This window comes from Stenotrophomonas mexicanensis, from assembly GCF_032911605.1.
GTDB lineage: Bacteria > Pseudomonadota > Gammaproteobacteria > Xanthomonadales > Xanthomonadaceae > Stenotrophomonas > Stenotrophomonas maltophilia_A.
Window position 1 is genome coordinate 56,975 of sequence record NZ_JAWJTG010000006.1, and the last position, 55,945, is coordinate 112,919.

A 55,945-nucleotide genomic window follows, 5' to 3' on the forward strand; every position below is an offset into this window, starting at 1 on the left:
ATCGGCCGCCTGTTCTGGGCCATCGCGCGCCGCGGCGCGGTGCACCCGGCGCAGTTGGGCTATGTCAACGGCGAGCCGGCGATCCTGCGCTTCCAAGGCGATCGCCTGCACTCGGTCACCACCATCGAGGTGGTCGATGGCCGCATCGCCAACGTGTACAGCGTGTTGAATCCGGAAAAGTTGCCGGACGTTGTCACGCGCGGTGACGGCACGGCGTCCTTGTAATGAAAGGCGGCCATCGTGGCCGCCGTGGAGCCGAAAATGTCCGACCACGCCTCTCCCCGCGTCCCTTATACCCGCCTGGCCGCCGAAGCCTTCAAGGGCCTGCTGGCCACCAGCCAGGCGGTGCATGACAGCTCGATTGATCCGACCCTGATGGAACTGGTGTTCCTGCGCGTGTCGCAGCTCAACGGCTGCGGCTATTGCATGGACATGCATGCCACCACGCTGCGCAAGGGCGGCATCGAGCCGCGCAAGCTCGATACCCTGCCGGCCTGGCACGAAAGCCGTTTCTTCGATGCACGCGAGCGTGCGGCGCTGGGCTGGGCCGAGGCACTGACCCGGCTGACCGACGGTGCACCGTCACAGGCGGCGTTCGATGCACTGGCACCGCACTTCGATGAGAAGGGCATCAGTGACCTGAGCATGGGCATTGCGGTGATCAATGCCTGGAACCGGCTGGGCGCCGGGCTGCTGCCGCCGCTGCCCTGAGCGCTTCGTTGACAGTGCCTGGACCGCCGGGCACTGTACCTGCCCCGCAGGAAGCATCCGAACGTCATGGCCGACGAAGCCCCCGACACGCCCAGCAAGGAGGCGCTGAAGGCGCTGACCCAGTACCGGGAGCGGGACACCGCGCCGCCCGAACTCCTGTCGACGCTTGAACGGCATGGACTGTTGTGGCCCGTCGAACATCCGGGCCATGAGGCCCTCCAGGTGCGGATGTTCGCCGCCTATGCCCGCGCCGACCGCCAGCATGTGGCAGACAACTTCATCCTCGGCGTGCAGGAGAACCGCAGCGACCTGCGCGCCGGGCTGTCGGCGTATGCGTTCATGGTGCACTTCCCCAGGCGTCAGGAGCAGCCACACCCCAGCCTCGCCTGTGCGGTCTGCGGCCAGGTCCGCGAAGGCAGATTCGACCCGACCACCTGGGCGCGCGTCCGCCACAACATCGGGGTCGTGCTCGGCGGAAGCGTAAACGCCATCACCTTCCTGTTGGAACAACACAATCTGACGCCCAGACGGGCGCCCGGCGACATGAGCACACTGGTGGCACTGCTGCGGCTGCTGCACCACGAGAGCGACGCCAAGGACACCCCGTCGATCATCGTCAAACGCGTGCGCGCGCTGCCGGGCCTGAAACTGTCCGTCGAGCAGGCGCGTCACCTGCTGGATGCCCTGGGCCATGCCGGGCTGCTGCAGACCCCCGAGCATCCCGGCCTGGCGCAACGCTTCACCCGGGTCGGCCTGGCACCGCGCACGTCGCGCTCTTCGGACTGGAGCTATCCCGTCGATTTCTGGAAAGGCGCCTACGGCATCGACAGCGGGGCCCTGCGCTTCTGGTTCGCTCACCATCCTGCGCTGCTGGCTGCGCTGGACTGAGCGCGCAGGCGGCGCCGACGCGCTGCCCTGCCGGCGCATGGCAGGCATGCGCCCCGTTCATGCCTCCGCCACGCGCAGGGCGCGCACAATACGCACATGCCTGCTACCCCCACCGCTGGCGCTGCCGCCGCGAAGAAACCCAGCCTGCGCCAGCGCTTCAGGGCGATGCGCAACCTGCCACCGTTCCTGCGCATGGTCTGGAAGACCAGCCCCGCGCTCACCCTGGCCAGCCTTGGCCTGCGCCTGATCCGTGCGCTGCTGCCGGTGGCGATGCTCTACGTCGGCAAGCTGATCATCGACAGCGCCCTGAACCTGAGCCAGCACGACGCTGGCTTCCCGCCGCTGGGCGAAGCACTGTCCAGCGGCATACTGAATCCGCTGCTGGGCCTGCTGGCGCTGGAATTCGGCCTGGCCATCGCCTCGGATCTGCTCGGCCGGCTGGTCAGCTACGCCGATGCCCTGCTCTCGGAACTGTTCGCCAACGTCACCAGCATCCGGTTGATGGAACACGCGGCAACGCTGGATCTGGAGGACTTCGAGGACCCGGACCTGCAGGACAAGCTGGACCGTGCGCGACGCCAGACCATGGGCCGGATGAACCTGATGAGCCAGTTGTTCGGCCAGGTGCAGGACGCGATCACCGTGGCCAGCCTCGCCGTCGGCCTGCTGGTCTACGCGCCGTGGTTGATCCTGCTGCTGGCGCTGGCCCTGGTGCCGGCCTTCATCGGCGAATCGCACTTCAACGCGGCCGGCTACAGCCTCAACTTCCAGTGGACGCCGGAGCGCCGCCAGCTCGACTACCTGCGCCAGCTCGGTGCCAGCGTGGAAACGGCCAAGGAAGTGAAGATCTACAACCTGCACCGCTTCCTGGTGGAGCGCTACCGGCGCCTGTCGGTGGCGCTGTTCCAGGCCAACCGCGCCCTGGCCCGGCGCCGCGCGTTCTGGGGCACGCTGCTGGCCGCACTGGGAACGCTGGGCTACTACACCGCCTACGCCTACATCGCCTGGCGCACGGTGCGCGGCGACTTCTCGATCGGCGACCTGACCTTCCTCGCCGGCAGCTTCCTGCGCCTGCGCCAGCTGCTGGAGGGCCTGTTGATCGGGTTCTCGCAGGTGGCCAGCCAGGCGCTGTACCTGGATGACCTGTTCTCGTTCTTCCAGATCCAGCCGGAAATCCACTCGCGCGAAGGTGCAGTGCGCGTGCCGCAGCCGATCCGGCAGGGCTTCGAGTTCGAGAACGTCGGCTTCCGCTACCCGGATGCCGAGCAATGGGCGGTGCGCCACCTTGATTTCCAGCTGCAGGCCGGCGAAGTACTGGCGCTGGTCGGTGAGAACGGCGCCGGCAAGACCACGCTGGTGAAGCTGCTGGCGCGGCTGTACGAACCGGACGAGGGCCGCATCCTGCTCGATGGGCGCGACCTGCGCGACTACGACCTGGACGACCTGCGCGCCAACCTCGGGGTGATCTTCCAGGACTTCGTGCGCTACAACCTCAGCGCCGGCGAGAACATCGGCGTCGGCCAGGTCGAGGCGATGGACGACCAGGCGCGCATCGCCGACGCCGCACGGCGTGGCATGGCCGAGGAAGTGATCGACGACCTGCCCGGCGGCTACGACCAGCTGATCGGCCGCCGCTTCAAACAGGGCGTGGACCTGTCCGGCGGCCAATGGCAGAAGATCGCCATCGCCCGCGCATGGATGCGCAATGCGCAGGTGATGATCCTGGATGAGCCAACGGCGGCGCTGGATGCGCGAAGTGAGTTCGAGGTGTTCCAGCGGTTCAGGGAACTGGCGGATAATCGCACCGCAGTGCTGATTTCCCACCGTTTCTCCTCGGTACGCATGGCCGATCGCATCCTGGTGCTGGCCGATGGCCGGATCGAGGCCAGCGGCACCCATGAAGAGCTGATGGCCCAGGGCGGCCGCTACGCCGAGCTGTTCGAGCTGCAGGCGGCCGGCTACCGCTGAGAACGCCTCTCGTTCCGCCTAATGAGAACCTGTCTCATTTGAGATAGAATCACCCCGACGACTTCCGATAGATACGCCCATGTCCTCCGCTTTTGGCGCCGAAACGGTGCTTGAGGTCCGTCATTGGACCGATGCCTACTTCAGCTTCACCCTCACCCGCGACAGCGGCTTCCGCTTCGAGAACGGCCAGTTCGTGATGATCGGCCTGGAAACAGAGGCGCGGCCGCTGCTGCGTGCGTATTCCATCGCCAGCGCCAACTGGGAAGAGCACCTGGAGTTCTTCAGCATCAAGGTGCAGGACGGCCCGCTGACCTCGCGCCTGCAGCACATCAAGCCGGGTGACAAGGTGCTGGTCGGCAAGAAGCCCACCGGCACCCTGCTGATCAGCGATCTGCACCCCGGCAAGAACCTGTACCTGCTGGGCACCGGCACCGGCATGGCGCCGTGGCTGTCGGTCATCAAGGACCCGGAAACCTACGAGCGCTTCGAGAAGGTGATCCTCTGCCACGGCGTGCGCTACGAGAAGGACCTGGCCTACCGCGATTACTTCGAGAAGGAACTGCGTGAGCATGAATTCCTCGGCGAGATGATCGGCGACAAGCTGCTGTACTACCCGGCCGTCACCCGCGAGCCGTTCGCCAACCAGGGCCGCCTGACCCAGCTGATGGAAAGCGGCGAGATGCAGCGCACCCTCGGCCTGCCGGAGCTGAGCCCGGAGAACGACCGCGCGATGATCTGCGGCAGCCCGCAGATGCTGGCCGACCTGCGCAGCGTGCTCGATGCCCGTGGCTTCCAGGTCTCGCCGCGTATCGGCCAGCCGGGCCACTACGTGTTCGAGCGCGCGTTCGTCGAGAAATAAGCAAAAAGGGGCGGAGGGGATTAAGTCGTTTGTGCACAAACGACTTAATCCCCTCCGTCCCCTTTTCGGGTTCATCTCACAGCAGCGCTTCGATCTCGCCGCGCAGCTGCTCCGGCCTGGTGGTGGGCGCATGGCGCGACACCACCTGCCCCTGGCGGTCGACCAGGAACTTGCTGAAATTCCACTTGATGCGGGCGCTACCCAGCAGGCCGCGCTTCTCGCGTGACAGCCATGCCCACAACGGATCAGCCCCCTCGCCGTTGACCTCGATCTTCTCCGACAGCGGGAAGCTGACCGGGTAGTCCAGCGAACAGAACTGGCGGATCTGCGCGGCGTCGCCCGGTTCCTGTGCACCGAACTGATTGCATGGGAACCCGATCACCACCAGGCCACGGTCGCGATACTGCTGCCACAGCTGTTCCAGCCCGGTGTACTGCGGGGTGAAGCCACAGCGGCTGGCGACATTGACCAGCAGCAACGGGTGCCCCTGGTACCGGGCCAGGGCCTGCGGCTGGCCGTCGAGGTCGCGGAAGCTGAAATCGTAGGCAGTGGTCATGGCAGCGGGCCGTGGGCGGTGAATGCATGGTACCCGCGCCCAGCCCCGGCAACATGCCTTTTGACACAAGTGCGGGCGCCGCCGGCCGGGTTACCCTCGGGCCCTTGTTTGCCTTACCGGAGTTCCTACCTTGACCACTCGCCTTGCCCTTGCCGTGGCCATGTCCCTCGGCCTTGCCCTGCCCGCCTTCTCGGCCGGCGCCGCCACCCCGGCTGCCAGCACCCATGCCCAGCAGGCCAATCCGTTCTTCGCCGAAAGCCCGCTGCCGCTGCATTTCCCGCAGTTCGACAAGATCAAGGACAGCGACTTCGCCCCGGCCTTCGACGCCGGCATGGCGCAGCAGCTGAAGGAAGTGGAGGCGATCGCCAACAACAAGGCCAAGCCGACCTTCGACAACACCATCATCGCCCTGGAAAAGAGCGGTGACATCCTCGACCGTGCGACCACCGTGTTCTTCAGCCTGGTCGGCGCCGATACCAACGACACCCGCAAGAAGCTGCAGGCCGACTACTCGGCGAAGTTCGCCGCGCACAGCGATGCGATCGCGCTGAACGGCAAGCTGTTCGCCCGCATCCAGGCGCTGTATGACACCCGCAGCCAGCTGGGCCTGGACGCCGAAGGCGTGCGTCTGGTCGAGAAGTACTACGACAACTACGTGCGTGCAGGCGCCAAGCTGTCCGACGCCGACAAGGCCAAGCTGAAGGAGATGAACGCCGAGCTGGCCAACCTGGGCACCAAGTTCAGCCAGAACGTGCAGTCGGAAGTGAACGCTTCGGCGATCACCGTTGACGACGTCAAGGAGCTGGACGGCCTGTCCAAGGAGCAGATCGCCGCCGCCGCCGAAGCCGCCAAGGCCCGTGGCCTGGAAGGCAAGTACGTGATCACCCTGCTCAACACCACCGGCCAGCCGCCGCTGACCAACCTGGCCAACCGCGCCCTGCGCCAGAAGATCTACGAAGCCTCGACCACCCGCGGCAGCCGCGGCGGTGAGTTCGACAACACCGCGCTGGTCTCGCGCATCATGCAGCTGCGTGCCGACAAGGCCAAGCTGATGGGCTTCCCGAACTTCGCCGCCTACAACCTGACCAACCAGACCGCCAAGACCCCGGAAGCGGTCAACGCAATGCTCGGCAAGCTGGCTCCGGCCGCCGTGGCCAACGCCAAGCGCGAAGCCGCCGATCTGCAGGCGATGATCGACAAGGAACAGAAGGCCGCGCGCAAGCCGACCTTCCAGCTGGAACCGTGGGACTGGGCCTTCTACAGCGAGAAGGTGCGCCAGGCCAAGTACAACTTCGACGAGTCGCAGCTGAAGCCGTACTTCGAGATGAAGAACGTGCTGGAGAACGGCGTGTTCTACGCCGCCGGCCAGGAATTCGGCCTGACCTTCAAGCAGCGCACCGACCTGCCGGTCTACCACGATGACGTCACCGTCTACGACGTGTTCGACGCTGACGGCAGCCAGCTGGCGATCTTCATCTTCGACCCGTATGCACGCGCCTCCAAGCGCGGCGGTGCGTGGATGAACTCCTACGTCTCGCAGTCCAAGCTGACCGGCTTCAAGCCGGTGGTCGCCAACCATCTGAACATCCCGAAGCCGCCGGCCGGCCAGCCGACCCTGCTGACCTGGGACGAGGTGAACACCACCTTCCACGAGTTCGGCCACGCCCTGCACGGCATGTTCTCCAACGTGAAGTACCCGTACTTCTCGGGCACCTCGGTGCCGCGTGACTTCGTCGAGTTCCCCTCGCAGGTCAACGAAATGTGGTCGGACAACCCGGTCATCCTGAAGAACTACGCCAAGCACTACCAGAATGGTTCGGCGATGCCGCAGGCACTGCTGGACAAGGTGCTGGCAGCGGCCAAGTTCAACCAGGGCTTCGCCACCACCGAGTACCTGGGCGCGGCCATGCTTGATCAGCGCTGGCACCAGATCGGCGCCGACCAGGTGCCGGCCGCCAAGGACGTGATGGCCTTCGAGCGCGCCGCGCTGGAGAAGGACGGCATCTACTACGCGCCGGTTCCGCCGCGCTACAAGACCCCGTACTTCAGCCACATCATGGGCGGCTACTCGGCCGGCTACTACGCCTACATCTGGTCGGAAGTGCTCGACGCCAACACCCAGAAGTGGTTCAAGGACAACGGCGGCCTGAGCCGCAAGAACGGCGACCACTTCCGCGCCACCCTGCTGTCCAAGGGCGGCAGCGTGGACGCGATGCAACTGTTCCGCGATTTCGCCGGCCACGAGCCGCAGATCGAACCGCTGCTGGAAAAGCGTGGCCTGACCGGCGCCGGCAACTGATCGCCCGCGCGGTAGCCTGAAACGAAAACCGCCCGGGAGACCGGGCGGTTTTTTGTTGAAGCATCCACGCATGGCGTGGATCTACTGGCTGTCAGCGTGGCGCCACGTACCCACCCGGCACGCCTTCCGGCGACAGCACCAGCTGCCACAGCTGCGCGTGCCGGCAACGGAAGGTGGCCATCGACCCAGCCAGGTAAAAGCGCCACATGCGCCGGAAGTGCTCGTCGTAGCGCGCATCCAGCCGCGGCCACGCCGCTTCCACGTTGCGCCGCCAGGCCTGCAGGGTCAGGTCGTAATCGGTGCCGAAGTTGTGCCAGTCCTCCAGCACGAAGCGGCCCTCGAACGCCTTGGTGATCTGCACCGCCGATGGCAGCATCGAGTTGGGAAAGATGTAGCGCGCGATCCACGGGTCGGTACGATGCCGCGAGATGTTGGTGCCGATGCTGTGCAGCAGCAGCAGGCCGCGCGGTGACAGGCAACGCCTGGCCACCTCGAAGAAGCTGGCGTAGTTCTTGTCGCCGACGTGCTCGAACATGCCGATCGAGAAGATCGCATCGAACGGCTCGTGCAGTTCGCGGTAGTCCTGCAGGCGGATCTCGATCGGCAGGCCGGCGCACAGTTCGCGGGCGAACTCGGCCTGCTCCTGCGAAATGGTCACGCCGACGCCACTGACACCGTAGCGCTCGGCGGCGAACTTCAGGGCTTCGCCCCAGCCACAGCCGATGTCCAGCACACGCTGCCCCGGGCGCAGGCCCAGCTTGCGGCAGACCAGGTCAAGCTTGGCTTCCTGCGCGGCGTCGAGATCGCCGGCATTGCGCCAGTAGCCACAGCTATAGACCAGGCGCTGGCCCAGCATGGCCTGGTAGAGATCATTGCCGAGGTCGTAGTGGCGGCGGCCCACCTCGTAGCTGCCCTGTCCCGCCTGCAGGTTGAACAGGCGCGCCTTCAGTGCATCGGCCACTTCGCGCCAACCGTGCACCCGTTCGTCCAGGTGCGCCTGCATCAGGTGGACAAGGAATTCATCCAGGACGTTGGCATCCCACCAACCGTCCATGTAGCTCTCGCCGAGGCCAAGCGAGCCGTGCGCCATGACCCGCGCGAAGAAGCGCGGGTCATGAACCTGGATATCCTGTGGCTGGGTACCGCCGATGCGGACCCCGGCTTCCTGCAGCAGGCCGGCGACCCGCTCCTGCAACCCTGTATCCACGCCACCTCCTCGACTGCGGTCAACCGCGTGCGAACAGCTCCACGTAGTCCTTGGCCACGTGCGGCAACAGCACCGCCGCCGGTACATCGGCGGTCTGGGTGCCGTCCGAGTATGGACCCACCTGGTACGGCGGGAAAACAAAGCGCAGCGCGGTGATCTGCCCCTTGTCGTCGGTCAGCGGCTGGAACTGGCTGAAATTGTCGGCCTGCGGGCCGGTGCCGTCGGCAATCATGCGCGATGCGTTGCGCAGCGATTCCTGCAGCTGGGCCGGATCCATGTCCTCACCGCTGAGGCGGGTGGCCACGCGTTCACGCAGCTGGTCGGCGACGAAATCGCTGATCGCCTTCCAGCCCTTGGCATCGGCCACCAGCTTTTCGGCGCTGAGCATCTGCTGATGCTGCGGCAGCCACACGAATCGGGCCACCAGCGGTTCGCCATGGGCGCCACCGGTGTAGCGGCTGCCATCAGCACTGACCACCACCAGCTGCGGGGTTTCCAGCAGCTTCTCGAAGCTCAGCGACAGCTCGTACGGCATGGTCGGCTTGTCATTGCCCAGCCCGTCCAGCGCCTGTTGCAGGTCACTGCGCGCACTCGTCGCATAGCTCTGCAGCGCGCGGGCCAGGCCCGGGTAGCGGTCGATGCCGGCCGGGTAGCTGATACCCACCACTTCGCGTTCGTTGTTCTCGATCACGTCGCGCAGGTCCAGCGGCGCTTCCGTGACCGGCGTTTCGCCTGCGGCGGTGGCTTCGGCGGCGGGCGCCGCGTCGGTCGCCGGTGCCGGCTCGCTTTCACGCTGGCAACCGGCCAGCAACAGCACGCCCACCACGCCGGCCAGCACGCTGCCGTGCAATGGCCGGTTGTTTCCAATCTTCATCGGGATCCCCTGTTCATGTTTGTACATCATCGCCTGCCATGGCTGAAGCTTGGCCCGCTGGCATTCAGCCAACGAGCAGGTCGTGGTATTCCTCATGCCGCTGCAGGAAGGCCTCGGCGTAGGAACACGCCGGCACCACCTTGTACTTCTGCTCACGGGCAAAACGCAGCGCCACACGGGTCAGCTCACCGGCGATGCCTCGGCCGGCAATCGGCTCGGGCACCTCGGTATGCGTGATGACCATGCGCCTGCGTTTGATCTGGTAGTCCAGCACCGCCAGCTGTCCGCGCACACGGGCGGTGAAGCGATGGTTGGCCAGGTCGTGTTCGACCTCGTAGGCCAGACCGGGGGGCGTGACCGAAGCCATGGAACTGTCTCCTGCGGCGACTGCGTGGATGGTGCGCAGCCGGGCGCCATGATCGCGTGAAGCCTGAACAGGGGCAAGTCCGTTCCATTCACGTCAGTTTGCGACCCTCAAGCTGGAGCACTGGCGGCCGCTATCGCCTGTGGAGGGGTACGGCCAGGCTGGCACGGCCCTTGCGACCGTTGATCATGCGCACCACCGCGGAGGCTCCGATGCACCCCAGCGATTCCCATTCAGATACCGACCGCGCCCTGCTGGAGGGCCTGCTGCAACTGGCCGTGGAGGGGCAGACCCAGGACCAGGATTTCCAGCGCATCGGCGAAGAAGTGTTCGCCCGCCTGCTGGATACCTACGGTCAGCAGCCCACGCTCTGAAACAGCGGGGGCGGATCGCTGCCGATCCGCCCCGCTCCCGTCATCAACCGCCGCCGAGGCGGAAGGTCGGGTTGGAGAGTTCGCGCAGGAAGTGAGTGAAGATGCTCGGCTGCATGGCCAGCATGAAGATCACGCCGAACGCCGCGCCTGCCAGGTGCGCGCTGTGGTTGATGCGGTCACCGCCGCGCTTGTCCATCCAGATGCTGTAGCCGACGTAGAACGCGGCGTAGACGATGGCCGGCGCCGGGATGAAGAACACCAGGATGATCGACCACGGCTTGATCAAGATGAAGGCGAACAGCACCGCCGACACCGCACCGGACGCACCCAGGCTGAGATAGTTCGGGTTCTTCTGGTTCTTCAGGTAGCTGGGCAGGATCGAGACCAGCAGCGCACCGATGTAGAACGCCGGGTAGGTCAGGTAGCTGCCGGTCAGCTGCACCATCACGCTCTCGATGAATCCCCCGAAGAAGAACAGGGTGATCATGTTGAAGATCAGGTGCGACCAGTCGGCGTGGATGAAGCCATAGGTCACCAGCCGGTCGTACTGGCGGTGACGGTCGATGGCCGGCGGCCACAGGATCAGGCGGTCGGCCAGCTTGCGGTTGTTGAACGCCATCCACGACAGGATGGCGGTGATGGCGATCAACAGCAGATTGACGGGGGTCATGTCAGGCTCAGGCGCTACGGTAGTTGTCGACCATACGATAGCGTTTCGCGTACCAACCGAAGGCCAACGCCGCGACGAAGGCGAAACCGGCGAAGAAGAACATCAGGAACGCCGCCTCGCTCAGGCCCGTACTGGCGATCTTGTGGGTCACCGCATCGTTGCGCACCGCCGCGTTGGACAGCAGCACCCACAGGTTGCCGATGGTTGTGGTCAGGTTCCAGAAGCTCATCACCACGCCCTTCATCGCCTGCGGCGCCTGGCTGTAGGCGAACTCCAGGCCGGTGGCCGAGACCAGCACCTCACCGAAGGTCAGCAGCGCGTACGGCAGCATCTGCCAGAAGATCGACATGGCGTTGCCCCCGTCCATCACCACCTGGATGCCGCCGACCACGATCCAGGCCAGGCCGCTGAAGGCGATGCCGGCGGTCATGCGGCGCAGCGCGGTCGGCTCGAAGCCGAAGCGGCGCAGGGCCGGGTACAGCACCAGGTTGTTGAACGGAATCAGGATCATCACCAGCAGCGGGTTCAGTGCCTGCATCTGCGAGGCGGTGAACCAGCTCGGCATCTGCATCTGCTGGCCCTGCAGGACCCAGGTCGAGGCCTTCTGGTCGAACAGCGAGAAGAACGGCGTGGTCAACGCGAAGATCACCAGCACCCGCAGCACCGAGCGCACGCCTTCGACGGCTTCGGCCGGATGCTGGCCACGGGCGCGATCGAGCTGCAGCCAGGTGCCACCGCCGATACCGGCCAGGATCGATACCAGCGCCAGGCACAGGCAGATGACAATGCCCAACGAGCCAACCAGGCCGAACGAGGCCACTGCCAGCACCAGGCCGAGCACGGCGATCACCAGGCCCGGACGGCCCTGGCCGGCCACGCGCGTGGTCAGTGCGGTACGCACCACGTTGGCGAACGAATGCGGATCCTTCGGCGGCAGCGGCACCAGCACGTAGCGCTTGCGGCCCAGCCAGAACACGAAGGTGGCGATGAACATCAGGATGCCCGGGATGCCGAACGCCCACTGCGGGCCCCAGTTCTTCAGCACCAGCGGGATCAGCAGCGAGGCGAACAGCGAGCCGAAGTTGATGATCCAGTAGAAGGCGTCGAAGACGATCTTGGCCAGGTGCTTGTTGCTCTGGTCGAACTGGTCGCCCATGAACGAGGCCACCAGCGGCTTGATTCCACCGGCACCGAGCGCGATCAGGCCCAGGCCGAGGAAGAAGCCCTCGCGGCTGTTCTCGAACAGCGCCAGGCACAGGTGGCCGGCACAGTAGACCAGGCTGAACCAGAGAATGGTGTGGTACTTGCCGAAGAACCTGTCGGCCAGCCAGCCTCCGAGCAGCGGGAAGAAATACACGCCGATCATGAAGCTGTGCATGATGTCCTTGGCTTCACCGGCACGGCCTTCCGCAGTGATTTCCTGCAGCAGCAGCGAGGTGATCAGGAACTGCACCAGGATGTTGCGCATCCCGTAGAAACTGAACCGCTCGCAGGCCTCATTGCCGATGATGTACGGGATCTGGCGCGGCATCTTTCCCTGGCCGGCGATGGGGGCAACTGCGTCGTGGCTCATCCTGTAAGGCAATCCTGCAAAGCGAAAGGCGCAAGATTACCGGAAGCAGGGCTTGCGAAGCACGCTGCAGGGCTGCATGACAACGGTGCCAATCCATGGCAGGCAGCGACACTCCGTGCCGGAAGTCACGGCACCTGCACGACAAAAGCGTAAACTTATCGTTATGCGCCCCCTCGCCCCCGCCCGTCTCCTGCTCAGTTGCCTGGTGCTGCTGATGGCGTTGCAGGCACAGGCGCGGCCGCAGGCAACGGCCACCGCCGCCAGCGAGAGCGAGCCCCGGCAACTCACCGTGGCCGCACTGGAACTGCCCAGCCGCGATGACGCGCAATGGAAGTTGCGCCGTGAGCAGGTCGCACAGTTGCTGACCGACCTGCAGCCGGACGTGATCTCGGTGCAGCAGGTGCTGCAGCAGCAGGGCCGCAATCCGGCCTGCTGGCTGGCCAGCCGGCTGCGCTACAGCTGCGACTTCGTTACCGCCGATCCGCCCAGCCAGCCGTTGCGGCATGGCAACGCGATGCTGACCCGGCTGCCGGTCAGCGAGGATGGCGTGACCCTGCTGCACCCACCCGGCACCTTCAGCGCCGCCGGCATGATGCGGCTGAAGTTGGGCGAGGCACTGGTCAACATCTATGTGGCACGGCTGCGCCCGGACCCGGACGAGGCCACCGCCCGCCAGCATCAGACCAGCGACCTGATGACCTGGATCGGCGCCACCGCCGAGGGCATGCCCAGCCTGATCGCCGGCGATTTCTCCGCCAACACTGTGGAACTGGTGCGCAGCACGCCCGGCTTCCAGCCGGCCCGGCGCAATCCCGGCGGCCGCGCCGAGGCGCCTGCGGCCAGTGGCGGTGGCAGCAGTGGCCATGGCCTGGATGTGCTGTTCCAGGTCAAGCACTTCGGCGGCATCCGCCAGCAGCCGATCCTGTTGCCAGCCGACGGCGACCTGCCCGGCCTGCGCCTGGGCGTGATGGCTACGCTGCGGCTGCAGGGTGATACGGCCACGGCCGAATAGGTAGTGCCGGCCGCTGGCCGGCTCCTCGGGTACCACACGATTGCCGGCCAGCGGCCGGCACTACCGAATGACTCCTGCAACAGAAAAGGCCGGGGTCTCCCCCGGCCTTTTCAGTTCATCCCGTTACCGCGATCAGGCGATCGCTTCCTGGTAACGGCGCTCGACTTCGTTCCAGTCGATGACGTTGAAGAACGCGCCGATGTATTCCGGACGACGGTTCTGGTACTTCAGGTAGTACGCGTGTTCCCACACGTCCAGGCCGAGGATGGGGGTGTTGCCTTCCATCAGCGGGCTGTCCTGGTTGCCGGTGCTCTCGACCACGACCTTCTTGTCCGGGGTCACGCTCAGCCACGCCCAGCCGCTGCCGAAACGGGTCAGCGCCGCCTTGGTGAAGGCGTCCTTGAACTTGTCGAAGCCGCCCAGGTCCTTGTCGATGGCCTTGGCCACGTCGCCCACCGGGTTGCCGCCAGCATTCGGAGCCATCACGGTCCAGAACAGCGAGTGGTTGGCATGGCCGCCACCGTTGTTGCGCACCGGACCCTGCAGGTTCTCCGGCAGCGACTTGAGCTTCTTCACCAGTTCTTCGACCGGCAGGTCAGCGTACTCGGTGCCTTCCAGCGCCGCGTTGACGTTGTTGATGTAGGTCTGGTGATGCTTGGTGTGATGGATTTCCATCGTCGCCGCATCGATATGCGGTTCCAGCGCGTCGTAGGCGTAGGACAGCTTGGGCAGGGTATAGGCCATGATGCATCTCCTGATTGCGAGGGCACCCGACGGTGTCGGGCGTTGCGCGGTGAATGATGGGGACAGACCGCCAGATTACCAAGGGGGATGTAAAGGAAATTGCGTCCTGCCAGTGAGCACGACGGCAATTGTTACGCGGCAGTGACGCGACGCCGTCCTCATGCACCGTGCAGCGCACAGGCGCTACAGTGCCCGCACCACCCTCGCCCGTCCCTGCCCATGCGCAACCCCCGGCTGCTGATCACCGCCATCGCCCTGCTGCTGCTCGGCCTGGTCGCCAACCATTTCATGCAGCGCCCGCCGGCGCCGCAGTTCGCGCCGGACCTGCAGGGTGCGCCTGCCGCGCGCGCGCCGGCCACGGCCGCAAGCGGTAACGACAACGGCCTGCCCGCGTTCCTGCCCGCCGAAGCCCGGCAGACCATCGCCCTGATCCAGCGTGGCGGCCCGTTCCCGCACCGCCAGGACGGCAGCACATTCGGCAACCGCGAACAGCAGCTGCCGCAGCGCCCGCGCGGCTACTACCGCGAATACACCGTCGACACCCCCGGTGCGCGCACCCGTGGCGCTCGCCGCATCGTCACCGGCGGCGATCCACCGAAGGCGTGGTACTACACCGACGACCACTACGAATCGTTCCGCAGCTTCACCGTACCGGCCCAGGGAGCGCAGTGATGAGCCACGATGATTTCGGCCTCGGCCTGCATGACATCAACAATGCAGGCGTTTACGCCATCGACAGCGACGACATCGGCGCACTGGCCGCGGCGATGCGCGATGCCGGGCTGAAGGTGATCCGCATCGACCTGGAAGGCGTGGCCGACAAGCGCACCCTGCTGGCCCGGCTGGCCGCGCAACTGGATTTCCCTGCCGGCTTCGGCGGCAACTGGGATGCGCTGTCGGACAACCTGCGCGACCTGCAGTGGCTGCCGGCCAACGGCTACGCGCTGTTCCTGGCCGACGTGGACACGTTGCGCGCCTCCACGCAGAAGGATTTCGACACGTTGCTGGACGTAATGGACGAAGCCAGCCGCGACTGGGTTGGCCGAGACGTGCCGTTCTGGGTGTTTCTGTCGCAGAGCGCGTGAGGTCATCGCCCAGGTAGAGGCCGGCCCTGGTCGGCACACGTGCTCCGGTAGATGCCGACCTTGGTCGGCGCTTCTGTGCCAACCAAGGTTGGCACCTACCAAAGTGCGAGCCGGCCAGCAGGTTGGCGGAGACGTGCCGTTCTGGGTGTTTCTGTCGCAGAGCGCGTGAGGTCACCACCCAGGTAGAGGCCGCCCCTGGTCGGCGCACGTGCATCCGGTAGATGCCGACCTTGGTCGGCGCACGTGCTCCGGTAGATGCCGACCTTGGTCGGCGCTTCTGTGCCAACCAAGGTTGGCACCTACCAAAGCGCGGGCCGGCCAGTGGGTTGGCGGAGACCTGCCGTTCTGGATGTTTCTGTCGCAGAGCGCGTGAGGTCACCGCCCAGGTAGAGGCCGACCCTGGTCGGCACACGTGCTCCGGTAGATGCCGACCTTGGTCGGCGCTTCTGTGCCAACCAAGGTTGGCACCTACCAAAGCGCGCCAGCATGGCCGTCACATCCCGCGATGGGTCCATCGAAAAGCCCCCTTGTTGTTCAAGGGGGCGCGCCAACGGCGCGGGGATAAGGAAACATGCGTGGACAACGGGAGCCGTTAGCGGCTCCCGTTGTCTTCCTGCAGCTCTTTCTTGAACGGGATGTCCGGCGGCGGTCGTGCCACCGCTGGCTGGTCCTGCATGTTCGGATTGGTCAGTCCGCAGCCACCGCCGGCCTGCAGAATCGAGATCACGCAGGAGATCTTCGTACTGGTACCTGGCAACGGAATCTCCATAGCCTTGACGCCCTTGCGCACCCATTCGGCCAGCAGCGATTCCTGCGGCACCCAGTACTTGTCGAACGAAGTGGGCGTGTAGTCGTACGGCGGTCGCTTCAGCCAGGTGCCCGATTGCGCGATGCGTTCCTTGCTCCAGCCGTCGTTGGCGCCACCTGGCGCACCGCGCTCGGCACGACCCTCGCCTTCCTGGCCCGGCACGCGGACGCTGCCATCGGCATTGAACAGGCCACTGCCCTTGCCGCTGGTACTGGCCTGGCGGGCGCCCTTGTCGGCGCCGTCCTGGTTGCGGCTCGATGCACCCCAGTCATCGCCCTTGGCGGGCGTGGCCCAGTTGCCCGGATTGGGGGCCGGGCGCGCTCCGGCCTGGGCCGGGGTCGTGCTGGATGCAGCAGGCCGCGCAGTGTTGCTGCTGGCCTGCGTCGCGCTGCCATTGGCTGCCGGCGCGGGCGTTGCCGCGGGTGCATTGCCACTGGAAGACGAAGGGGCTGCCGCCGGTGCCGAGGCTACTTCGCGCTCGCGCACCTGTACGTCACGACCCGCCGGCGCACGCACCGCCGGTTCACGACCGGCGACGGTCGCCATCCGCACCTGCGGATCGACCACCGCCTGCACCTCACGCTCGCGCACCTGCACGTCGTGCTGCGGCACGCGCACCTGCACATCGGCCGTGCGCAGCGGCTGCGACACCGCCGGTGCATCGACCGTACTGACTTCGCGCTCCTGCACCGGGATGTCACGCAGCTGCGGCGTCCGCACCGCGATCTGCGGCGCACGCATCGCGGTTGGGGTTGGCGGCGCCTGCACCGGCTGCACGCTGCGCTCGCGCACCGTGGGTGTGGTGTCACGCGGCACGATGCTGACCTCGGTGCGCGGCACGCTGACCGGCGGCACCACGAAATCCGTGCTGGCCTGCGCCACTTCGGTGGCCTGCACCGGCGACGGTGGCGGGGCCGCAAGCGGGGCCGGCTCGGCTTCGGCCGGCGGCGACGGCGCGCTGGCTGTCGGTGCTGGAGCCGGTGCAGGTGCAGGCGCAGGCGCCGGCGCGGCCGCAGGACGCGGCTCAGGTGCAGTCGCGGCCCCTGCTGCCTGGCCGGCGGCAACCTGGCCGGCCGGTGCAGCCGCAGCCGCCTCGGCACCCGGCTGATCGCCTCCGCCCTCCTGGGAGGCGCGGCCGACGAATTCCACCTGCACACGCTCGCCTTCGGCGCCCTCTGCTTCCGGTGCCGTGGTGCGGATCACCGCAACCCACAGCAGCAGCATGAAGAACAGCAGGTGCAGCAGCGCGCTGGTCAACGCCGAGGTCCAGCGCATCCAGCGCTGATCGCGCGGCGCAGCGTCCCAGTCCTGCCAGAACAACCGGCGCAGCGCCTGCCACGGCGACAGCCGGGGTGATTGGCCCGGCGGCCCAGGCAGCGGGCGCGGCAGCAATACCGCAATCACTTCGCGGGCGTGGAACGGCCGCGGCAGCGGGCCCAGCGAGCGCAGCCACAGCGCCCAGCCATAGGGCAGGCGCGTGGACTTCTCGAGGACGGCGCGTGGCTGCTGGCGGGCCAGCAGCAGTTCGATGAGTTGCTCGGCCCGGGTCAGAGGCACGCGTCAGCGGTCAGGCGACGTTGCCGCGCGGGATATACGGCGCGTGGCCGCTGTCATGGTCGGTCGCGTCGCGCACGGCGGTCACGCCCGGCACGCGGCCCATCAGGGTCTTCTCGATGCCCTGCTTGAGCGTCACGTCGGCCATGCCACAGCCCTGGCAGCCACCACCGAAGCGAAGCAGCACCACGCCGTCGGACGAGACTTCCTGCACGGCCACCTTGCCGCCATGCGAGGCCAGCTGCGGATTGACTTCGTTTTCCACCACCCAGTGCACGCGCTCGACCAGCGAAGCGGCATCGCCGGGGGCCTCGCCCTTGATGCGCGGCGCCTTGATGGTCAACTGCTGGGTACCGGCGGTGCCGGCGACGATGTCGATCTCGGCGCCATCGAGCCAGCCGACGCTGCTCGCATCGACGTAGAGGGTGAAGCCATCGCAGTCCACCGCCCACTCGTCACCGAGCAGGTCGGTCGGTTCGGCGAACTCCAGCCGGGCATCGGCGCGCGGGGTGCCGGGCTCGACCGCACTCAAGCGCACGCCCATGCCGGGCACGCCCTCGCGTTCGATCAGCTTGCGGAAATGGGTCTGGGCAGTGTCGGAGATCTGGATCATCAGGCTATTCTAGCCAAGTAAGCGTCAACCGCTCATTCGGTTTATACACCGTCCGGCGCATTGTTCAGTCAACACGAGGTGGAGATTCCCATGGCCGACCTGATTCCACTGGCCCAGGCCCGTTGCGTGCCGCGCAAAGGCAGCGATCACAAGCTTGGCGAAGCCCGCCTGGCCGAACTGCTGCCGCAGATTCCCGGCTGGGAGCTGAGCGAGGGCGGCCAGGCCCTGTCGCGCACCTTCCGCTTCAAGGATTACTACGCCACCATGGCCTTCGTGAACGCGCTGGCCTGGATCGCCCATCGCGAGGACCACCATCCGGACCTGGGCGTGCACTACGATCGCGCGGTCGTGCGCTTCTCCACCCACGATGTGGGCGGCCTGAGCGAGAACGACTTCATCTGTGCGGCGAAGACTTCGGCCCTGACGGAGCAACTGCCATGAACGTACGTTTGCTGAGCCTGTCCCTGATCGCTGCGACCGGCCTGGCCGGCTGTGGCGCGTCCGAACCAGCGGCACCGCCACCGCCGCCGCCCACCGAAGTGGCTGCGGTGAAGACACCGCCGCCGCAGTACCCGCTTGAGCTGGCCTGCATGGGTGTGGGCGGCACCAGCACCTTCAAGGTGACCATCGGCACCGACGGCAAGCCGAGCGAAGTGGCTCTGCTGACCGGCGCCGGCAACCCCCAGCTGGACGAGCTGGCCAGGACCGCCGTACAGGGCTGGCAGTTCAATGCCGCCACCCGCAACGGCCAGCCCGTGCCGGCCACGATCCAGGTGCCGGTGAGCTTCAACCCGCCGCAGCCGAAGCCGGACCAGTGCTTCGCCATCGAAGAACGCCTGCGCCGCGGCGGCTGATCGCGCGCGCCCCGACGAGGCCAGCCGACGCCCGCCTCGCCCTCCCCGCCCCGGGTTCATCCGGGGCGGTTGTCTGTTGACCAGGACCGCGTCGGTACATGCTGCAGATTCCCCCCGAAAATGTCTGGATCGCACTGGCGGTCACCCTCGCGGCCGGCCTGGCCACCGCCATCGGTAGCCTGCTGGTGCTGTTCTCGCGCCGCCCCAACCCGCGCCTGCTGGCCTTCGGCCTGGCCTTCGCCGGCGGTGCGATGGTCTATGTGTCGCTGTCGGAGATCCTCAACAAGTCCATTGCCTCGTTCGCACTGGCCTATGGCGAGCGCACCGGCTTCACCTACGGCACTCTGGCCTTCCTGCTGGGCGTGATCGTGATCGTGCTGATCGACCACTTCATCCCCAACCCGCATGACAGCCTGGACAAGCAGGACCCGGCGTTCCGCGAGAACAGCCGCGAGTACCTGAAGCGGGTTGCCCTGCTGACCTCGATCGCGATCACCGCGCACAACTTCCCGGAAGGGTTGGCAACCTTCTTTGCCACGCTGGAGAGTCCGTCGGTCGGCATGCCGCTGGCCTTCGCCATCGCCATCCACAACATCCCCGAGGGCATTGCGATTGCGGTGCCGGTGTACTTCGCCACCCAGAACAAGTTCTACGCGTTCAGCGCCAGCCTGCTGTCGGGCCTGGCCGAACCGGTAGGCGCGGCGCTGGGCTATTGGCTGCTGTCCGGATCACTGTCGCACGCCACCTTCGGCTGGGTGTTCGGGCTGATCGCCGGCGTGATGGTGTTCCTGGCGCTGGATGAACTGCTGCCGGCGGCCAAGCGCTATGCCAAGGGCCACGAAACGGTGTACGGGCTGGTGGCAGGCATGGGCACGCTGGCGATCAGCCTGGTGCTGTTCAAGTGGTGAGGGGTTTGCGACCCGCCCCGTAGAGTCGAGCCATGCTCGACTGCTCTTCGGCCGGGGCGCGCGAAAAGCCAGTCGAGCATGGCTCGACTCTACAACGGGAGCGCCGGGCACGGCCCGGCGCCAGCTTCAGCGCAACCGGTCCAGCGCCTCGACCAGCTCATCGGCCAGCGGTGCGTTCAGCACGTACGGGCTCTTGCCGTCGTCCAGCGCGAACTCCAGCGAGGCCGCGTGCAGGAACAGACGCTTCAGCCCGATCTGCTCACGAAGCCGCTTGTTGACCGCAGGATCGCCGTATTTGTCGTCACCGGCCACCGGATGCCCCAGATGCTGGGCATGCACGCGGATCTGGTGGGTACGGCCGGTCTCGATGCGGACTTCGCAGTAGGAATGACCACCGCGACGCTCCAGCACACGGAAGTGGCTGATCGATTCCTTGCCGATCGCATTGACCTGCACATGGCGCTCGCCGCCCTGGCGCAGGCCCACGTGCAGCGGCGCATCGACCGTCATCACGCCGTCGGGCATGCGCCCGGCCAGCAGGGTCAGGTAGCGCTTGCGGATGCCGGCGCCGTGATCTTCACGCAGCAGCGCCTGCAGTTCGCTCAGCGCCGAGCGCTTCTTGGCCACGATCAGCAGGCCCGAGGTGTCGCGATCCAACCGGTGGACCAGCTCCAGGGTCTGGCCTGGGCGCAGGGCGCGCAGGGTCTCGATGGCACCGAAACTGATGCCGCTGCCGCCGTGGCTGGCCACGCCGGTCGGCTTGTTCAGGGCCAGCAGGCGGGCATCCTCGAAGACGATGGCCTGCTCCAGGCGGCGCATGAACGCCTCCGGCGGACCGGCCTTGTCTCCCTCTTCGGTGAGACGGACCGGCGGCACACGCACCTCATCACCCGCCTCGAGCTTGCGTTCGGCCTTGGCGCGGCCACCATTCACCCGTACCTGGCCGCTGCGCACCAGCTTGTAGACCAGGCTGCGCGGGGCACCCTTCAGCTGGCCGAGCAGGAAGTTGTCCAGGCGCTGGCCGGCACGGTCGGCGGGAACGGTGATCATGCGCACGGAAGGCTTGTCGCCAGCGGGTTTGGTGGGGTCTTGGGCAGTCATCAGGCTGTTTATTCTGTTACACTCGGGGGGCGAGATAAGGGATTGATTTCGTTGGAAGTTACTCAGGGCCAGAAGCCCAGCTTCCGACGAATCCGGCACAGTGCGCGACCACCGCCCGCGGGGCGGCCATGTTAGCGGCTCACCGGCCTTCCCGGCCATCGCCGGATGCCTGACACGCAACCGTGCTGAACATGTCCCGCGTGGCGCTCCAGCCTGGCTGACAGCTGCCTGCGGCCTGTAACACCCCAAAACCCATAAGAGTGAAGCGCTCCCGCGGCCTGCCGTGGTGTCGTAGCGCTGGAAACCCAAGCCGCCCTCCCCGCGCTTGCGCGAATGGGCGGCGAACCGTGTCCAGAGGCGAAACCCCATGGCGTTCCGCGCGGTAGCCGCTTGCGAGGAACGCAACAATGAAGCGAATGCTGATCAACGCCACGCAGGCTGAAGAGCTGCGTGTTGCCATCGTGGATGGCCAGTCGTTGTATGACATCGACATCGAGCAGCCGTCGAAGGAACAGAAGAAGTCCAACATCTACAAGGGCCGGATCTTCCGCATCGAGCCCTCGCTGGAAGCGGCCTTCGTTGAATACGGTGGCGGCCGCCATGGCTTCCTGCCGCTTAAGGAAATCTCCCGCGATTACTTCCAGGCCGGTGTCGACCACAACAAGGCCGGCATCCGCGAACTGCTGAAGGAAGGCCAGGAGATCGTTGTCCAGGTCGACAAGGAAGAGCGTGGCAACAAGGGCGCCGCCCTGACCACGTTCATCTCGCTGGCCGGCCGCTACATGGTGCTGATGCCGAACTCGCCCAGCGCCGGCGGTGTCTCCCGTCGCATCGAGGGCGAAGACCGGGCCGCCCTGAAGGACGCCCTGGACAAGCTGAACATCCCCGACGACATGGGCGTGATCATCCGTACCGCCGGCGTCGGCCGCGATGCGGAAGAGCTGCAGTGGGATCTGGATTACCTGCTCAACGTCTGGCGCGCCATCGCCGAAGCCGCATTGAGCAAGCCGGCCCCGTTCCTGATCTACCAGGAATCGCGCCTGATCGTGCGCGCCCTGCGTGACTACCTGCGCGCCGACATCGGCGAGATCCTGGTGGACACCGAGGAGATGTACGAGCACGCCCGCGAGTTCATGCAGCAGGTGATGCCGCAGACCCTGCGCAAGCTCAAGCATTACAAGGACGACATCCCGCTGTTCAACCGCTTCCAGATCGAATCGCAGATCGAAGGCGCCTACGAGCGCAACGTGCGCCTGCCGTCAGGCGGCTCGATCGTGGTCGACCAGACCGAAGCGCTGACCGCCGTCGACGTGAACTCCTCGCGCGCCACCAAGGGCAGCGACATCGAGGACACCGCCTTCCAGACCAACCTGGAAGCGGCCGAGGAAGTGGCCCGCCAGCTGCGCCTGCGTGACCTGGGCGGCCTGGTGGTGATCGACTTCATCGACATGGCCTCCAACAAGCACCAGCGCGAAGTCGAGAACCGCCTCGCCAACGCGCTGAAGTACGACCGTGCGCGCGTGCAGGTCGGCCGCATCTCGCGCTTCGGCCTGTTGGAAATGAGCCGCCAGCGCCTGCGCCCGAGCCTGGGCGAGTCCAGCCAGATCGTCTGCCCGCGTTGCGACGGCCACGGCCGCATGCGCAGCGTTGAGTCGCTGTCGCTGTCGATCATCCGCGTCGCCGAAGAGCATGCGATGAAGGAGAACACCGGGCAGGTGCTGGTGCAGGCCCCGGTGGAGATCGCCAACTACCTGTTGAACGAAAAGCGCAGCGCCCTGCGTGAGATCGAGCAGCGCCACGAGGCGCCGATCGTGATCGTCGCCGACGAGCAGCTGCACACCCCGCACTACACCGTCACCCGCCTGCGTGAGAACGAGCTGGGTGAAGAGAGCAACAAGCCCAGCTACCAGCGCGGCACCCCGCGCAAGCTGCCGGTGCACGCGCTGACCAAGGGTCAGCTGAACATCCCGCCGCCGGCGGTGACCCAGGTCAAGCACACCTCCCCCGCTCCGGTGCGCGAGGAAGTGGAGCCGGCCGCAGCGGCACCGGCCCCGGTCGTGGCAGCGCCGGTTGCAGCGGCCCCGAGCGGCGGCGTGATCGGTTGGCTCAAGCGCGTGTTCGGTGGCGAACCGGCGCCGGCACCGGCACCGGCGGCTCCGGTCGCCCGCCAGCAGCAGGACGGCGGCCGCAAGGACCGCAACAAGGATCGCAACAAGGACCGCAAGGACCGTCGCGACGACAACCGTGGCAACGGCGGCAACGGCAACGCGCAGCAGCAGAAGGACGGCGGCAACCGCAAGGAGCGCGGTGAGCAGCGCAGCAAGGACGGCCGCAACGGTAACAACGGCAATGCCCAGCAGCAGCCGCAGCAGGGCAAGCAGAAGGAGCCGCAGCAGAAGGATGGCCAGCAGCAGCCGCAGCAGCAGAACAAGCCGCGCAACGAGCAGCAGGGCCAGAACCCGCAGCAGCCGAAGCTGAAGCAGCCGAAGCAGCCGCGCCCGCAGCAGGACGGTGACAAGCCGGCCGAGAAGCCGCAGCGCAACGCCACCGAAGCACCGGCCGAAGCCGTGACCGCGGCTGCAGCCGTGGCCGCCACGGCGGTCGTCGCCAATGCGGTGACCGCGCAGGAAGCAACCGCGCCGGTTGCTCCGGTGGCCGCCGCTCCGGCGGAAGCCGCAGCACCGGTCGACACGACTGCCAACACCGCCAGCGAGGCCGAGGTGGTTGCGGTTGCCGGTGAAGAGGCTGCAACCGACGCCAATGGCGAGCAGACCGGCGAAGGCGCGACCCGCCGTCGTCGCGGCCGTCGCGGTGGCCGTCGCCGTCGTCGCGGTGGCGCCGAGAATGCCGCCGGCAGCGACGCCCTGGGCGATGACCAGGATGATGGTGACGACGGTGATGACGCCGACGGCGCCGAGCCGAGCGTCGACAGCACTGCCGGCACTGCGCCGGTCGCTGCTGCGCAGCCGGCCCGTTCGCAGCCGGAGTTCGACTTCGATGACGAAGCCGAACCGGCCGCTGCCGACGCCGCAAAGCCGGTCCGTGCTGCCGCCGCTGTTGCCGCCGCACCGGTTGCCGTGGTGAGCAGCGCTGTGGTCGAAGCCGCCGCCCCGGTCGTGGCTGAAGTGCAGGCCCCGGTCGAAGCTGCTGCGAAGGCTGAAGCGGTGTCCTCGCCGGTGCAGACCAGCATGCTCGATGCCATCGACGCCGCGACCCCGGCCCAGCCGGTAGCCGCTGCCGCGCCGGTGACCGAAGCAAAGCCGGTCGCAGTTGAAGCCGCCCCGGTGGTTGAAGCCGCTCCGGTGATCGAAGCGAAGCCGGCGGCGGTCGAGGCTGCGCCGGTCGCTGAAGCCAAGCCAGAGATCGTTGAAGCCGCTGCGGCAGTTGAAGCCAAGCCGGTGACCGTTGAGGCCGCGCCGGTGATTGAAGCCACGCCGGTCGTCGAGCCCGTCGTGGCCGCCGAACAGCCGGTCGCTCCGGTGGCGGTGGAAGCCGCGCCGATCGAGGCCGCTGCCCCGGTCGCCGAAGCGGTGGTGACGCCGTCGATCGACCCGGTCGCCGATGGCCATGCCGACGCTGCGGCCCAGGCCGCAGAAGCCAAGACCGATGAAGAAGACGAAGAGGCCGCCAAGCGCACGCCGCCGGCGAACTGATCGCTCCTTGATCGCGTGAAAACCAAACGGCGGGGATCAATGATCCCCGCCGTTTTTGTGTGTGCGTTTGGCGCTGGCTTCGCTTTGGTAGAAGCCAACCTTGGTTGGCGCCGTTGATTGAGCGAACGCGGACACGTCCGTGCCAACCAAGGTTGGCACCCACCAGGGCACACCCCGCGCACGGTCACTGCTTTGGTAGAGGCCAACCTTGGTTGGCGCCGTTGATTCAGTGCACGCGGACACGTTCGTGCCAACCAAGGTTGGCACCTGCCGGAGCCTGCTCCGTCAGGGCTTCGGTGCGAACTGCAACCGGGTCCACACGCCGTAGTGGTCCGAGGCCCAGCGTCCGCTGTCATCGGGCTGGTCGAACAGCAGCTTCGCCTCGCGCGCGACCATCTCGTCCTGCTGGAAGAAGATGTGGTCGATCCGCGACGGCGCCTGGTAATAGTGGCGGTTGAGCGTACTGACCCCGGACAGGTCGGTATTGACGTGCACGCTGCCGTAGCTGTCGCCGTAGTGGCTGCGCAGCTCGCTCAGGTCGCCGGCATCCACCAGCGCATTGAAGTCGCCCGCGATCACCACCGGCGCACCGGCCGACGTCGTGGTGATGAAGCGCAGCAGGTCCTCGACCTGGGTGCGACGGGTGCGCTGCCCACTCTCATCGCTGCGCTCGTTCAGATGCGTGGCGTAGACGTTCACCGGCGTACCGTCGACGTCGATGCGCAGGTGAGCCACGGTGCGGTAGTCGTCCAGCGGCAACAGCAGGTGATCGTTCCGGGCCAGCACCGGGCGCCGGGTCAGCAGCGCATTGCCATAGCGCTTCGGTGCCCCGACCGGATCGGTGGAGACGAACAGATACGTGTAGCCGAGCTGGCTGGCCAGCCACTGCGCCTGGTTGCGCAGGGTACGGCGCTGGATCACCTCCTGCAGGGCAATCGCATCGGGCTGCAGGCGCTTGAGTTCGGCAACGATGCTGCGCCGGCGGCTCGGCCAGTCCTCGCGATCATGATGCAGGTTGAAGGTGACCATGCTCATGCCCGCTGCGCTGGCAACGTCGGGCGCCGCGTTCGCGGCAGCCGGCTCGGCCGCCATCATCACGCCCGGCACTGCCAATGCAATTGCCAGCCCCAGGGCACGCACCGACGTGCGCACCCCTGCCCCCTGTTGCTTCATCGTTACTGCCCCTTGCGTTCGGCTCGGCGCACTGCGCTCGGTACGTCGATCTCAACCCGCGCCGGCAGCTGGTGCACGTGCAGTTCCTTGTTGACCCACTCGGCTGCTTCGCCGTTGATACTCGCCTCGCCCGGATCACCGGCGTATGGCCACGGCAACACCACGCCTCCCACCGGTGGCACCAGGCCCGGCTGCACCTCCAGCACCAGCTGCTTGTCGCTGCGCTGCAGGCGGTAGTTGAGCTGGCCCTGCGGCGTACGCAGGCCTTGCACGGCGATGCCCTCGCCCTGCAGCCACGCGGTCGGTACGCCGGCGGCCAGCACCAGTGACTCGTCCATGTCGCGGTTGTAGGCGAACATGTCCAAGGCCGAGCGCACGAAGTCCGAGGCCACCCAGGCATGCGGCAGGTCACCGACGAAGAACGGCCTGCGCGGCGTGCGCGAAACCACTTCGGCCCACTGGTTCCAGGCCTGCGGTGCGCGGTCCTTGAAGAAGAACTCGGTGGCCTGCCAAGCGCGATCGCGCCAGCCCAGGCGCACGAACGCGGCCACGTTGCGCCACTCGTACGGGGTGTAGTCCTTCCACTCGCGCTTGCCATCGCGACGGGCAACGAACTCGTTCCAGTAGCGTTCGAAGGTCGCCTCCAGCGCCTGCTGCGGCAACCTGCCCTGTTCGCCGCCCGGGGCCAGTGCGATGGTGGTCGAGGTCGCGTCGAAGTCACCCAGCTCGGCCGAGCCCGGCAGGTAGTCGATGTTGTGCTGCTGCATCGCAGACAGCAGCGAGGCCTGCAGATCATCCCGGAACTGGTCGCGCGACTCGGCGATCTGCATCGCTTCGACCTTGCCCAGCTGGGTCGCCAACAGGGCCGCGTCCTTGTAGCCGCGCAGTGCCCAGAAGTTGTCCCAGTACGAGTGCATCGGCTTGGCCGAATAGCCTTCGTGGCTGATCGAGGCCGGCATCATGCCGTAGAAGGCCGGGTTGCGTGCGCGGTTCTCCTCGGTGCGCTCGCTGGCGCGCAGCTGCTCCATGTAGCCGTAGGCGCCCTGCACATGCGGCCACATCAGCTCGGTGAAAGTGCTGTCGCCGGTGTAGCGCCCGTACTCGGCGATGCTGTAGATCAACTCGCCATGGCTGTCGTTCTCCGGCACCGGGTCGCTGCCGCGGGCATCGACGCAGCACGGCACCTTGCCGTTCTCGAACTGATACGGCGCATACCAGTTGATGTAGTCGCGCACCGCATCACTGCGGCCCATGCGCAGCAGGCCCTCGGAAATCATCGCGCCATCGCGGATCCAGCTGCGCGCATACGAACGCGTGCCCGGCTGCAGGCGTGGGCCGACGCGCGAGATCAGCATGTGCGCGACCGCGGTGCGCAGGGTATCCACCAGCGCCTGGCCCGCAGCCGGCACCTGCAGCGAGACCACGCCCAGCTTCTTGCGCCACTGCTCGGCCACCTGCGCCTGCGCCTTGGCCACGTCCAGCGCCTGCGGTGCCCAGCCACCGGTCTGTGGCAGCACCACCGCCACTTCACGGCTCTGGCCGGGCTCCAGCTTGATCGTGTACATCAGCGCACCCGACGCCATGCCGGTGCTGTCCTTCACCGCTGTGGTCGCCGGGTACGTGCCGCTTTCCAGATGCATCGCATCAAGCTTGCCGTCGAACGTACTGGCAAAGCGCGCGTCCGGCACCTGCAGCGGGTAGATGCGCGGCTCACCGTTTACCCGCACCAGCTGCTCACCCACGTCCAGTGCATCGATGCGGCTGAAACCACCGACGGTGTTGAGGAACTGGGTGGGCGGGTTGACCTGCCACGGGCGGATCGCCAGCGCCAGGGTGTACTCGTGCGCGACCTTGTCCGGATTGCTCAGCCGGTAGCGGCCGATCAGCTGCGCGCGCTCCGGCGTACCCTGCACGAAGCTGGTCACTGCCAGGCCGACCTTCTCATGCACCCAGTCGACGTTGGCGATCGGCAGGTAGTGATCCTGCAGCGACTGGGTGATGGCCACCTTCGACCAGTCCAGCAGCTTGCCATCGAGGCGGATGAACGGCTCGATGCTGAAGCTGCCTTTGGCCGGCTCCAGTGCGCCATCCTCGCTGATCAATGCCTGTTCCTGGCCACCATCAAGGCCGAGCAGGGTCCAGTACGGCTGCTCGCCCACATAGGCACGAGGCAGCGAGCCCCGTGGCAGGTCGGCAGCGACCGAGGACAGGAATGCGTTCGGGGTGGAGGCAAAGGCCAGCGGCTTGAGCGCGATGTCGCGGATGCCGTAGCGCCAGTTCGGGCCGTCCTGCAGATCGAAGCGCACGTAGCGCGCATCGGTGTCCGGCAGCGCAAGCCAGTCGCGGCCACCGGCACCACTGGTGACTTCGCGCACGGTGCGCCAGTCGCGGCCATCCTCGGAGGTGCGCACGGTGTAGCGGCGGGCTTCCAGGTTCGGCAGCCAGTCGATCACCGCACCACCGATCTCGCGGCTCTTGTGCAGGTCCAGGCTGATGGTCTGCTGCTTGACGCCACCGCTGATCCAGAACGTATCGCTCTTGCCGTCGATCATGCGGTCCTGCAGCGCGGTGGCGGTATCGGCGATCACCGACGGCACCAGCGCCGAGTCATCCTGGGCTGGCAGGCCCTGCAGGGTCAGCTTGTCGAAGCACACCGTGCCGCGGCCGCCGACCTTGCTGTAGATCGTGAACTCGACCGCAGCGCTGCGTGCCATCTCCTTCTCGGGAGACGGCCCCCACGCCTTGTCGATCTGGCGACGGCGATACTCGACCGGCGTCCACGCCTTGGGGAAACTGTAGCCGGGACGATTGACCCACCAGACGTTGTCGCCGCTGGCATCGATCAGCTTGAACTGCAGGTCGTTGCCCGGTGAATCACCGCGCAGCTGGAAACCGAAACGGTAATTGACCGGGTAGTCGATGTTCAGCGCGCGGCGGATGCCGACGTAACCGGAGACATCGTGGAAGTCATAGTCCAGGCACAGCGCGCGGCCACCACCGGCGCCGCTGACCGGCCGCAGCGAACCGCTGACCTGGTCGGACAGCACCAGCTTCCAGGCTGCGATGTCGTCGAAGTCGTCCAGCACCTTCGGTGCCGGCAGCGCCGGTGGTGCGGCGATCGCCAGGGAGGTCCACAACAGGCCCAGTCCAACGGCGATCGCTCGCTTCATCCTTTGACGCTCCCTAGCAACAGACCTTGGATGTAGTACCGCTGCAGCACCAGGAACAGCGCCAGCACCGGAACCACGGTGACCACCGCGCCGGCCATCATCATTTCCACGTCCATGATGTGCTCGCGCGAGAGGGTGGCCAGCGCCACCGGCAAAGTGTAGTGCTCCTGGTCGGTCAACACGATCAACGGCCACATGAAATCGTTCCATGCACCCATGAAGGTGAAGATCGCCAGGGTCACCAGCACCGGCTTGAGCATCGGCAGCACGATCTGGAAGAAGATCCGAAGCTCCCCTGCCCCGTCGATGCGGGCCGCTTCCAGCAGTTCGTCCGGAATGGAACGCGCGTACTGGCGCACCAGGAAGATGCCGAACACGCTGGCCAGCGCCGGCACGATCACGCCGCCGAAGCTGTTGACCAGACCGAGCTGCTTCATCAGCAGGAACAGCGGCAGCATCGCCACCTGGGCCGGAATCACCAGCGCCGCCATCAGCACCTGGAACAGGCGCTCGCGGCCGACGAAGTTCAGCTTGGCGAAGGCATAGCCGGCCATGGTGTTGAGCAGCAGCGAACCCAGGGTGATGCCGACCGACACCAGCAGGCTGTTGGCGAAGTTGCCGCCCATGCCGGTGCGCGCGAACAACTCATGGTAGTTGCGCGTGGTGATGCTGGACGGCAGCAGCGGCGGCGGGAAATGGGTCGCCTCGCCCTGTGGCATGAACGAAACCGAGAGCATCCACAGCAGCGGTGCCAGGCTGACCAGGGCCAGCACCAGCAACGCACCATTGATCAACCACGGGTACCAGCGCGACTGGCCGATTTCACGACTCATACCAACTGCCTCTTGCGGCCGAAACGCAGCATCACGGTGGTCACCGCCAGGATGATCAGGAACAGCAGGAACGCCACCGCGGAGGCGCGTCCCAGGTTCCACCACTTGAAGCCTTCCTCGAACATGAAATACAGCACGCTGACGGTGCTCTGCAGTGGGTCGCCGCGGGTCATCACATACGGTTCGGCGAACAGCTGGAAGTAGCCGGACACGGTGATCACGCCGACCACCAGCAGCACCGGGCCGAGCATCGGCAGGGTGATGTGCAGGAACTGCTTCCAGCGCGAGGCACCGTCGATGCGGGCGGCCTCGTACAGGTCATGCGGGATGGCCTGCAGGCCGGCCAGGAAGATCACCATGTTGTAGCCGAAGTTCTTCCACACTGCGAACAGCATGATGGTCGGCATCGCCCAGTTGGGATCACCCAGCCAGTCGATCGGGCTGATGCCCAGGTGGCCCAGGCCGTAGTTCACCAGACCGTAGCTGGTATGGAACAGGTAGCGCCAGATCACCGCCACTGCCACCAGTGTGGTCACCACCGGCGCGAACAGCGCGGTGCGGAACAGCGCCTTGAAACGCGCGGCAGGTGCATTCAGCAGCATCGCTGCGCCCAGCGACACGCCGATCGACAACGGCACGCCGATCAACACGAAGTAGGTGGTGTTCCACAGCGACTTCCAGAACATCGGCGTCTGCAGCAGATCGATGTAGTTGCCGAGGCCGACGAAGCGCAGGTTGCTGCTGTCGGCCAAGGCATACAGGTCGAAATCGGTCACGCTCAGCGCCAGCGCCGAGGCGACCGGCAGGCCGAAGAACATGCCCAGCACGATCAGCGAGGGACCGGCGAAAACCCAGCCGGCAAGCGAGGTACGTTTCATTGCGCGCTCCCGGCGGCCACGGCACTGCTCGATTGCGGCGACGGCACGCGCTGCTGCAGGCGTTGTTGTTCATGCATCCAGCGACGCTTGGCCAGCACCTTGTCCACGCGCTGGTCCAGCTCTTCCACGGCCTTGTCCTGCGCCAGGCCACCACGCACCACCTTCTCGGTGACGATGCGCATTTCCTGCACGATGCGCTCCCACTCAAGCACCTTCGGCGTCGGCTTGACCCGCTCCAGCTGGTCACGGAACGCAGCGGCCAGCGGATCGTTGGCCAGCGACGGCGCGTTCCAGGTACTGCGGCGCGGCGGCAGGTCGCCGATGATCGAATGGAAGCGCGCCTGGATTTCGGGTCGCGACAGGAACTCGATCAGCTTCCACGACGCCTCCTTCTGCTGCGATTTGCGGAAGATCACCAGGCTGGTACCACCGGCAATACCGGCGCCCGGGCCGTCCGGACCCGGCAGCGCGGCCGTACCCCACTGCCCTTCAAGTTCCTTCGGCTGCAGCTTCTTGAACTCGCGGATGTTCCAGGGGCCGGAAATGTAGAACACGTTGAAGCCACGGAAGAACTCATCCCAGACGTTGGAAATCTGCGTCTCGGACATCTTCGGCGCCCAGCCCTGCTCGAACATGTTGGCGTAGAAGGCCAGCGTGCGACGGAAGCCCGGGCTGGCGAAATTGCCGCGGGTGTCGTCGTCGCGCAGCAACGGATCAGGCTGCTGCAGTGCCAGCGAAAGCTGCTGCTCGAACTCGTTGATCGGCATCAGCACCGCATAGCGGTTCGGGCCCTGCATGCGCTTGATCGCCGCCATCTGCTCGTCCCACTCCTGCCAGGTGCGCGGCGGGTGGTCGTAGCCGACCTTGGCCAGCAGGTCCTTGCGGTAGTAAATCAGGCGGGTATCGACATACCACGGCACGCCTACCAGTTCGCCGTGGATCACATTGGTATCCCAGATGCCCTGGAAATAGTCCTTCGGGTCGACCACGGACGAACGCTGCACGAACGGCTGCAGCGGCGTCAGCGCGTCCAGTTCGGCGAACTCCGGCACCCAGGTGTTGCCCAGCTGGCATACGTCCGGCAGGCCGTCGGCGGCGAACGCGGTCAGCAGCTTCTCGTGCGCGGCCGTCCATGGGATGTTCTGCACATCCACCTTGATGCCCGGATTCTCGGCCTCGAACTCATGGATCAGCTCGCTGACCACCTCCGCCTCGCGTCCCATCGCCCAGAAGCGCACGGTGGTGGTGCCCGGTTCGGTACGGGCGCAGCCGGCCACGGCCAACACGGCCAGGGCAGGCAGCGCCCAGCGGCGCAGGCGGTCGATCCAGTTCGGCATCGGGTTACTTGCCCTGGCCTGTATTGCGGTTGGCATTGTTCTTCTGTTCCTGCGCGGCAGCCGCGCGTGATTCGGCGATACCCACCGCGCGTGCCGCCGCGGCCTTTTCGTCTTTCTGCAGTTCCAGCGGCTGGAACGAACCTTCCGGTGCCAGCCAGCCACCGCTGAACCCGGCCCGTTCCAGGCCCTTGCGGATGTACGGGTTCTTCTTCATCACTTCCCAGACGAAGTCATCGCGGTAGTTGGCGATCATGGTCAGGATCGGGCCTTGGTCGATGGCGATGTAATCGCTGGCGACCCAGCCGCGATCCGGCACCAGGCGACCGGTCTTGATCGGGATGTCGTAGTTGAAGCTGGGGTTGAACGAATCCAGGAAACCGTAGCTGGAATAGATGTAGTCGCCGTAGCGCTTGTGCATTTCCAGCGTGGCCGGGATCACCTGCTCGGGCGCGAACACCACCGAGGCGATCGCGGCGGTCGGGGCGATGGTGCCGTCATCGAAGTTCTCGCGCAGGCCGGCGCCGCGCGAGGAGTAGTGGCGGAACTGGCGCTGCTCGCCGCGGTACTCCTGGGTGGTGTTCTGCGGGCCGTCGCTGGCGGTGAGGCCCCATACGTTCTCGCCATAGTCCTTCCACTGCATCGGGTTGGCGATGGCGTACTCGCGCTGGGCCAGCGCAGCCGAGCGGCTGTTGAGGAAGTAGGTGCTGCCGCGCTCGCGCATGTACGCGTCCTGGATATCGCGGAAGTCGATCCAGACATGGCTGTACTGGTGGCCGAACAGCGGGCCGAAGGACAGGTATTCCTGGCCCTGGTAGACGCCCCAGTCGTTGTCGTAGGTGCGCGTCCACACTGTCCACGCATCCGGGCTGACCGGGTGCGTCGGCGACCCCAGGGCGAGGATGTAGACCATCATCGCCTCGTTGTAGCCCATCCAGTCGTGGTCGATGAAGCCGCTCTCCGGGAACCAGCCCATCGAGATCAGCGGCGCACGCTGCTGCAGCCACGGCCAGTCGACCTTCTTGTACAACGTGTCGGCGATCTGGCGGATCTCCTTCTCGCGCGGATCGTCACCGTCGTAGTACGACTGCGCGAACAGCACGCCCATCATCAACAGCGCGGTATCCACCGAGGACAGTTCAACCCAGCTGTCGTAGCGACGCCCTTCCTGCATGTCCAGGAAGTGGTAGTAGAAGCCCTTGTAGCCGGCCTTGCCGGTGCGCTGCGGCCCCATCGGCACGTCGCGGAAGAACTTCAGCGTGGTCAGGGTGCGGTCGATCGCCTGGTTGCGGCTGACCCAGCCGTTCTCGATGCCGATCGGATAGGCGGTCAGCGCGAAGCCAACCGAGGCGATGCTGGCGAACGGCCGCGACGGATAGCGGTCCGGGGTCAGGCCGTTGATCTCGTTGGTGGTATCCCAGAAGAACTGGAAGGTACGGCGCTCGATGTCATCGAACAGCGGCGGCAGCACCGGCTTCATCGGCCGCGGCGGTGCGTCGGCCTCGATCAGGATCACCGGCGGCCGCGGCTTGGCAGGTTCCTGCTGGGCCGGCTGGCAGGCGGCCACGGCCAGGCTCAACGCTGCGGCGGACAACAGATGGCGTGCCTGCATGGCGCGATTTCTCCGGTGGTCTGATCGATGGGAAAGCATACCGTCCAATGATCTGAAATCGTTTACAAGATGCGTTCTGAAAAAACCACGAAAAACGTGGTTTGACACCGCGATCATTGCCCATGCCGCTGCCGCCTGGCCGGCAGCGGCATGGGCAATGGACCGGCACGGGGCCGGCCATTGCCTTTTTTCTTCCTGCCGATGCCGCCGGGGGAGCGGCGGCATCGGATCGTGCATCTACATCCGGGCTTAGAAGCGGAAGCCCACCTCAGCCTTGACCTGGCGCGGCGTACCGATGATGTCGCCGGTCTCGTTGTAGCTGACCAGCAGCTTGCCGTCGCTCTTCACGTAGTTCAGCTTGGAGAAGTTGTCGAAGTTGAGCACGTTGATGATGTCGATACGGGCATACAGCTCGGTATCGCCGGCCAGCTTGAAGGTCTTGGTCGCCTGCAGATCCAGCGAGCGGTAGCCGAAGATCTTGCCGCCGAGCAGGAAGTGGCCGTTGCCCGACGGTGTGCCTGCAGCCGGGGTCGGCATGCAGTTCGAATTGCCGGCCTGGGCGATGCAGGACCAGTCGTTGCCCGGGGTCGGCGTGGCCAGGGTCAGCTTGCCACCGAAGGTGATGCCCCAGAAGCCGTCATACGAGCCGGTGACCACCAGGCGGTGGCGCGGCGCGCCGTTGGACTTGATGGTCGGGTATTCACCGATGGTGCCGCGATCGAACGAATAGTGCTCGTTGATGTTGCGGTTGTGGCGGGCATTGGTCCAGGTGTAGGCGATCGAGGTGCCCCAGCCGCTTTCCTTGCTGTACGGCTTCTGCGCCGACAGCAGGATCTGGGTGGAGCGGGTCTTGATGCCCTGCTGGCCGATGATCAGGCTGCCGAAGCCCGGGATGCTGCAGCCCCACGGCTGACCGTAGGTCGGCTCGTCAGCGCCGCACAGCAGCTGGTTGTCGAAGAAATTGCCGTTGTTGAAGCGGTTGCCCAGCGTGTAGGCGAAGCCGTCGTAGGTCAGCGTGCGTGAAATCGTGGCATCGGTCAGCCACTCGCCGATCTGGTTGCTCATGCCGAGGCTGAACTGGTCGGAGTACGGCACCTTCATGTTGTTGTTCAGCAGATCGACTTCCATGCCTTCATTGCTGGTGGAACCCAGCAGTGCCTGCACGTTCTCGATGCCGTTCATCAGGTTCGGGTTCCAGTCAAAGCACGGGGTCTGTCCGTACATGCAGCTGCCGGTGGCCGGGTTGCGGAAGAACACGGTCGGCTGCGGCAATGCCAGCTTGGTGGTTTCCAGTGCCAGGTTGTCGAACAGGTCGCGATCATAGGACCGGCCGGCGCCACCATGGAACACGTGCTGCTCATCGGCGTTGACGTCATACGAGAAGCCCAGGCGCGGCTGCCAGGCATTCTTGAAATTCTTGCGATTGTGACCGGTGCTGATGTAGTCGTTGACGTTCAAACCACTGAGCGCCAATGTCTGCGCATAGGTCTGGCCCGGAGGCGCATGCCTGTCCTGCGAGAACAATGCGTTCACAACCTCCGGCGGGGTCACGAAATCGGTATAGACCGGGTTCTTTTCGTAGTCCCAGCGCAGGCCGATGTTCAGCTGCAGGTGGTCATTGACCTGCCAGTCGTCCTGGATGAACAAGCCGATCTGCTTGACCTTGGCGCGCACCTCGGACTGCACGCCGGTGACACCAGTACTGGCCTTGGTGAACTGCGCCTTGTAAGGGGTGCCGGAGGAGAAGGCAGGGTTGTCGATGGTGTAGAAGAACTGCGGATTGATCTGCGCGGCATCGGACGCGTACAGATCGATCTGCTTGTACTTGGCGCCCATCTTGATGGTGTGGTCGCCGGCCCACTGGAGGCCGTCCAGGGTCAGGTTATCCTCGATCGCCCAGCCCTTCTGGCCCTTCACCTGAGAGGCGAACGCATCGGCTGCGCCGATCTGGACGAGGGTCTTTTCCTGCGGGGTGTTCCGGTTCTTGTCACCAAAGTCCGGCGCGGTGTAGACGATACCGTTGCCGTAGGTCAGCGGCAGCGGATTGTTGAACGCCTCCTCATGGGTGACCATCAACTCGTTGTAGAAACGCTCACCGCTGTGGTTCCAGCGCAGCGCGTAACGGCGGTCGGTGTTGTCCACCACCTTGCCGTGCACCTTGGCGGTCTGGTCACTGAACTGCTGCTGGGTTTCGTCGCGATCCTGGAAGGTCAGCTCGATACGATCGTTGTCGGTCGGCTCGAAGTCGATCTTGGCGAAGATCAGGTCCTGCTGGAACGGCTGGCTGGCCGGGCCGAGACCTGCGAGACCATCGGCGGGCAGATTGGCGGCCGCCGAGCTCACTGCACCGTCCGGCGCGATGGTCACCGGCAGATCGAAGCGCTTGGCTTCATAGGTGACGAAGAAATGGGCCTTGTCCTTGATGATCGGGCCACCCAGCGCGAAGCCGTATTCCTTCTCGGCCGAGTCTTCCTTGCTCTTGCCCGGCTGGCGTTCGGCCGGGGTCATCGCACGCATGCTTTCGTTGGTATAACGGTAGAAGGTCTCACCCTTGAACTCGTTGGTACCCGACTTGGTCGCAGCCGTGATCGCGGCGCTGGACACCTGGCCGTACTCGGCCTTGTAGTTGCCGGTGATGACCTTGTACTCACCGATGGCCAGCTGCGGGAACGGGTTGCCCGCGCTGCCGGACTGGCCGGAGATGCCGCCACCCTTCACGTAGCTCTTCTGGCCCACACCATCGATATAGACGTTGGTGCCGTCGGAGTTGGTGGCACCGCCACGCAGCGAGGTGTTGCCCTTGGCATCGCGGGTGAAGATCATGCCCGGCACCGCGTCGGCGAACTCCAGGAAGTTGCGCGAGACCTGCGGCGTGGTCTGGATCTGCTGCAGGCTGACGGTCTTGCCGACTTCGGACGTGCGCACTTCCTGCAGCAGGGTCGGTGCGACAACGTTGACGGTGTCCAGGTTGGTGGCCGCGGTCGAACCCGGGGTGCTGCTGGCGGCACCGGCGAAGTTCAGGGTAGCAGTCGAGGCCACGGTGACGGTGACCTTCTGCGACTGGCCGTTGGCGACCACGTCATAGGTGCCCGGGTCCAGGCCCATCAGCGAGTAGCTGCCATCGGCACGGACGGTGCCGCGACGGACGGTGCCGGTGGCCAGGTTGGTGGCGGTCACTTCGGCGCCGGCCTGGGCGCCGGAAACCTGGCCGCGCAGGCTGGCATTGGCCGACTGCGCCATGACGTTCGGAGCAGCAGCCAGCATCAGGCAGCTGACCAGTGCGGTGCTCAGCAGCCGGCGCGCCGGCGTGCGGAAGGTGGTGTGCATCATCAACTCAATCTCCGGGTGGCGGTGACCGCTCGCGCGGTCCCTGCGATCAATCAAAAAAGAAGGAACGCCTCTGGCTTCAATGGCCCGATGGCGGAGTGGTGGAATCGCGAACTATCAAGCGGGGAACCAGGGTCTGCTTGTCCCCTGTCCCGTCCGTGGAGGTGCCGTCCATCAACTGCAGCAGGCGCGTCATGGCCCGGTCGCCGAGCTCGGCGATGCTGACCTGCATGGTGGTCAGCGACGGGTGGACGAAACGCGCCAGTGGAATGTCATCGAAACCCGCCAGGGCGACATCGGTCGGAACACGGACACCGGCCTGCGTGAATGCATACAGGCATCCCAGGGCCATCATGTCGTTGGCGGCGAACACGGCATCAGGCAGCGCTCCGGCTGCCAGCAACTCCTGACCGGCGCGATGGCCGGAAGCTTCGTCGAAATCACCGGGCAGCTCGATGCCCTCGGCGCCACCGCCAAAAGCCGCCAGCGCGTCACGGAAGCCGCGCAGGCGCTCGCGCGCGTCGAAGTTGAGATCCGGGCCAGAAATGAAAGCGATGCGACGGTGGCCGGCGTCAAGCAGATGGCGGGTCATCGCCATCGCACCGGCATGGTCGTCGATGCTCAGCACCGGGTGGTCCTGCCCGGGCAGATAGGTGTTGATCAACACCGTCGGCAACGACTGCGGCAGGTTGTCGGTCAGGAAACCGGGGCTCTCGGCATAGGGCGAGAGCACCAGCAGGCCGTCGACGCGGCCGCGCATGGCGCGCAGGGCCGCGCCCTGCTGCTCCTGGTCACCGTGGTAGCTGGACACCAGCAGGTGCTGGCGACGGCTACGGGCGACATTGTCGATGCCACGCATCAGTTCGGAGAAGAATTCGCCGTACAGGTCAGGCAGTACCACGCCCACCGTATTGGTGCGGCGGCTGCTCAGGCTGCGGGCGGCGGCGTGCGGGGTGTAACGCAGCCGTGCGGCCACCTCCAGCACAAGCTGGCGGACCGGTTCGGCGACATTTTCATGCCCGTTGAGCGCGCGGGAAACCGTGGCCACGGAGACCCGGGCTTCGCGAGCGACGTCTTTGATTGTGATAGCTGCCTTGTTCACGAAGCCGCCCTCCACGGCTTGGACCTACCAGCATTGGCGCGGAATGTAAGCGTTTCCATCTGGGCTTGTAAACAGTCCGTTAGGCGAATGTCCCGAAATGGACATGGAAATCTGTCTGCAGCGAGCCCCCGCAGGGACCCGCCAGGACAGCGTGGGACAAGGGCTCAGCCCTGTTCTGACGGGGTCTGCGCGCGGATGGACAACGCGTGGATATCGGTCTCCATCATCGTCCCCAGCGCGGCGTACACCGCGCGATGCCGGGCCAGCGGGCCCAGTCCGGCGAAGCGTTCACTGACCACATGTACGTTGAAATGGCCGCGGCCATCGCGCGCACCGGCATGGCCGGCGTGGCGATGGCTGTCGTCCTCGATCTCGAGCACGCTCGGCGCCAGCGCATGCTGCAGCGCATCACGCATTCGCGAGATCCGTTCCGCGTTCACGGCAACACCTTCCGGAACGGTCGCACCTGCACGCGGGTGTAGACGCCGGCGGCCACGTACGGGTCGGCGTCGGCCCAGGCCTGGGCCTGCAGCAGCGACTCGAACTGCGCGATCACCACCGAACCACTGAAACCGGCCGGGCCCGGGTCTTCACTGTCCACCGCCGGGCAGGGGCCGGCCAGCAGCAGGCGTCCCTCGTCGCGCAGCGCGTGCAACCGCGCCAGGTGTTCCGGCCGCGCCTGCAGCCGCTGCGCCAGCACATCCTGGCCGTCATACCCTTCGATCACATACCACACCGGCATTTCCTCGCTTGCGTTGTCGGGTCCGCAGATTCTAGCCAATGCGGCCCCTGCCCCGGCCCGGCTGGACACTGGCGCAACAAAGGCTTACCCTAGACTCCATTGCACGTGGCTGGATGCAGCAGCCCGTCGGTTTTTGCGGCCAACGCAGCCCCCGACGACCGTCCCGCTGCTTCAAACCGGACCACCTGGCCGGGCCACGTAGACGACCTCCCCGTAGTTCCGTCGCTGCCGTTTCCTGCGGCGCGTCCTGCTGTTTGATATGTGTGGAATCGCGCCGATCCCGGCGTGTCTGGTGCCCTGGGGCTCCGTGGCGTTGGCCCGGCGAACCCGGTGCCGCGACTGGTCCGTTGCAATCCTGATGTCCATTAGATGACTTCCGAACTCGCGCTCGACGCGAACCCGCCAACCCGGCCGCCCGCCCCCCAGCAGCAGGAAATGCCGCTGGCCGTGGTGCATGGGCAACCGGTCCTGCAGATTCCGCAGGACCTGTACATTCCGCCGGACGCGCTGGAAGTCATCCTGGATGCCTTCGAAGGCCCGCTGGACCTGCTGCTGTACCTGATCCGCCGCCAGAACCTGGATGTCCTGGACATTCCCGTCGCCGAGATCACCCGGCAGTACGTGGAATACATCACCGTGATGCGCGAGCTGCGCTTCGAGCTGGCCGCCGAGTACCTGGTGATGGCGGCGATCCTGGCCGAGGTGAAGTCGCGCATGCTGCTGCCGCGCCCGGTCAGCGAGGAAGGCGATGAGGCCGACCCGCGCGCCGAGCTGGTGCGCCGGCTGCAGGAGTACGAACGCTTCAAGCAGGCCGCCGAGGACATCGACGCCCTGCCCCGCCAAGACCGCGACACCAGCCTGGCCCACGCCTTCATGCCCGAACGCGCTGCGGTGAAGCTGCCGCCGCCGGTGGACCTGAAGGAGATGCTGCTGGCCCTGCACGACGTGCTCAAGCGCGCCGAGCTGTTCAGCGGTCACGCCATCAAGCGTGAGGCGCTGAGCGTGCGGCAACGCATGGGCGAAGTGCTCGGCCGGCTTGAAGATGGCAAGTTCTATCGTTTTGAAGGGCTGTTCACCGCTGAAGAAGGCAAGCTGGGCGTGCTGGTCACGTTCCTGGCAGTGCTGGAACTGGCCAAGGAACAGCTGCTGGATATCGTCCAGGAAGAACCGCTGGCGCCGATCTACGTGAAGTCGCTGGCGGCCGGCAACACCAATGCCCCGCTGCAGTTCAGCAGCGAGTTCGACGACAACGATGCCGCCAATGCGGACGAGTGAGCGCTGACTGCCGATGGATCAACCGCTGATCGACCGCATTGTCGAGGGTGCCCTGCTGGCCTCCAGCCAGCCGCTCACCCTGGCCCAGCTGAAGGACCTGTTCCCGGAAGAGGAACCGGCACCGCCGGGAAGCATCGAACGCGCACTGGAACGCCTGCGCGAAGCCTGCGAAGGCCGGGGCGTGGAACTGGTCGAGGTCGCCTCCGGCTTCCGCTACCAGGTCACCGGCGAAGTGCATGGCTGGATCAGCCGGCTGTGGACCGAGCGCAAGACCCGCTACACCCGTGCCACCCTGGAAACCCTGGCGCTGATCGCCTACCGGCAACCGATCACCCGCGGCGAGATCGAACAGGTGCGCGGCGTGGCGGTCAGCAGCAACATCATCCAGGCGCTGGAAGAACGCGAATGGATCCGCGTGGTCGGCCACCGCGACGTACCCGGCAAGCCGGCGCTGTTCGGCACCACCAAGGGCTTTCTGGATTATTTCGGCCTGAAGCGATTGGATGAGCTGCCGCCATTGTCGGAACTGAAGGACCTGGGCGAGCTGGAACCCCAGCTGTCCCTGGACCGCGATGCACCGGCAGCGGCAAGCGCCGACGGTCCTGACCTCTCGGCCGGCGACGAAGGCGCTGCCGCGAACGATGATGCCGGCCTGGCCGGCAGTGACACCCCCGATTCCGCCGACGCAGCCCCTGCGCCGGCTTCCGATGAGCAAGCACCTTCGCCCCTCGATGATGGGCACCCCGATTCCGCGCCGGGCGAGCGCGCGGTGCCAGTGAACGAACGCGAAGACAACGCCGTCGCGATGACGACCGTGGCTGTTGACCAAGCCGATTCCGAACCAGAGGCCGACCTCGAAACCGTCGGCCGGAGCAAAACTGATGAGTGACACCCCTCGCAAGCTGTCGTTGAACAAGCTCTCGCTCAAGCGTGAAGCCACCTCCGAACAGTTCAAGTTGGAAGAACGCCTGCACAAGGTGCTGGCACAGGCCGGCCTTGGCTCGCGCCGCGCGCTGGAACAGCGCATCGCCGAAGGCCTGGTCAAGGTCAACGGTGAAGTCGCGCAGACCGGCATGTCGGTCAAGAGCGGCGACAAGATCGAGCTGGATGGCCGTGGCTTCGTCGCCACCGCCCTGGCCGAGCCATCGCGCGTGCTGGTCTACAACAAGCCGGAAGGCGAAGTGACCACCCGCGATGATCCGGAAGGCCGCCCGACCGTGTTCGAATCGCTGCCGCCGCTGAAGGGCGCGCGCTGGATCGCGATCGGCCGCCTCGACATCAACACCACCGGCCTGCTGCTGGCCACCACCGACGGTGAACTGGCCAACGCCATGATGCACCCGTCGTTCGAGGTCGAGCGCGAATACGTGGTGCGCGTGCGCGCGCCGGAAGGCGAGGAAAAGGTCTCCGACGCCATCGTCGACCGCCTCACCCGTGGCGTCGCGCTGGAAGACGGTCCGGCCAAGTTCGACGAGATCGAACGCATCGGCGGCACCGACTCGCACGACTGGTTCCGCGTCGTGGTGAAGGAAGGCCGCAACCGCGAAGTGCGTCGCCTGTGGGAGTCGCAGGGCTGCCAGGTCAGCCGCCTGAAGCGCACCCGCTACGGCAAGGTGAGCCTGCCGCGCGAACTGGCCCGCGGCCATTCGGTGGAACTGGGCACCGCCCAGGTGGAAGCCCTGCGTGCGCAGCTGAAGCTGGAAGAAGGCGCACCGTCGGCACTGACCCTGCAGCCGGTGATCGGCCAGCGCCGTGCCGCCAAGACCACCGTGCGCGTGCGCGAAGGTGGCCGCGGCAACGCCTACGTCAACGGTCACAACACCGCTGACGAAGGCCGCGAGCTGCGTCGTTTCGACAACGTCCGCGAAGACCGCGGCCGTGGTCGCGGCGGCAAGGGCGGCGGCTTCAAGGGCGGCCTGACGGTCAGCGGCGAAGCGGCGGCCAAGCAGTCGCAGAAGCCGTTCAAGCAGCGTGCCCAGAAGAACGATCGTTCGCTGCCGGAAGGCAATCCGGCCGCGTTCCGCACCTGGTACGTGCCGGATGGCGTGAGCACCGGCCCGAGCGGCCATCGCAATGCCGGTCCGGGCGCACGTGGCCCGGGGGCCCGTGGTCCGGGCGCAGGCGGCCAGGGCCGTCCGTACGGCAAGCCGAAGGGTCCGGGTACTGGCGCCGGTGGCGGCCAGGGCCGTGGCGGCTTCGGCGGTGAAGGCCGTGGCGGCGCAGGCGGCCAGGGTCGTCCGGCCGGCGCGGGCAACCGCTCGCAGGGGCAGGGCAACAAGCACCCGTACGGCCATCCGGGCAATGCCCCGAGCTTCCCGTCCGATCACGCCACCCCGGGCTTCAACCCGTATGGCAGCCCGAAGCCGGCGCAGGGCGCCCGTCCGGGCGGTCGCGGTCCGGGCGGTGGCAACAACCGTGGTCCGGGCGGTAACCGTGGTCCCGGTGGTCCGGGTGGCAACCGTGGCCCGGGCGGCCCCGGTGGCAACCGCGGTCCGGGCGGCCCGCGCCGCAGCGGCCCGCGCGGCGGCTGATCGGCGATCCGACTGAAATGAAAAACCCCGGCTCCGGCCGGGGTTTCTCTTTAAAAGGGGACGGAGGGGATTAAGTCGTTTTTGCCACGGTGTACATCGAAGGGGCGAAAGCGACTTAATCCCCTCCGTCCCCTTTTGCGTGGCGCTGGAAAGCGGCGGGGGTGGTGCCGGTCATGCTGCGGAAGAAGGCGATGAACGGGCTCTCGGCGGAAAAGCCGGTGTCCTGGGCCACGTGCGCGACGCGATGGCCCAGCAGCAGCAGCTCCATGGCCCGCATCAGGCGCCATTGCTGGCGCCAGGCCTGATAGCTCATGCCGGTATCACGCTGCATCAACCGGCCGACGGTACGCGCGCTCAGGCCCGTGCGCGCGGCCAGCTCCCCCAGTTCAGGCGGCAGCTGTTCGGCCAGCGGCAAGCACCGTGCGATTCGCGGATCACGCGGCAGAGGCAGATCCATCGGCGCCACCGGTGCAGCGGCGATTTCCAGCACGCACAACGCCAGTTGATGGTGTGCGCGAGGCGACTGCCAGTCATGGTCGAACGGTGCCTGCGCGATCGGCTCCAGCAAGGCCTGCAGCAGCGGACCCACGCCGATGATCGCCGGCTGCCGGGGCAGCTGGGCCGACAGGCTGGCGTCGAAGTACAACGAACGGTAGTCGACCGCCTGGCGCATCTGCGCGCGATGGCGCAGCCCACCCGGAATCCACGCGGCGCGCGCGGGCGGCAGCAGGCTGATGCGATCACCGTAGGTCAGGCGCGTACAGCCCTGCCGGGTGTACAGCAGCTGCGCGCGTGCGTGCTGGTGCCAACCCGAGTCGTGATCCGCCAATGAGGCCGCGATACCCAGCACCGGAGCGCCCCAGGCATCGGCGTCGAAGTGCGCATCCGGCTGCAACCAGGCCATGTCTGATTTCATGCATTCGATGACAAGATAGACAGAGTGCGCCATTGCGGACGCAACCACAATGCGCGGCCCTATTTCTGGAGCGCCCGCATGTCGCGCCGCCTGTTGCTGCTCACCATTGCACTGCTGATGTTTCCGCAGTTGGCACAGACCCTGTACAGCCCGGCCCTGGCCGATCTGGCCGAACGCTTCGCCCTGCCGCCGAGTGCCGCCAGCCAGGCCATGAGCCTGTACCTGTTCGGCTTCGCTGCAGGCGTGCTGCTGTGGGGGCGCCTGGCCGATCGTATCGGTCGTCGCCCCGCCCTTCTCTGTGGCCTCGGCGTCTTCGCAGTGGCTGCACTGGGCGGGCTGATGGCTGGCAGCTTCGGCCAGGTGCTGCTGGCCCAGGCGTTGGCCGCAGTCGGCGCCGCCGCCGCTTCGGTGGTCACCCAGACCGTGCTGCGCGACCATCTGCAGGGGCCGGCATTGGCGCAGGCATTCTCCTGGATCGGCATGGCCCTCGCCCTGAGCCCGGCCATCGGTCTTGCACTGGGCACGCTGCTGGTCGCCGCCAATGGCTATGTCGGCGTACAGTCCGGCCTGCTGCTGATAGCTGTCCTGCTGGCAGTCGCATGCCTGGCTGGCCTGCGCGAAAGCCGCCCTGTACATATCCTGCACACGCCCATGCTGCCGCTGCTGCGGGAACTGCTGCGCGATCGCTGGATCTGGTCACACGCGTTGCTGGTGATGGCCTTCAACGTGGCGATGTACAGCTGGTATGCACTCGGCCCCTTCGTGTTTGCGCGCCTGCACTGGCCAGCCACCTGGTTCGGCGCCAGCGGCGCGGTGCTGGCATTGGGCTCGGCACTGGGCGCGTGGGGCAATGGCCGCCTGCTGCGTGCAGGCGTTGCCGCAACCACGCGCATCCGCATCGCCGCAGGCCTGGTTCTGACGGGAGGCCTGCTGGCCGCGCTGCTGCATGATCACCCTGCCCTGGTCGCGGCGATGGTGCCGGTGGTGACGGGCTTCGGCCTTGCCATTCCCAATGTGCTCGGCCAGGCCCTGCGCGGCTATCCACACTGTCTCGGCAGCGCAGGCGCGCTGTTCGGCCTGCTCTACTACCTGTTGATCGGTGCGGCAATGGCGCTGGTCGGTGCAGTGCAGCTGCTGGCACCGACCCTCATCGTGTGTGGCCTGCTGGCCTTGTGGCTGCAGCGGGATCGGTCAGTCGACGGCGGAAGGCCTGGCTGCCGATCGTAACGATGAAGGACTCGCTCCTGCTGCCACGCGGGCAGCAGGGGCCCCGAGGTCCCTGCCCCGGGGCCTGGATCAGCGAACAGCGGGTTACTGCACGTTGATCACTTCGTCCATCGGCGCGAGGAAGTTGCCAGGACTGTTGCGCGACGCCGAGATCACATAGGTCCCGGGTGTTGCGATGGTCGCGGTGCAATGGCGGATGGGCGTGGTGTTGCCACCGTCGTAATTGTCATTGGTACGGCACAGGAACTGACCATTGGCATAGACCGAGAAATTACTCGTTCCATCCACCTGGCCGCCGCCTGTGATGTAGATTTCCGACGGCGAGCCAGCCACACGCGGCAGGGTGCCGATCTCGAATCTGGCCGTCACCGGATGCGGCAACAGGCTGGGACACGGCACAACGAGTCCGCTGTCAGACAGGCAGACCTCGGCGTGGGCGATGGCGGGCGTGGCGATGAGGGCCACGAGCAGCACGGACGTTCTGAACTCCATTCCAGCGTCTCCAATGATCCCAGCAGAATCGCTGGGACGTCCCTGTTAGGCATTGCGGGGTTACTGCAGGGTCAAGGAAACGTAAATGCACTGCGCGCCCACAGCGTCGGATAGCTGCAGGACCCGCTCTGGGCGGCGCGTTTCACGCCTCCACTGCCGTTGGAACCCATCCCTGCCCGATGACCTCATGTCGATGCAGGATGCTCACCGCCGCGCGGCACTTTTCCGGCGCGGATCGACGCTCACACCGCATGTTAGGAATTGCTGCAAACACAAGGCATTGTGCGCCACGCCCGGAATTCACATCAGGGCGCTGGCTATCGTGCGCGCTCTCCCACACTAGGCAGATGCCCATGATCACCATTACCGCCGAACAGGCACGCGCCAACGCCGATGCCGCCAAGCGCCCGATCGAACAGTTCTACCGCGACCTCGACAACTCGATCCAGATCGGCTCGGAGAATGGCCGCCGCTATCTCGTGTTCGGCTTCAGCCAGGTGATGGCCAGCGAGCAGCTCGTCGAAAACGTGACCGCACAACTGCTCAAGAATGGTTTCGGTGTCGAACGGTTGTTGAGCGATTCCGAACAGCACTACATCCGCATCAGCTGGGGATCTGCCGAGCCGTCGCGCCTCAGCGCCGGCTGAGGGTGAACGCGGTGCCGTCCACGCCCAGGTCCCAGCCCTTGCCGGTACCGGACAGGGCCAGCGAGATGTCGCCCTTGGTCATCACCTGCGCGTTGCTGGACTTCACCGCACCGGCATGCGCGCCGACCGAGGCGTAAGTACCCAGCAGTTCGTTGACGTTGACCGCGCCGGTGAAGCTGCCACGCCCGTTGGTGATCTTCGACTTGCCCACGGTCAGGCCGCCGCCCTTCATCTGGATGCGCACCGGCATGCTGGCGCCATTGCTGCAGGTGACCGTGCCATTGCCGGAGGCGGTCTTGTAGATCAGCGACCAGCCGGACAGGTTGTAGTGCAGCTGGCAATCGAGGTTGCCGGCGGCGTGCGCGGCCGGGGCCAGCGATGCGGCGGACAGGGCCAGCAGCAGGGCGAAGGACGTGTTCATGGCAGGACTTCCAGTTCGGTCGGACTGGCGGCGAATCTAGCAGCGCGCGCGTGCACGTTGAATGCAGGCGCGCGTGCTGGTGCGGCGGCGTTCAGGCCATCGCTCAGGCCTGCTCGTCCAGGTGGAAGGCATCGGCATCAAGCATCGCCGGAAAGCGCGCGCGGTGCGCGGCCAACGCCTCGGCCGAAATGGTGGTGGTGACCACCTGTTCGCGCTCGCGGATTTCCAACTGCGGCTGGCCGAGGAAATCCAGCACCGCGCTGTCCCCGGCGTAATGCAGCTGGTTGCCATCGACGCCCACGCGATTCACTGCGGCCACGAAGCACAGATTCTCGATCGCACGCGCGCGCAGCAGTGTCTTCCACGCATAGGCGCGTGCCGACGGCCAGTTGGCAACGAAGATCTGCAGGTCGAAATCCAGCTGCTGCGGACGCTCCACGTTGTAGCGGTTGCGGCAGAACACCGGGAAACGCAGGTCGTAGCAGACCTGCGGATTGATCCGCCAGCCTTTCCATTCCACGCTCAGGCGCTCTCGGCCGGCGGCATAGCGTTCGTGTTCACCGCCGTAGCGGAACAGGTGGCGCTTGTCGTAGTACTGCAGCCCGCCATCGGGCGTGGCGAACAACAGGCGGTTGTAGACGCCCTCGCCCTCGCGCAGCTGCACGCTGCCGATCACCGCCGCGTCCAGCGCCTTGGCCTGTTCGCGCACCCAGGCCACGGTCGGGCCGTCCATGCCTTCGGCCTGGGCGATGGCTTCATTGGAGAAACCACTGGTGAAGGTCTCCGGCAGGATCACCAGATCGGTGTTGCCGGCCAGCGGTGCCAGCAGCGCGCCGTAGTACTCACGGTTGCCCGCCGGGTCATGCCAGCGGGTGTCGCCCTGGACGAGGGAAATGCGCAGGTCCTGCATGGTCAAGCCTCGCTCAGAGCAGGCGCAGGCGTTCGATCGCCGCGTCCATCGTTGCTTCATTCTTGGCGAAGCACAGGCGCACCAGGCGCTGGCCGGCCGGCGGATTTTCGTAGAACGGCGACAGCGGAATGGCAGTGACGCCCTTCTCGATGGTCAGCCACTTCACGAACTCATGGTCCGGCAGGTCGCTGATGGCCGAGTAGTCGACCAGCTGGAAGTAACCGCCCGGCACCGGCAGCGCCTTCAGCCGGGTGCTGGCCAGCTGCTCGCGGAAGCGGTCGCGCTTGGCCTGGTAGAACGCACCCAGCTCCAGGTGGTGTTCGGGCTCGTCGCGGATCATCGCGGCGAAGCCGTACTGCGCCGGGCCGAAGCTGGTGAAGGTGTTGTACTGGTGCACCTTGCGGAACTCGGCGGTCAGCGCCGGCGGTGCGATCGCATAGCCGATCTTCCAGCCAGTGCAGTGGTAGGTCTTGCCGAAGCTGGAGATCACGAACGCGCGTTCGCGCAGTTCCGGGTAGCGCAGCGCCGATTCATGGCGGCGGCCGTCATAGATGATGTGCTCGTACACCTCATCGGAGATCAGGTAAATCTGCGTGCCGCGCAGCAGCTCGGCCAGCGCCTGCATGTCCTGCGCCGACAGCATCGCACCGGACGGATTGTGCGGGGTGTTGACGATCAGCATGCGGGTACGCGGGGTGATCGCCGCACGCACGCGGTCCCAGTCGACGGCGAAGGTCTGCGGATCCAGCGACACATGCACGGCCTTGGCGCCGGCCAGATCGATCGCCGGTTCATAGCAGTCATACGCCGGGTCGAGCACGATCACTTCCTCGCCCGCACGCACCACAGCGTGAATAGCGTTGAAGATGGCCTCGGTGCCGCCGCTGGTGACGGTGATTTCGCTGTCCGCGTCGACCTGCGCGCCGTAGCAGTCCAACGCCTTCTGCGCGATGGCCTGGCGCAGCGGCGCCACACCTGTCATCGGCGGGTACTGGTTCAGCCCGGCGGCCATCGCCCTGGCGGTTTCATCGAACAGGCGCTGCGGTGCGGAAAAGTCCGGGAACCCCTGACCGAGGTTGACCGCGCCGTGTTCGGCGGCGAGCTGGGACATCACGGTGAAGATCGTGGTACCGACCTTGGGCAGCTTGGTGGTGGGTTGCATCGGCCTGGGGATATGGGGAGACAGAGCCCTGAGTTTACGCAATCCCTGCTTCGGTAGTGCCGGGCGCTGGCCGGCAACCCCAGGCAATCTGCGACGCTGGGTCGCACCTGCCGGCCAGCGGCCGGTACTACCCTGTGAATTCACCGCTACAATTGCCGCCGCACTCCGGCATGAAGACCTTTGCCCCTTGAACACCCCTGCATTGCTGGCCGCCAGCGGCCTGAGCTTTTCCCGCAATGACGAGCCGGTGTTCGGCCCGCTGGACTTCCATGTGGACGCCGGCGAAGCCCTGCTGGTGCAGGGCGGCAATGGCGCCGGCAAAACCACCCTGCTGCGCGTGCTGGCGGGCCTGGCCCGGCCTGGTGCCGGGCAGGTGCAGATCGATGGCAGGCCGGCCGGTAATGCCGAGCGCGCGCGTTACGTCGCCTACCTCAGCCACCTGCCCGCATTGAAGCCCGATCTGGACACGCTGGAGAACCTGCACTTCCTGTGCGGCCTGCACGGACGGCGTGCGCGGCAGATGCCGGGCAACGCGCTGGCCATCGTCGGCCTGGCCGGTTATGAGGACACTCTCGTTCGGCATCTGTCCGCCGGGCAGAAGCGGCGGCTGGCACTGGCACGCATCTGGCTGTCACCGGCGCCGTTGTGGCTGCTCGACGAACCCTATGCCAACCTCGACCTGGAGGGCATCACCCTGGTCAACCGGATGATTTCCGCGCATCTGCGTGCCGGCGGTGCTGCACTGGTCACCACCCACGGCGCCTATGCCGCACCGCCGGTGCGTACCCGCCAGCTCGACCTCGGCGGTACCGCATGATCGCGCCAGGCACCGAACCGGGCCTCTGGCAGACCGCGGGCGCCCTGCTCAAGCGCGACCTGCGCCTGCTCTGGCGCCGCCGCGGCGATGCGCTGCAGCCGCTGCTGTTCGCGGTACTGGTGGTGGTGCTGTTCGCGCTCGCCCAAGGCCGCGAACCGCAACTACTGGCCGCCACCGCCGGCGCGGTGCTGTGGCTGGCGGTACTGCTGGCCGGCCAGCTGTCGCTGGATTCGCTGTTCCGCTCCGATGCCGAAGACGGCTCGCTGGAGCAATGGCTGCTGGCGCCGGTGCCGCTGGCCTGGCTGGTGCTGGTGCGCGTGCTGCTGCACTGGGCCACCACTGCGCTGCCGCTGATCGTGGTCAGCCCGTTGCTGGCGGAAATGCTGCATCTGCCGCATGACCAGCTGCCGATGTTGCTGGCATCGTTGCTGCTGGGAACACCGTTGCTGAGCCTGATCGGTGGCGTGGTCGCTGCACTGACCGTAGGCATCCGGCGCTCTGGTATTCTCGTGGCGTTGCTGTCGTTGCCGCTGTACGTGCCGGTGCTGGTGTTCGGTGCAGGCAGCCTGGCAGCGGCGGGACGCGGACAGGATCCGGTCGGTGCGCTGCTGATGCTGGGCGCCGGCCTGCTGGTCGCGCTGGTGCTGGCGCCGTTGGCCACCGCCGCTGCAATACGTATTTCTCTGAGTTGACCGAGCTGAGAGCCAATCCACCCCTGCTGGATAGCCGCCACGCATGAATCCGATTGTCCGCTGGTTCCACCAACTCGGTTCGCCCCCCACGTTCGACCGATTCGCTGCCCGCTGGTCGCGGGTGTTCTACCTCGCGGCGGTCCCGGTGCTGCTGGTCGGCATGTGGCAGGCGCTGCTGGTGGTGCCGCCGGAAGCCAAGCAGCTGGACAGCTTCCGCATCCTCTACATCCACGTGCCCAGCGCCTGGATGAGCCTGTTCGTGTTCGCGCTGATGGCGCTGTATGCCGCCATCGCCCTGATCTGGCGGATCAAGGTCTGCGAGATCCTGGCCATGGCCTGCGCACCGATGGGTGCCGGTTTCACCCTGATCACCCTGCTCACCGGCAGCATCTGGGGCAAGGGTACCTGGGGCACCTGGTGGGACTGGGACCCGCGCATGACCAGTGAGCTGGTGCTGCTGTTCCTGTACCTGGGCGTGATCGGCCTGTATCACGCCATCGAAGACCGCCGCAGCGCCGCACGCGCAGCCGGCCTGCTGGCCATCGTCGGAGTCAGCCTGCTGCCGGTGATCCGCTATTCGGTGGACTGGTGGGGCGGCCTGCACCAGCGCCAGTCGATCAACGTGTTCGGTGAATCGGCGATCAGCAGCGCGATGATCGCGCCACTGTGGTGGATGGTGATCGGCACCAAGTTCTGGTTCGCTGGTTCGGTGCTGGCCAAGGCCCGCGCCGACAATCTCGACCGCGAGGCCGGCAAGGCCTGGGTCGGTGGTCGCGTCGATGCCGCACGTGCGGCCGGGGAGGCCCAATCATGACCCACCTGCCCTATGTGATCGGCGCCTACGCCGTGTTCGTGCTGGTACTCGGCGCCGATGCCATCGGTTCGTGGCTGCGCCTGCGCGTGGCACGCCGGTTGGCGCTGGCACGCCAGCAGCGGCAGCAGACCCGCGCCGTCAAACAGGACGCTGCGGCGCCGCTGTCGACGGAGCTGGAACGATGACGCCGGTACAACGTCGCCGCCTGGTCTGGGTGCTGCTGGCCCTGCTCGCCTCCGGGCTGGCCACCGCGCTGGTGGCGATGGCGCTGGAACGCAACATCGCCTACCTGTACACGCCTTCGGAAGTGCTGCGCGGCGATGTCGATGCGCAGTCGCGGTTCCGCCTGGGCGGCATGGTGGTGAAGGGCTCCTTCAACCGCCCGGTCGGTTCGCTGGAAGCACGTTTTGAAGTGACCGACGGCGATGCCCAGCTGGCGGTGACCACCTCGCGGATCCTGCCGGACATGTTCGCCGAAGGCACCGCGGTGGTCGCCAGTGGCCGCCTGCAGGACGATGTGTTCGTCGCCGACGAGGTGCTGGCCAAGCACGATGAGAAGTATGTGCCCAAGGAAGTGGCCGACAAGATGGGCGACGCCCATCGCAAGCATGACGTGCCGGTGACGGCACCCGAGGTGCGCTGAGTGCTGCCCGAACTGGGTCAGATCCTGCTGTTGTGCGCGCTGCTGGCCTCGCTGCTGCAGGCCGGGCTGCCGCTGGTCGGCGCGCATCGCGGCAACACGGCATGGATGGCGGTGGCACGGCCAGCCGCCTTCGCACAGCTGCTGCTGCTCGCCGGCGCCTTCGCGATGCTCACCGCCGCGTTCGTGCAGCAGGACTTCTCGGTGCGCTACGTGGCCGAGAACTCCAATTCGCTGCTGCCGATGATCTACCGCTACTCGGCGGTGTGGGGCGCGCACGAGGGCTCACTGCTGATGTGGGCACTGGTGCTGGCGCTGTGGACCGGCGCGGTGGCGCTGTTCTCGCGGCACCTGCCGGCACCGGTGCAGGCGCGTGTACTGGCGGTGATGGGCATCGTCAGCGTCGGATTCCTCGCCTTCCTGATCTTCACCTCCAACCCGTTCCTGCGCCTGAATCCGGCCCCGCTGGAAGGCCGTGATCTCAACCCGCTGCTGCAGGACCCGGGCCTGATCATCCATCCGCCGATGCTGTACATCGGTTACGTGGGCTTTGCTGTGCCGTTCGCGTTCGCGGTGGCGGCACTGCTGGAAGGCCGCGTCGACGCGCGCTGGCTGCGCTGGACGCGGCCGTGGACCAACGTCGCCTGGGGCTTCCTGACCCTGGGTATCGCGCTGGGCAGCTGGTGGGCGTATTACGAGCTGGGCTGGGGCGGCTGGTGGTTCTGGGACCCGGTGGAAAATGCCAGCTTCATGCCGTGGCTGGTCGGTGCGGCACTGATCCATTCGCAGGCGGTCACTGAGAAGCGCGGCACTTTCGGCAGCTGGACCCTGCTGCTGGCGATCGCGGCCTTCGCGCTGTCGCTGCTCGGCACCTTCCTGGTGCGCTCCGGTGTGCTGACCAGCGTGCATTCGTTCGCTGCAGATCCGTCGCGCGGCCTGTTCATCCTGGTGTTCCTGTCGGTGCTGGTCGGCGGCAGCCTGCTGTTGTACGCGCTGCGTGCCAGCCAGCTCAGCGTGGACGCCGACGATCCGCGCCGTGGCTTCACCGCCACCTCGCGCGAGACCCTGCTGCTGGCCAACAACCTGCTGCTGGCCACCGCCTGCGCGATGGTGCTGCTCGGCACGCTGTACCCGCTGCTGGCCGATGCGCTGTCGCTGGGCAAGATCTCGGTCGGCCCGCCCTACTTCGGCAGCCTGTTCCTGCTGCTGATGACGCCGATGATCCTGCTGCTGCCGTTCGGCCCGCTGGTGAAGTGGCAACGCGACCAGCCCTCGCGCGCGTTCGCGCTGCTGGCACCCTGGCTGGGGCTGGCGGTGCTGCTGGGTGCGCTGGCCTGGTGGCAGGCGCCGCAGAACGGCTGGAAGGCCGGTCTCGGTGTCGCTGCCGCGGTCTGGGTCGGCTTCGGTACCGCACGCTTCGTCTGGCAACGACTGCGCGGCAACGGCCGCTTCACCGCCGAGATGCTCGGGATGATCGTCGCCCACGCCGGCATCGCCGTGTTCCTGGCCGGTGCGCTGCTGGTGGAAGCACTGAACGTACAGCGTGAAGTGGCGCTGGCACCGGGCCAACAGGTGGTGGTCGGCCGCCACGAGGTGCGCTTCGAGGGCGTGGACCATCGTGAAGGACCGAACTTCATCGCCGACCGCGGCCACCTGCGCGTGTTCCGCAACGGCCGCGAGCTGGCCCTGCTGCATCCGGAAAAGCGCCAGTACGCCAGCGGCGGCCAGGTGATGACCGAGGCCGGCATCGATGCACGCCTCGATGGTGATGTCTACGTGGCATTGGGCGAGCCGCTGGGCAACAATGCATGGGCGGTCCGGGTGCACATCAAGCCGTTCGTGCGCTGGATCTGGCTGGGCGCGCTGTTGATGGCCCTGGGCGGATTCATCACCGCCGCCGACCGCCGTTTCCGTCGTCCGTAGGAGTTCCCATGTCCGAGTCCCCCACCCCGCGCCCCTCCCGCCCGCTGCCGCCGGTAGCCATCGTGATCGGCGTGCTGTTCTTCTTCGGCCTGCTCGGGCTGATGATCTACGGGGTGATGAAATCGGGTGATCCGCAGCGCGACGTGCTGCCATCGGCGCTGATCGACAAGCCGGCGCCGGCGTTCGCGCTGCCGGTGCTGCACGACCCGGAAATGATCGTGCACAGCGACGAACTGCGCGGCGCGCCTTACCTGTTGAACGTGTGGGGCAGCTGGTGCGCGGCCTGCCGCGAGGAACACCCGGTGCTGACCCGTTTCGCCGAGAGCAAGCGCGTGCGCGTGATCGGCTACAACTGGAAGGATGAACCGACCGATGCCCTGCATTGGCTGGAACAGCTGGGCAACCCGTTCATGGTCGTGCTCAGCGACGTGGAAGGCCGCACCGCGATCGACTGGGGCGTGACCGCGGCACCTGAAACCTTCCTGGTCGATGGCAGCGGTGTCGTGCGCTGGAAGTACAGCGGTGCGATGACCCAGCGCGTGGTCGACGAGAAGCTGATCCCGGCACTGGAGAAGATCGAGAAGGCCCAGGGCAATGCCGGCAGCACGCTGCACACGGCGCCCTGAGCCCATGCGCTGGCTGCTGGCATTGCTGCTTCTGATGCTGCCCCTGGCCGTGCTGGCACAGCAGCCGTTGCATGATCCGCAGCCACTGCAGTTCCGCGATGGCGCCGAAGAACGCCGCTTCCATGACCTTGCCGCGCAGCTGCGCTGCGTGCAGTGCCAGAACCAGTCGTTGGCCGACTCGAACGCGCAGATCGCCCAGGACCTGCGCCGAGAGGTGCTGCAGCTGATGCAGCAAGGCCACGACGACGCCCAGATCAAGCAGTTCCTGGTCGCGCGCTACGGTGAGTTCGTGCTCTATCAACCGCCTCTGCAGCCGGGCACCTGGCTGCTGTGGGGCGGTCCGCTGCTGGTGCTGGGCGCCGGCGCGCTGGTGGTACTGGGCATCGTCCGCCGCCGTGGCCGCACGGTTGCTGCCGCCCCCGCCAGCAAGACCGATGAAGGAGACGGATGGTGAGCCATTGGCTGCCGATGCTGGCTGGACTGGTGGCCGCACTGATGGCGGCGCTGGTGCTGTGGCCGCTGCGCCACCACGGTCGCCGCGGTTTCGTGGTGGGCGTGCTCGCGCTGGGCGTGGCCGGTGCCTGCCTGTATCTGCTGGTTGGTGATCCGCGTGCAGCACAGGTACAACCAACCCCGTCGGTAGCCACCCTGCGCGATGGCGTGCAGGCCCTGCAGGATGCACTGAAGCGAGACCCGCAGCGAGCCGATGGCTGGACGCTGCTGGGCCGGTCGCAGGCCGAACTGGGCAACGCCGCAGCCGCAGCGGATGCCTTCGCACGTGCTGCCGCTCTCGCCCCGGAAGACCCCGGCGTGCTGGTGGAAGCGGCGCAGGCACGTGCGCAGGCCGATGCCGGCAAGCAGTTCGATGACACCGCGATGGCCTGGTTGCAGCAGGCTCGTGCGCTGGCGCCCGATGCAGAGCGCGCCAGCTGGCTGCTGGGCATCGCCCTGCGCCAGCGCGGAAAGAATGCCGAGGCTGCCGACATCTGGAGCGGCCTGCTGCCACGGCTTGAGCCCGGCGCCGCGCAGGCGCTGCAGGCGCAGATCGCCATCGCCCGCGAAGCTGCCGGCCAGGCGCCCGATGCTGCCGCTGCGGCGCCACCGGCGCTGCTGCAGGTGCGCGTGCAACTGCCTGCGCTGAACAACGCCGAGTGGCCCGCCAGCACCCAGGTATTCGTGCTGGCCCGCGCCGTGGGTGGACCGCCGATGCCGGTGGCCGCACGCAAGCTGCCTCTGGCCGGTTTCCCGGCCACGGTCGGGCTGGGCGACGCAGACAGCCCGATGCCGACCGCACCGTTGTCCGCGCATCGCGAAGTGGAAGTGCTGGCACGCATCTCGCGCAGCGGCAGTGCCAACCGCAGCGAGGACGATCTGCAGAGCGTGCCGGTGAAGGTGAGCCTGCCGCATGAAGGCGTGGTGGAGCTGCGGTTCCCGTAGTGCCGGCCGCTGGCCGGCAACCACGCGGGCGCATCCAGATTCATGAGGTTGCCGGCCAGAGGCCGGCACTACCGGGTGCATCGCCGATGGAAACCAGCGTGTCGCCAGCTCCACATGCGGCCCCGCTAGAATGACTGCATGACCGAATTCATCCCGCCCGGCACCCGCTTCCACGCCCTGCCCTCGCCGTTCCCGTTCAAGCGCGGTGGCGCCCTGCACGGCGCACGCGTGGCCTACGAAACCTGGGGAACGCTGGCCGCCGACGCCAGCAACGCGATCCTGATCGTGACCGGCCTGTCGCCGGATGCACACGCCGCGGCCAATGACGCCAACCCCGCAGTGGGCTGGTGGGAAGGCATGGTCGGCCCCGGCAAGCCGATCGATACCGACCGCTGGTACGTGGTGTGCGTGAACTCGCTGGGCAGCTGCAAGGGTTCGACCGGCCCGGCATCGCTCAACCCGGCCACGGGCCAACCGTATCGCCTCGACTTCCCCGAGCTGTCGATCGAAGACGGCGCACGCGCCGCGATCGAAGTCGTGCGTGCACTGGGCATCGAACAGCTGGCCTG

At 66.5% G+C, this 55,945-nt stretch carries 54 protein-coding genes (2 of these 54 cut by a window edge); 29 read left to right on the forward strand and 25 right to left on the reverse strand.

The window, feature by feature from the left end:
• From R1L06_RS04670 to R1L06_RS04690, 5 genes are all read left to right on the forward strand, one after another.
• On the forward strand, window positions 1-225 hold the final stretch of the coding sequence (locus R1L06_RS04670) for an RNA polymerase sigma-70 factor (protein ID WP_197615974.1). The gene continues 672 nt to the left of window position 1, outside the view; 225 of the gene's 897 nt are visible here — the last part of the coding sequence; its start codon lies beyond the left edge, outside the window; the stop codon is at window positions 223-225.
• 36 nt (window positions 226-261) lie between these two features.
• The gene (locus R1L06_RS04675) at window positions 262-711 is read left to right on the forward strand and encodes a carboxymuconolactone decarboxylase family protein (RefSeq protein ID WP_012511595.1); all 450 of its coding nucleotides are present in this window, start codon (window positions 262-264) and stop codon (window positions 709-711) included.
• Window positions 712-777: 66 nt separating this feature from the next.
• Window positions 778-1,599 carry a hypothetical protein gene (locus R1L06_RS04680; protein WP_317217041.1) on the forward strand — a complete coding sequence of 274 codons (822 nt, stop codon included), beginning with the start codon at window positions 778-780 and terminating at the stop codon, window positions 1,597-1,599.
• A 96-nt stretch (window positions 1,600-1,695) separates the two neighbouring features.
• Window positions 1,696-3,567 carry an ABC transporter ATP-binding protein gene (locus R1L06_RS04685; RefSeq protein WP_197615976.1) on the forward strand — a complete coding sequence of 624 codons (1,872 nt, stop codon included), beginning with the start codon at window positions 1,696-1,698 and terminating at the stop codon, window positions 3,565-3,567.
• A 79-nt stretch (window positions 3,568-3,646) separates the two neighbouring features.
• Entirely contained in the window at window positions 3,647-4,426 is a 780-nt protein-coding gene (locus R1L06_RS04690) for a ferredoxin--NADP reductase (protein WP_046984352.1), read from the forward strand.
• Window positions 4,427-4,502: 76 nt separating this feature from the next.
• On the opposite strand, the gene R1L06_RS04695 is transcribed toward R1L06_RS04690, so the two are convergent.
• Window positions 4,503-4,982: a glutathione peroxidase gene (locus R1L06_RS04695; protein ID WP_121505091.1), complete on the reverse strand. Its 480-nt coding sequence runs from the start codon at window positions 4,980-4,982 to the stop codon at window positions 4,503-4,505.
• Between the two features lie 130 nt (window positions 4,983-5,112).
• Between R1L06_RS04695 and R1L06_RS04700 the strand changes: the two genes are divergently transcribed.
• Window positions 5,113-7,281 (forward strand): M3 family metallopeptidase, encoded by a 2,169-nt coding sequence (locus R1L06_RS04700; RefSeq protein ID WP_180846706.1) that lies wholly within the window; start codon window positions 5,113-5,115, stop codon window positions 7,279-7,281.
• A 91-nt stretch (window positions 7,282-7,372) separates the two neighbouring features.
• Here R1L06_RS04700 and cfa read toward each other — a convergent pair whose 3' ends face one another.
• From cfa to R1L06_RS04715, 3 genes are read right to left on the reverse strand one after another with little or no spacing between them, the layout of a single operon-like run.
• Entirely contained in the window at window positions 7,373-8,488 is a 1,116-nt protein-coding gene (gene cfa, locus R1L06_RS04705; protein WP_197615977.1) for a cyclopropane fatty acyl phospholipid synthase, read from the reverse strand.
• Window positions 8,489-8,507: 19 nt separating this feature from the next.
• Complete coding sequence (locus R1L06_RS04710; RefSeq protein WP_049421528.1) at window positions 8,508-9,389, reverse strand: DUF3298 and DUF4163 domain-containing protein; 882 nt, start codon at window positions 9,387-9,389, stop codon at window positions 8,508-8,510.
• 37 nt (window positions 9,390-9,426) lie between these two features.
• Entirely contained in the window at window positions 9,427-9,729 is a 303-nt protein-coding gene (locus R1L06_RS04715; protein WP_006455911.1) for a GNAT family N-acetyltransferase, read from the reverse strand.
• A gap of 209 nt (window positions 9,730-9,938) precedes the next feature.
• On the opposite strand from R1L06_RS04715, the gene R1L06_RS04720 reads away from it, so the two are divergent.
• Window positions 9,939-10,100 (forward strand): hypothetical protein, encoded by a 162-nt coding sequence (locus tag R1L06_RS04720; protein ID WP_165929939.1) that lies wholly within the window; start codon window positions 9,939-9,941, stop codon window positions 10,098-10,100.
• Between the two features lie 43 nt (window positions 10,101-10,143).
• On the opposite strand, the gene R1L06_RS04725 is transcribed toward R1L06_RS04720, so the two are convergent.
• Window positions 10,144-10,770, reverse strand: a complete 627-nt coding sequence (locus R1L06_RS04725) for a rhomboid family intramembrane serine protease (protein WP_010486760.1) — start codon at window positions 10,768-10,770, stop codon at window positions 10,144-10,146.
• A 7-nt stretch (window positions 10,771-10,777) separates the two neighbouring features.
• Window positions 10,778-12,343, reverse strand: coding sequence for a POT-type proton-dependent oligopeptide transporter (locus R1L06_RS04730; RefSeq protein WP_032129657.1), 1,566 nt, complete (start codon window positions 12,341-12,343; stop codon window positions 10,778-10,780).
• A gap of 163 nt (window positions 12,344-12,506) precedes the next feature.
• Here R1L06_RS04730 and R1L06_RS04735 point away from each other — a divergent pair, with 163 nt between their 5' ends.
• Complete coding sequence (locus R1L06_RS04735) at window positions 12,507-13,355, forward strand: endonuclease/exonuclease/phosphatase family protein (RefSeq protein WP_197615979.1); 849 nt, start codon at window positions 12,507-12,509, stop codon at window positions 13,353-13,355.
• A 132-nt stretch (window positions 13,356-13,487) separates the two neighbouring features.
• Here R1L06_RS04735 and R1L06_RS04740 read toward each other — a convergent pair whose 3' ends face one another.
• Window positions 13,488-14,099 carry a superoxide dismutase gene (locus tag R1L06_RS04740; RefSeq protein ID WP_005410310.1) on the reverse strand — a complete coding sequence of 204 codons (612 nt, stop codon included), beginning with the start codon at window positions 14,097-14,099 and terminating at the stop codon, window positions 13,488-13,490.
• Between the two features lie 219 nt (window positions 14,100-14,318).
• Here R1L06_RS04740 and R1L06_RS04745 point away from each other — a divergent pair, with 219 nt between their 5' ends.
• A complete protein-coding gene (locus tag R1L06_RS04745; protein ID WP_317217042.1) occupies window positions 14,319-14,771 on the forward strand; it encodes a guanyl-specific ribonuclease in 453 nt (150 codons plus the stop codon).
• Complete coding sequence (locus R1L06_RS04750; protein ID WP_032129660.1) at window positions 14,771-15,184, forward strand: barstar family protein; 414 nt, start codon at window positions 14,771-14,773, stop codon at window positions 15,182-15,184. Before R1L06_RS04745 ends, R1L06_RS04750 begins: the two co-directional genes overlap by 1 nt.
• Before the next feature lie 592 nt (window positions 15,185-15,776).
• Here R1L06_RS04750 and R1L06_RS04755 read toward each other — a convergent pair.
• Window positions 15,777-17,549, reverse strand: coding sequence for a hypothetical protein (locus R1L06_RS04755; protein WP_317217043.1), 1,773 nt, complete (start codon window positions 17,547-17,549; stop codon window positions 15,777-15,779).
• A gap of 10 nt (window positions 17,550-17,559) precedes the next feature.
• Window positions 17,560-18,159 (reverse strand): NfuA family Fe-S biogenesis protein, encoded by a 600-nt coding sequence (locus tag R1L06_RS04760; RefSeq protein ID WP_032129662.1) that lies wholly within the window; start codon window positions 18,157-18,159, stop codon window positions 17,560-17,562.
• 90 nt (window positions 18,160-18,249) lie between these two features.
• Here R1L06_RS04760 and R1L06_RS04765 point away from each other — a divergent pair, with 90 nt between their 5' ends.
• The 3 genes from R1L06_RS04765 to zupT all read left to right on the forward strand — a co-directional run bounded on the left by R1L06_RS04765 (window position 18,250) and on the right by zupT (window position 19,921).
• Window positions 18,250-18,600, forward strand: coding sequence for a 4a-hydroxytetrahydrobiopterin dehydratase (locus R1L06_RS04765; protein ID WP_006456031.1), 351 nt, complete (start codon window positions 18,250-18,252; stop codon window positions 18,598-18,600).
• A complete protein-coding gene (locus R1L06_RS04770; RefSeq protein WP_032129663.1) occupies window positions 18,597-19,013 on the forward strand; it encodes an energy transducer TonB in 417 nt (138 codons plus the stop codon). Before R1L06_RS04765 ends, R1L06_RS04770 begins: the two co-directional genes overlap by 4 nt.
• Window positions 19,014-19,111: 98 nt before the next feature.
• Window positions 19,112-19,921 carry a zinc transporter ZupT gene (zupT, locus tag R1L06_RS04775; RefSeq protein WP_006456115.1) on the forward strand — a complete coding sequence of 270 codons (810 nt, stop codon included), beginning with the start codon at window positions 19,112-19,114 and terminating at the stop codon, window positions 19,919-19,921.
• A 126-nt stretch (window positions 19,922-20,047) separates the two neighbouring features.
• Here zupT and R1L06_RS04780 read toward each other — a convergent pair whose 3' ends face one another.
• Window positions 20,048-21,022 (reverse strand): RluA family pseudouridine synthase, encoded by a 975-nt coding sequence (locus tag R1L06_RS04780; RefSeq protein ID WP_049401092.1) that lies wholly within the window; start codon window positions 21,020-21,022, stop codon window positions 20,048-20,050.
• Between the two features lie 407 nt (window positions 21,023-21,429).
• Between R1L06_RS04780 and rne the strand changes: the two genes are divergently transcribed.
• Window positions 21,430-24,675, forward strand: coding sequence for a ribonuclease E (rne, locus tag R1L06_RS04785; protein WP_197631847.1), 3,246 nt, complete (start codon window positions 21,430-21,432; stop codon window positions 24,673-24,675).
• 285 nt (window positions 24,676-24,960) lie between these two features.
• Here the strand turns inward: rne and R1L06_RS04790 are convergent, their stop codons facing one another.
• The 10 genes from R1L06_RS04790 to R1L06_RS04835 form a co-directional block, all read right to left on the reverse strand.
• Window positions 24,961-25,848, reverse strand: coding sequence for an endonuclease/exonuclease/phosphatase family protein (locus R1L06_RS04790; RefSeq protein ID WP_197615984.1), 888 nt, complete (start codon window positions 25,846-25,848; stop codon window positions 24,961-24,963).
• A 2-nt stretch (window positions 25,849-25,850) separates the two neighbouring features.
• A complete protein-coding gene (locus R1L06_RS04795; protein WP_154264027.1) occupies window positions 25,851-29,018 on the reverse strand; it encodes a discoidin domain-containing protein in 3,168 nt (1,055 codons plus the stop codon).
• Window positions 29,015-29,851, reverse strand: coding sequence for a carbohydrate ABC transporter permease (locus R1L06_RS04800; RefSeq protein WP_006378064.1), 837 nt, complete (start codon window positions 29,849-29,851; stop codon window positions 29,015-29,017). The genes R1L06_RS04795 and R1L06_RS04800 overlap by 4 nt, the downstream gene beginning before the upstream one ends.
• Window positions 29,848-30,729 carry a carbohydrate ABC transporter permease gene (locus R1L06_RS04805; protein WP_032129770.1) on the reverse strand — a complete coding sequence of 294 codons (882 nt, stop codon included), beginning with the start codon at window positions 30,727-30,729 and terminating at the stop codon, window positions 29,848-29,850. The genes R1L06_RS04800 and R1L06_RS04805 overlap by 4 nt, the downstream gene beginning before the upstream one ends.
• On the reverse strand, window positions 30,726-32,066 hold the full coding sequence (locus tag R1L06_RS04810; protein ID WP_317217044.1) for a sugar ABC transporter substrate-binding protein: 1,341 nt from the start codon (window positions 32,064-32,066) through the stop codon (window positions 30,726-30,728). Before R1L06_RS04810 ends, R1L06_RS04805 begins: the two co-directional genes overlap by 4 nt.
• 4 nt (window positions 32,067-32,070) lie before the next feature.
• On the reverse strand, window positions 32,071-33,675 hold the full coding sequence (locus R1L06_RS04815; protein ID WP_032129772.1) for a glucoamylase family protein: 1,605 nt from the start codon (window positions 33,673-33,675) through the stop codon (window positions 32,071-32,073).
• 249 nt (window positions 33,676-33,924) lie between these two features.
• Complete coding sequence (locus R1L06_RS04820; RefSeq protein WP_317217045.1) at window positions 33,925-37,005, reverse strand: TonB-dependent receptor; 3,081 nt, start codon at window positions 37,003-37,005, stop codon at window positions 33,925-33,927.
• A 76-nt stretch (window positions 37,006-37,081) separates the two neighbouring features.
• The gene (locus R1L06_RS04825; protein ID WP_032129774.1) at window positions 37,082-38,119 is read right to left on the reverse strand and encodes a LacI family DNA-binding transcriptional regulator; all 1,038 of its coding nucleotides are present in this window, start codon (window positions 38,117-38,119) and stop codon (window positions 37,082-37,084) included.
• A 149-nt stretch (window positions 38,120-38,268) separates the two neighbouring features.
• The gene (locus R1L06_RS04830) at window positions 38,269-38,544 is read right to left on the reverse strand and encodes a BolA family protein (RefSeq protein WP_434060509.1); all 276 of its coding nucleotides are present in this window, start codon (window positions 38,542-38,544) and stop codon (window positions 38,269-38,271) included.
• Window positions 38,541-38,840, reverse strand: coding sequence for a YciI family protein (locus R1L06_RS04835; RefSeq protein WP_032129789.1), 300 nt, complete (start codon window positions 38,838-38,840; stop codon window positions 38,541-38,543). The genes R1L06_RS04830 and R1L06_RS04835 overlap by 4 nt, the downstream gene beginning before the upstream one ends.
• A 375-nt stretch (window positions 38,841-39,215) precedes the next feature.
• Between R1L06_RS04835 and R1L06_RS04840 the strand changes: the two genes are divergently transcribed.
• Genes R1L06_RS04840 through R1L06_RS04850 form a run of 3 tightly spaced genes read left to right on the forward strand, consistent with a single transcriptional unit; the run spans window position 39,216 to window position 42,652 of the window.
• Window positions 39,216-40,121, forward strand: coding sequence for a segregation and condensation protein A (locus R1L06_RS04840; protein ID WP_088026563.1), 906 nt, complete (start codon window positions 39,216-39,218; stop codon window positions 40,119-40,121).
• Between the two features lie 13 nt (window positions 40,122-40,134).
• A complete protein-coding gene (gene scpB / locus R1L06_RS04845; RefSeq protein ID WP_317217046.1) occupies window positions 40,135-41,010 on the forward strand; it encodes an SMC-Scp complex subunit ScpB in 876 nt (291 codons plus the stop codon).
• Entirely contained in the window at window positions 41,003-42,652 is a 1,650-nt protein-coding gene (locus R1L06_RS04850; protein WP_317217047.1) for a pseudouridine synthase, read from the forward strand. The genes scpB and R1L06_RS04850 overlap by 8 nt, the downstream gene beginning before the upstream one ends.
• A 115-nt stretch (window positions 42,653-42,767) precedes the next feature.
• Here the strand turns inward: R1L06_RS04850 and R1L06_RS04855 are convergent, their stop codons facing one another.
• Complete coding sequence (locus R1L06_RS04855) at window positions 42,768-43,556, reverse strand: AraC family transcriptional regulator (RefSeq protein WP_317217048.1); 789 nt, start codon at window positions 43,554-43,556, stop codon at window positions 42,768-42,770.
• Between the two features lie 90 nt (window positions 43,557-43,646).
• Between R1L06_RS04855 and R1L06_RS04860 the strand changes: the two genes are divergently transcribed.
• Complete coding sequence (locus R1L06_RS04860) at window positions 43,647-44,795, forward strand: MFS transporter (protein WP_317217049.1); 1,149 nt, start codon at window positions 43,647-43,649, stop codon at window positions 44,793-44,795.
• 84 nt (window positions 44,796-44,879) lie between these two features.
• Here R1L06_RS04860 and R1L06_RS04865 read toward each other — a convergent pair whose 3' ends face one another.
• Window positions 44,880-45,287, reverse strand: a complete 408-nt coding sequence (locus R1L06_RS04865) for a hypothetical protein (RefSeq protein ID WP_010486702.1) — start codon at window positions 45,285-45,287, stop codon at window positions 44,880-44,882.
• Between the two features lie 353 nt (window positions 45,288-45,640).
• Here R1L06_RS04865 and R1L06_RS04870 point away from each other — a divergent pair, with 353 nt between their 5' ends.
• Window positions 45,641-45,934, forward strand: a complete 294-nt coding sequence (locus R1L06_RS04870; RefSeq protein ID WP_317217050.1) for a hypothetical protein — start codon at window positions 45,641-45,643, stop codon at window positions 45,932-45,934.
• Here R1L06_RS04870 and R1L06_RS04875 read toward each other — a convergent pair.
• The 3 genes from R1L06_RS04875 to R1L06_RS04885 all read right to left on the reverse strand — a co-directional run bounded on the left by R1L06_RS04875 (window position 45,921) and on the right by R1L06_RS04885 (window position 48,427).
• Window positions 45,921-46,355, reverse strand: coding sequence for a hypothetical protein (locus R1L06_RS04875; RefSeq protein ID WP_317217051.1), 435 nt, complete (start codon window positions 46,353-46,355; stop codon window positions 45,921-45,923). The genes R1L06_RS04870 and R1L06_RS04875 overlap by 14 nt on opposite strands.
• 103 nt (window positions 46,356-46,458) lie before the next feature.
• Complete coding sequence (locus R1L06_RS04880; protein WP_317217052.1) at window positions 46,459-47,265, reverse strand: amidohydrolase; 807 nt, start codon at window positions 47,263-47,265, stop codon at window positions 46,459-46,461.
• Between the two features lie 13 nt (window positions 47,266-47,278).
• Window positions 47,279-48,427, reverse strand: a complete 1,149-nt coding sequence (locus R1L06_RS04885) for a pyridoxal phosphate-dependent aminotransferase (protein WP_317217053.1) — start codon at window positions 48,425-48,427, stop codon at window positions 47,279-47,281.
• 187 nt (window positions 48,428-48,614) lie between these two features.
• On the opposite strand from R1L06_RS04885, the gene ccmA reads away from it, so the two are divergent.
• From ccmA to metX, 10 genes are all read left to right on the forward strand, one after another.
• Complete coding sequence (ccmA, locus tag R1L06_RS04890; protein WP_032129784.1) at window positions 48,615-49,244, forward strand: heme ABC exporter ATP-binding protein CcmA; 630 nt, start codon at window positions 48,615-48,617, stop codon at window positions 49,242-49,244.
• Window positions 49,241-49,936, forward strand: coding sequence for a heme exporter protein CcmB (gene ccmB, locus R1L06_RS04895; RefSeq protein WP_006456616.1), 696 nt, complete (start codon window positions 49,241-49,243; stop codon window positions 49,934-49,936). The genes ccmA and ccmB overlap by 4 nt, the downstream gene beginning before the upstream one ends.
• Window positions 49,937-49,979: 43 nt before the next feature.
• The gene (gene ccmC, locus R1L06_RS04900) at window positions 49,980-50,750 is read left to right on the forward strand and encodes a heme ABC transporter permease CcmC (protein WP_049460760.1); all 771 of its coding nucleotides are present in this window, start codon (window positions 49,980-49,982) and stop codon (window positions 50,748-50,750) included.
• The gene (locus R1L06_RS04905) at window positions 50,747-50,935 is read left to right on the forward strand and encodes a heme exporter protein CcmD (protein ID WP_032129786.1); all 189 of its coding nucleotides are present in this window, start codon (window positions 50,747-50,749) and stop codon (window positions 50,933-50,935) included. Before ccmC ends, R1L06_RS04905 begins: the two co-directional genes overlap by 4 nt.
• A complete protein-coding gene (gene ccmE / locus R1L06_RS04910; protein ID WP_032129787.1) occupies window positions 50,932-51,393 on the forward strand; it encodes a cytochrome c maturation protein CcmE in 462 nt (153 codons plus the stop codon). The genes R1L06_RS04905 and ccmE overlap by 4 nt, the downstream gene beginning before the upstream one ends.
• Window positions 51,394-53,313: a heme lyase CcmF/NrfE family subunit gene (locus R1L06_RS04915; RefSeq protein WP_317217054.1), complete on the forward strand. Its 1,920-nt coding sequence runs from the start codon at window positions 51,394-51,396 to the stop codon at window positions 53,311-53,313.
• Between the two features lie 8 nt (window positions 53,314-53,321).
• Window positions 53,322-53,939 carry a DsbE family thiol:disulfide interchange protein gene (locus R1L06_RS04920; protein WP_049423972.1) on the forward strand — a complete coding sequence of 206 codons (618 nt, stop codon included), beginning with the start codon at window positions 53,322-53,324 and terminating at the stop codon, window positions 53,937-53,939.
• Between the two features lie 4 nt (window positions 53,940-53,943).
• Window positions 53,944-54,393 carry a cytochrome c-type biogenesis protein gene (locus R1L06_RS04925; RefSeq protein ID WP_049401127.1) on the forward strand — a complete coding sequence of 150 codons (450 nt, stop codon included), beginning with the start codon at window positions 53,944-53,946 and terminating at the stop codon, window positions 54,391-54,393.
• Window positions 54,387-55,376, forward strand: coding sequence for a tetratricopeptide repeat protein (locus R1L06_RS04930; RefSeq protein ID WP_253143595.1), 990 nt, complete (start codon window positions 54,387-54,389; stop codon window positions 55,374-55,376). The genes R1L06_RS04925 and R1L06_RS04930 overlap by 7 nt, the downstream gene beginning before the upstream one ends.
• 138 nt (window positions 55,377-55,514) lie before the next feature.
• Window positions 55,515-55,945: the 5' portion of a homoserine O-acetyltransferase MetX gene (gene metX, locus R1L06_RS04935; RefSeq protein ID WP_317217055.1), read on the forward strand. 682 nt of this gene lie beyond the right edge of the window; only the first 431 of its 1,113 coding nucleotides appear in the window; its start codon is at window positions 55,515-55,517; the stop codon falls past the right edge of the window.

Excerpts from the sequence above, each read along its gene's own strand:
- R1L06_RS04675 (WP_012511595.1), top strand. The coding sequence starts at position 262 with ATGTCCGACCACGCCTCTCCCCGCGTCCCTTATACCCGCCTGGCCGCC.
- R1L06_RS04680 (WP_317217041.1), top strand. The coding sequence starts at position 778 with ATGGCCGACGAAGCCCCCGACACGCCCAGCAAGGAGGCGCTGAAGGCG.
- R1L06_RS04685 (WP_197615976.1), top strand. The coding sequence starts at position 1,696 with ATGCCTGCTACCCCCACCGCTGGCGCTGCCGCCGCGAAGAAACCCAGC.
- R1L06_RS04690 (WP_046984352.1), top strand. The coding sequence starts at position 3,647 with ATGTCCTCCGCTTTTGGCGCCGAAACGGTGCTTGAGGTCCGTCATTGG.
- R1L06_RS04695 (WP_121505091.1), bottom strand. The coding sequence starts at position 4,982 with ATGACCACTGCCTACGATTTCAGCTTCCGCGACCTCGACGGCCAGCCG.
- R1L06_RS04710 (WP_049421528.1), bottom strand. The coding sequence starts at position 9,389 with ATGTACAAACATGAACAGGGGATCCCGATGAAGATTGGAAACAACCGG.
- R1L06_RS04715 (WP_006455911.1), bottom strand. The coding sequence starts at position 9,729 with ATGGCTTCGGTCACGCCCCCCGGTCTGGCCTACGAGGTCGAACACGAC.
- R1L06_RS04720 (WP_165929939.1), top strand. The coding sequence starts at position 9,939 with ATGCACCCCAGCGATTCCCATTCAGATACCGACCGCGCCCTGCTGGAG.
- R1L06_RS04725 (WP_010486760.1), bottom strand. The coding sequence starts at position 10,770 with ATGACCCCCGTCAATCTGCTGTTGATCGCCATCACCGCCATCCTGTCG.
- R1L06_RS04730 (WP_032129657.1), bottom strand. The coding sequence starts at position 12,343 with ATGAGCCACGACGCAGTTGCCCCCATCGCCGGCCAGGGAAAGATGCCG.
- R1L06_RS04735 (WP_197615979.1), top strand. The coding sequence starts at position 12,507 with ATGCGCCCCCTCGCCCCCGCCCGTCTCCTGCTCAGTTGCCTGGTGCTG.
- R1L06_RS04740 (WP_005410310.1), bottom strand. The coding sequence starts at position 14,099 with ATGGCCTATACCCTGCCCAAGCTGTCCTACGCCTACGACGCGCTGGAA.
- R1L06_RS04745 (WP_317217042.1), top strand. The coding sequence starts at position 14,319 with ATGCGCAACCCCCGGCTGCTGATCACCGCCATCGCCCTGCTGCTGCTC.
- R1L06_RS04750 (WP_032129660.1), top strand. The coding sequence starts at position 14,771 with ATGAGCCACGATGATTTCGGCCTCGGCCTGCATGACATCAACAATGCA.
- R1L06_RS04760 (WP_032129662.1), bottom strand. The coding sequence starts at position 18,159 with ATGATCCAGATCTCCGACACTGCCCAGACCCATTTCCGCAAGCTGATC.
- R1L06_RS04765 (WP_006456031.1), top strand. The coding sequence starts at position 18,250 with ATGGCCGACCTGATTCCACTGGCCCAGGCCCGTTGCGTGCCGCGCAAA.
- R1L06_RS04770 (WP_032129663.1), top strand. The coding sequence starts at position 18,597 with ATGAACGTACGTTTGCTGAGCCTGTCCCTGATCGCTGCGACCGGCCTG.
- zupT (WP_006456115.1), top strand. The coding sequence starts at position 19,112 with ATGCTGCAGATTCCCCCCGAAAATGTCTGGATCGCACTGGCGGTCACC.
- R1L06_RS04780 (WP_049401092.1), bottom strand. The coding sequence starts at position 21,022 with ATGACTGCCCAAGACCCCACCAAACCCGCTGGCGACAAGCCTTCCGTG.
- rne (WP_197631847.1), top strand. The coding sequence starts at position 21,430 with ATGAAGCGAATGCTGATCAACGCCACGCAGGCTGAAGAGCTGCGTGTT.
- R1L06_RS04790 (WP_197615984.1), bottom strand. The coding sequence starts at position 25,848 with ATGAAGCAACAGGGGGCAGGGGTGCGCACGTCGGTGCGTGCCCTGGGG.
- R1L06_RS04795 (WP_154264027.1), bottom strand. The coding sequence starts at position 29,018 with ATGAAGCGAGCGATCGCCGTTGGACTGGGCCTGTTGTGGACCTCCCTG.
- R1L06_RS04800 (WP_006378064.1), bottom strand. The coding sequence starts at position 29,851 with ATGAGTCGTGAAATCGGCCAGTCGCGCTGGTACCCGTGGTTGATCAAT.
- R1L06_RS04805 (WP_032129770.1), bottom strand. The coding sequence starts at position 30,729 with ATGAAACGTACCTCGCTTGCCGGCTGGGTTTTCGCCGGTCCCTCGCTG.
- R1L06_RS04810 (WP_317217044.1), bottom strand. The coding sequence starts at position 32,066 with ATGCCGAACTGGATCGACCGCCTGCGCCGCTGGGCGCTGCCTGCCCTG.
- R1L06_RS04815 (WP_032129772.1), bottom strand. The coding sequence starts at position 33,675 with ATGCAGGCACGCCATCTGTTGTCCGCCGCAGCGTTGAGCCTGGCCGTG.
- R1L06_RS04820 (WP_317217045.1), bottom strand. The coding sequence starts at position 37,005 with ATGATGCACACCACCTTCCGCACGCCGGCGCGCCGGCTGCTGAGCACC.
- R1L06_RS04840 (WP_088026563.1), top strand. The coding sequence starts at position 39,216 with ATGACTTCCGAACTCGCGCTCGACGCGAACCCGCCAACCCGGCCGCCC.
- scpB (WP_317217046.1), top strand. The coding sequence starts at position 40,135 with ATGGATCAACCGCTGATCGACCGCATTGTCGAGGGTGCCCTGCTGGCC.
- R1L06_RS04850 (WP_317217047.1), top strand. The coding sequence starts at position 41,003 with ATGAGTGACACCCCTCGCAAGCTGTCGTTGAACAAGCTCTCGCTCAAG.
- R1L06_RS04855 (WP_317217048.1), bottom strand. The coding sequence starts at position 43,556 with ATGGCCTGGTTGCAGCCGGATGCGCACTTCGACGCCGATGCCTGGGGC.
- R1L06_RS04860 (WP_317217049.1), top strand. The coding sequence starts at position 43,647 with ATGTCGCGCCGCCTGTTGCTGCTCACCATTGCACTGCTGATGTTTCCG.
- R1L06_RS04865 (WP_010486702.1), bottom strand. The coding sequence starts at position 45,287 with ATGGAGTTCAGAACGTCCGTGCTGCTCGTGGCCCTCATCGCCACGCCC.
- R1L06_RS04870 (WP_317217050.1), top strand. The coding sequence starts at position 45,641 with ATGATCACCATTACCGCCGAACAGGCACGCGCCAACGCCGATGCCGCC.
- R1L06_RS04875 (WP_317217051.1), bottom strand. The coding sequence starts at position 46,355 with ATGAACACGTCCTTCGCCCTGCTGCTGGCCCTGTCCGCCGCATCGCTG.
- R1L06_RS04880 (WP_317217052.1), bottom strand. The coding sequence starts at position 47,265 with ATGCAGGACCTGCGCATTTCCCTCGTCCAGGGCGACACCCGCTGGCAT.
- R1L06_RS04885 (WP_317217053.1), bottom strand. The coding sequence starts at position 48,427 with ATGCAACCCACCACCAAGCTGCCCAAGGTCGGTACCACGATCTTCACC.
- ccmB (WP_006456616.1), top strand. The coding sequence starts at position 49,241 with ATGATCGCGCCAGGCACCGAACCGGGCCTCTGGCAGACCGCGGGCGCC.
- ccmC (WP_049460760.1), top strand. The coding sequence starts at position 49,980 with ATGAATCCGATTGTCCGCTGGTTCCACCAACTCGGTTCGCCCCCCACG.
- R1L06_RS04905 (WP_032129786.1), top strand. The coding sequence starts at position 50,747 with ATGACCCACCTGCCCTATGTGATCGGCGCCTACGCCGTGTTCGTGCTG.
- ccmE (WP_032129787.1), top strand. The coding sequence starts at position 50,932 with ATGACGCCGGTACAACGTCGCCGCCTGGTCTGGGTGCTGCTGGCCCTG.
- R1L06_RS04920 (WP_049423972.1), top strand. The coding sequence starts at position 53,322 with ATGTCCGAGTCCCCCACCCCGCGCCCCTCCCGCCCGCTGCCGCCGGTA.
- R1L06_RS04925 (WP_049401127.1), top strand. The coding sequence starts at position 53,944 with ATGCGCTGGCTGCTGGCATTGCTGCTTCTGATGCTGCCCCTGGCCGTG.
- R1L06_RS04930 (WP_253143595.1), top strand. The coding sequence starts at position 54,387 with ATGGTGAGCCATTGGCTGCCGATGCTGGCTGGACTGGTGGCCGCACTG.